This window comes from Virgisporangium ochraceum (assembly GCF_016863655.1).
GTDB lineage: Bacteria > Actinomycetota > Actinomycetes > Mycobacteriales > Micromonosporaceae > Virgisporangium > Virgisporangium ochraceum.
Genome location: NZ_BOPH01000026.1, coordinates 1 through 57,671, shown reverse-complemented (window position 1 = coordinate 57,671; position 57,671 = coordinate 1). Strand labels below are relative to the sequence as shown.

At 72.1% G+C, this 57,671-nt stretch carries 45 protein-coding genes and 1 pseudogene (1 of these 46 running past the window's edge); 31 read left to right on the top strand and 15 right to left on the bottom strand.

Annotated features, from left to right (window positions below; translation table 11 throughout):
• On the top strand, positions 1-492 hold the end of the coding sequence (locus tag Voc01_RS12080; RefSeq protein WP_203927452.1) for a dynamin family protein. The gene continues 1,317 nt to the left of window position 1, outside the view; the window shows 492 of its 1,809 coding nt (coding positions 1,318-1,809); its start codon lies beyond the left edge, outside the window; the stop codon is at positions 490-492.
• A complete protein-coding gene (locus Voc01_RS12075) occupies positions 489-1,949 on the top strand; it encodes a dynamin family protein (RefSeq protein ID WP_203927451.1) in 1,461 nt (486 codons plus the stop codon). Before Voc01_RS12080 ends, Voc01_RS12075 begins: the two co-directional genes overlap by 4 nt.
• On the opposite strand, the gene Voc01_RS12070 is transcribed toward Voc01_RS12075, so the two are convergent.
• From Voc01_RS12070 to Voc01_RS12060, 3 genes are read right to left on the bottom strand one after another with little or no spacing between them, the layout of a single operon-like run.
• Positions 1,946-6,091 carry an Hsp70 family protein gene (locus tag Voc01_RS12070; protein ID WP_203927450.1) on the bottom strand — a complete coding sequence of 1,382 codons (4,146 nt, stop codon included), beginning with the start codon at positions 6,089-6,091 and terminating at the stop codon, positions 1,946-1,948. The two genes, Voc01_RS12075 and Voc01_RS12070, sit on opposite strands and share 4 nt — an antisense overlap.
• Positions 6,092-6,116: 25 nt before the next feature.
• Complete coding sequence (locus Voc01_RS12065) at positions 6,117-7,226, bottom strand: SPOR domain-containing protein (RefSeq protein WP_203927449.1); 1,110 nt, start codon at positions 7,224-7,226, stop codon at positions 6,117-6,119.
• Between the two features lie 7 nt (positions 7,227-7,233).
• Positions 7,234-8,676, bottom strand: a complete 1,443-nt coding sequence (locus tag Voc01_RS12060; RefSeq protein WP_203927448.1) for a transglycosylase SLT domain-containing protein — start codon at positions 8,674-8,676, stop codon at positions 7,234-7,236.
• Between the two features lie 260 nt (positions 8,677-8,936).
• Between Voc01_RS12060 and Voc01_RS12055 the strand changes: the two genes are divergently transcribed.
• Genes Voc01_RS12055 through Voc01_RS12045 form a run of 3 tightly spaced genes read left to right on the top strand, consistent with a single transcriptional unit; the run spans position 8,937 to position 12,183 of the window.
• Positions 8,937-9,533, top strand: a complete 597-nt coding sequence (locus Voc01_RS12055) for a response regulator transcription factor (RefSeq protein WP_203927447.1) — start codon at positions 8,937-8,939, stop codon at positions 9,531-9,533.
• 45 nt (positions 9,534-9,578) lie between these two features.
• Positions 9,579-11,504, top strand: coding sequence for an ATP-binding protein (locus Voc01_RS12050; RefSeq protein ID WP_239160128.1), 1,926 nt, complete (start codon positions 9,579-9,581; stop codon positions 11,502-11,504).
• Between the two features lie 25 nt (positions 11,505-11,529).
• The gene (locus tag Voc01_RS12045) at positions 11,530-12,183 is read left to right on the top strand and encodes a Pvc16 family protein (protein WP_203927445.1); all 654 of its coding nucleotides are present in this window, start codon (positions 11,530-11,532) and stop codon (positions 12,181-12,183) included.
• Here the strand turns inward: Voc01_RS12045 and Voc01_RS12040 are convergent.
• Positions 12,143-12,937, bottom strand: a complete 795-nt coding sequence (locus tag Voc01_RS12040) for a hypothetical protein (RefSeq protein ID WP_203927444.1) — start codon at positions 12,935-12,937, stop codon at positions 12,143-12,145. The two genes, Voc01_RS12045 and Voc01_RS12040, sit on opposite strands and share 41 nt — an antisense overlap.
• Positions 12,938-13,054: 117 nt before the next feature.
• Between Voc01_RS12040 and Voc01_RS12035 the strand changes: the two genes are divergently transcribed.
• From Voc01_RS12035 to Voc01_RS11970, 15 genes and pseudogenes are all read left to right on the top strand, one after another.
• Positions 13,055-13,387, top strand: a complete 333-nt coding sequence (locus tag Voc01_RS12035) for a response regulator (protein ID WP_203927443.1) — start codon at positions 13,055-13,057, stop codon at positions 13,385-13,387.
• Positions 13,388-13,450: 63 nt separating this feature from the next.
• Positions 13,451-15,073 carry a phage tail sheath family protein gene (locus Voc01_RS12030; protein ID WP_203927442.1) on the top strand — a complete coding sequence of 541 codons (1,623 nt, stop codon included), beginning with the start codon at positions 13,451-13,453 and terminating at the stop codon, positions 15,071-15,073.
• Positions 15,074-15,086: 13 nt separating this feature from the next.
• Positions 15,087-15,518 carry a phage tail protein gene (locus Voc01_RS12025; RefSeq protein ID WP_239160127.1) on the top strand — a complete coding sequence of 144 codons (432 nt, stop codon included), beginning with the start codon at positions 15,087-15,089 and terminating at the stop codon, positions 15,516-15,518.
• On the top strand, positions 15,515-15,871 hold the full coding sequence (locus tag Voc01_RS12020) for a hypothetical protein (protein ID WP_203927441.1): 357 nt from the start codon (positions 15,515-15,517) through the stop codon (positions 15,869-15,871). The genes Voc01_RS12025 and Voc01_RS12020 overlap by 4 nt, the downstream gene beginning before the upstream one ends.
• 14 nt (positions 15,872-15,885) lie before the next feature.
• A pseudogene (locus Voc01_RS54615) lies at positions 15,886-16,038 on the top strand (DUF6760 family protein); the annotation flags it as partial.
• Entirely contained in the window at positions 16,031-16,486 is a 456-nt protein-coding gene (locus tag Voc01_RS12015; RefSeq protein ID WP_203927440.1) for a phage tail protein, read from the top strand. The pseudogene Voc01_RS54615 and the gene Voc01_RS12015, both read left to right, overlap by 8 nt.
• A 709-nt stretch (positions 16,487-17,195) precedes the next feature.
• Positions 17,196-19,040, top strand: a complete 1,845-nt coding sequence (locus tag Voc01_RS12010; protein WP_203927439.1) for an eCIS core domain-containing protein — start codon at positions 17,196-17,198, stop codon at positions 19,038-19,040.
• Entirely contained in the window at positions 19,041-19,709 is a 669-nt protein-coding gene (locus tag Voc01_RS12005) for a CIS tube protein (RefSeq protein WP_203927438.1), read from the top strand.
• The gene (locus Voc01_RS12000) at positions 19,702-21,354 is read left to right on the top strand and encodes a VgrG-related protein (RefSeq protein WP_203927437.1); all 1,653 of its coding nucleotides are present in this window, start codon (positions 19,702-19,704) and stop codon (positions 21,352-21,354) included. Before Voc01_RS12005 ends, Voc01_RS12000 begins: the two co-directional genes overlap by 8 nt.
• Before the next feature lie 7 nt (positions 21,355-21,361).
• Positions 21,362-21,751 carry a PAAR domain-containing protein gene (locus tag Voc01_RS11995; protein WP_203927436.1) on the top strand — a complete coding sequence of 130 codons (390 nt, stop codon included), beginning with the start codon at positions 21,362-21,364 and terminating at the stop codon, positions 21,749-21,751.
• Entirely contained in the window at positions 21,748-22,155 is a 408-nt protein-coding gene (locus tag Voc01_RS11990; RefSeq protein ID WP_203927435.1) for a GPW/gp25 family protein, read from the top strand. The genes Voc01_RS11995 and Voc01_RS11990 overlap by 4 nt, the downstream gene beginning before the upstream one ends.
• A complete protein-coding gene (locus tag Voc01_RS11985; RefSeq protein WP_203927434.1) occupies positions 22,152-24,110 on the top strand; it encodes a putative baseplate assembly protein in 1,959 nt (652 codons plus the stop codon). Before Voc01_RS11990 ends, Voc01_RS11985 begins: the two co-directional genes overlap by 4 nt.
• Positions 24,107-24,613 (top strand): phage tail protein, encoded by a 507-nt coding sequence (locus tag Voc01_RS11980; protein ID WP_239160126.1) that lies wholly within the window; start codon positions 24,107-24,109, stop codon positions 24,611-24,613. Before Voc01_RS11985 ends, Voc01_RS11980 begins: the two co-directional genes overlap by 4 nt.
• Positions 24,610-25,530 (top strand): discoidin domain-containing protein, encoded by a 921-nt coding sequence (locus tag Voc01_RS11975; RefSeq protein WP_203927433.1) that lies wholly within the window; start codon positions 24,610-24,612, stop codon positions 25,528-25,530. The genes Voc01_RS11980 and Voc01_RS11975 overlap by 4 nt, the downstream gene beginning before the upstream one ends.
• A 13-nt stretch (positions 25,531-25,543) precedes the next feature.
• Complete coding sequence (locus tag Voc01_RS11970; protein WP_203927432.1) at positions 25,544-26,917, top strand: COG1470 family protein; 1,374 nt, start codon at positions 25,544-25,546, stop codon at positions 26,915-26,917.
• Here Voc01_RS11970 and Voc01_RS11965 read toward each other — a convergent pair.
• The 4 genes from Voc01_RS11965 to Voc01_RS11950 all read right to left on the bottom strand — a co-directional run bounded on the left by Voc01_RS11965 (position 26,898) and on the right by Voc01_RS11950 (position 30,133).
• A complete protein-coding gene (locus Voc01_RS11965) occupies positions 26,898-27,314 on the bottom strand; it encodes an SRPBCC family protein (RefSeq protein WP_203927431.1) in 417 nt (138 codons plus the stop codon). The genes Voc01_RS11970 and Voc01_RS11965 overlap by 20 nt on opposite strands.
• On the bottom strand, positions 27,311-27,625 hold the full coding sequence (locus Voc01_RS11960; RefSeq protein WP_203927430.1) for an ArsR/SmtB family transcription factor: 315 nt from the start codon (positions 27,623-27,625) through the stop codon (positions 27,311-27,313). Before Voc01_RS11960 ends, Voc01_RS11965 begins: the two co-directional genes overlap by 4 nt.
• Before the next feature lie 154 nt (positions 27,626-27,779).
• The gene (locus tag Voc01_RS11955) at positions 27,780-28,673 is read right to left on the bottom strand and encodes a sigma-70 family RNA polymerase sigma factor (RefSeq protein WP_203927429.1); all 894 of its coding nucleotides are present in this window, start codon (positions 28,671-28,673) and stop codon (positions 27,780-27,782) included.
• A gap of 233 nt (positions 28,674-28,906) precedes the next feature.
• Positions 28,907-30,133, bottom strand: a complete 1,227-nt coding sequence (locus tag Voc01_RS11950; protein WP_203927428.1) for a LeuA family protein — start codon at positions 30,131-30,133, stop codon at positions 28,907-28,909.
• Positions 30,134-30,202: 69 nt separating this feature from the next.
• On the opposite strand from Voc01_RS11950, the gene Voc01_RS11945 reads away from it, so the two are divergent.
• On the top strand, positions 30,203-31,390 hold the full coding sequence (locus tag Voc01_RS11945) for a citrate synthase (RefSeq protein WP_203927427.1): 1,188 nt from the start codon (positions 30,203-30,205) through the stop codon (positions 31,388-31,390).
• Here Voc01_RS11945 and Voc01_RS11940 read toward each other — a convergent pair.
• Entirely contained in the window at positions 31,378-32,928 is a 1,551-nt protein-coding gene (locus tag Voc01_RS11940) for a GGDEF domain-containing protein (protein WP_203927426.1), read from the bottom strand. The two genes, Voc01_RS11945 and Voc01_RS11940, sit on opposite strands and share 13 nt — an antisense overlap.
• A 64-nt stretch (positions 32,929-32,992) precedes the next feature.
• Complete coding sequence (locus tag Voc01_RS11935; protein WP_203927425.1) at positions 32,993-34,528, bottom strand: GGDEF domain-containing protein; 1,536 nt, start codon at positions 34,526-34,528, stop codon at positions 32,993-32,995.
• 308 nt (positions 34,529-34,836) lie between these two features.
• Here Voc01_RS11935 and Voc01_RS11930 point away from each other — a divergent pair, with 308 nt between their 5' ends.
• Positions 34,837-36,582, top strand: a complete 1,746-nt coding sequence (locus Voc01_RS11930) for a DEAD/DEAH box helicase (RefSeq protein WP_203927424.1) — start codon at positions 34,837-34,839, stop codon at positions 36,580-36,582.
• Positions 36,583-36,627: 45 nt separating this feature from the next.
• On the opposite strand, the gene Voc01_RS11925 is transcribed toward Voc01_RS11930, so the two are convergent.
• Positions 36,628-38,823 carry a DUF6351 family protein gene (locus Voc01_RS11925; protein ID WP_203927423.1) on the bottom strand — a complete coding sequence of 732 codons (2,196 nt, stop codon included), beginning with the start codon at positions 38,821-38,823 and terminating at the stop codon, positions 36,628-36,630.
• A 139-nt stretch (positions 38,824-38,962) separates the two neighbouring features.
• Between Voc01_RS11925 and Voc01_RS11920 the strand changes: the two genes are divergently transcribed.
• Both Voc01_RS11920 and Voc01_RS11915 read left to right on the top strand, forming a co-directional pair.
• Positions 38,963-40,201 (top strand): L,D-transpeptidase, encoded by a 1,239-nt coding sequence (locus Voc01_RS11920; protein ID WP_203927422.1) that lies wholly within the window; start codon positions 38,963-38,965, stop codon positions 40,199-40,201.
• A gap of 276 nt (positions 40,202-40,477) precedes the next feature.
• Complete coding sequence (locus Voc01_RS11915; protein WP_203927421.1) at positions 40,478-41,200, top strand: LamG domain-containing protein; 723 nt, start codon at positions 40,478-40,480, stop codon at positions 41,198-41,200.
• A 71-nt stretch (positions 41,201-41,271) separates the two neighbouring features.
• Here the strand turns inward: Voc01_RS11915 and Voc01_RS11910 are convergent, their stop codons facing one another.
• Genes Voc01_RS11910 through Voc01_RS11900 form a run of 3 tightly spaced genes read right to left on the bottom strand, consistent with a single transcriptional unit; the run spans position 41,272 to position 43,624 of the window.
• Positions 41,272-41,739 (bottom strand): hypothetical protein, encoded by a 468-nt coding sequence (locus Voc01_RS11910; protein ID WP_203927420.1) that lies wholly within the window; start codon positions 41,737-41,739, stop codon positions 41,272-41,274.
• Between the two features lie 5 nt (positions 41,740-41,744).
• Complete coding sequence (locus Voc01_RS11905) at positions 41,745-42,350, bottom strand: RNA polymerase sigma factor (protein ID WP_203927419.1); 606 nt, start codon at positions 42,348-42,350, stop codon at positions 41,745-41,747.
• 14 nt (positions 42,351-42,364) lie between these two features.
• A complete protein-coding gene (locus Voc01_RS11900) occupies positions 42,365-43,624 on the bottom strand; it encodes a S8 family peptidase (RefSeq protein WP_203927418.1) in 1,260 nt (419 codons plus the stop codon).
• 98 nt (positions 43,625-43,722) lie between these two features.
• Between Voc01_RS11900 and Voc01_RS11895 the strand changes: the two genes are divergently transcribed.
• The 7 genes from Voc01_RS11895 (at position 43,723) to Voc01_RS11865 (ending at position 54,910) form a co-directional block, all read left to right on the top strand.
• A complete protein-coding gene (locus tag Voc01_RS11895) occupies positions 43,723-46,371 on the top strand; it encodes a CHAT domain-containing protein (protein ID WP_203927417.1) in 2,649 nt (882 codons plus the stop codon).
• Between the two features lie 131 nt (positions 46,372-46,502).
• Positions 46,503-49,010 carry a glycoside hydrolase family 2 protein gene (locus Voc01_RS11890; RefSeq protein WP_203927416.1) on the top strand — a complete coding sequence of 836 codons (2,508 nt, stop codon included), beginning with the start codon at positions 46,503-46,505 and terminating at the stop codon, positions 49,008-49,010.
• A gap of 268 nt (positions 49,011-49,278) precedes the next feature.
• The gene (locus Voc01_RS11885) at positions 49,279-51,027 is read left to right on the top strand and encodes an ABC transporter substrate-binding protein (protein ID WP_203927415.1); all 1,749 of its coding nucleotides are present in this window, start codon (positions 49,279-49,281) and stop codon (positions 51,025-51,027) included.
• On the top strand, positions 51,027-52,034 hold the full coding sequence (locus tag Voc01_RS11880; RefSeq protein ID WP_203927414.1) for an ABC transporter permease: 1,008 nt from the start codon (positions 51,027-51,029) through the stop codon (positions 52,032-52,034). The genes Voc01_RS11885 and Voc01_RS11880 overlap by 1 nt, the downstream gene beginning before the upstream one ends.
• A 2-nt stretch (positions 52,035-52,036) precedes the next feature.
• Positions 52,037-53,023 (top strand): ABC transporter permease, encoded by a 987-nt coding sequence (locus tag Voc01_RS11875; RefSeq protein ID WP_203927413.1) that lies wholly within the window; start codon positions 52,037-52,039, stop codon positions 53,021-53,023.
• 7 nt (positions 53,024-53,030) lie between these two features.
• The gene (locus tag Voc01_RS11870; protein ID WP_203927412.1) at positions 53,031-54,071 is read left to right on the top strand and encodes an ABC transporter ATP-binding protein; all 1,041 of its coding nucleotides are present in this window, start codon (positions 53,031-53,033) and stop codon (positions 54,069-54,071) included.
• Positions 54,068-54,910, top strand: coding sequence for an ABC transporter ATP-binding protein (locus Voc01_RS11865; RefSeq protein WP_203927411.1), 843 nt, complete (start codon positions 54,068-54,070; stop codon positions 54,908-54,910). Before Voc01_RS11870 ends, Voc01_RS11865 begins: the two co-directional genes overlap by 4 nt.
• Positions 54,911-54,983: 73 nt before the next feature.
• On the opposite strand, the gene Voc01_RS11860 is transcribed toward Voc01_RS11865, so the two are convergent.
• A complete protein-coding gene (locus Voc01_RS11860) occupies positions 54,984-56,762 on the bottom strand; it encodes a substrate-binding domain-containing protein (protein WP_203927410.1) in 1,779 nt (592 codons plus the stop codon).
• Positions 56,763-57,671: the final 909 nt, after the last annotated feature.

Genomic DNA, 57,671 nt, shown 5'->3' with positions numbered 1-57,671 from the left:
GAGGTCACCGGACCGCAGACCCGCTTCGAGAAGCGGTCGACCACACAGTTCCTCAGCGCGTTCACCGCCGCGCGCGTCGCGATCGTCGTTCCGGTGATGTTCGGCGCGTTCGGGTCGCTGCTCGGGCTCACCGTCGCGGCGCCGATCGGTCTCGTGGTCGGGCTCACCGTGGGACGCAAGCTGCTGCGGCACGAGCGCGACCGGCAGATCGAGTCGCGGCGCCAGGTCGCGCGGCAGGAGCTGCAGCGCTACGTCGACGAGGTCGCGTTTCTCGTCGGCAAGGACAGCCGGGACGCCGTGCGGCGCACCCAACGTTTCCTGCGCGACGAGTTCGCGGCCCGGGCCGCGCTGGCCGAGCGGTCGTCGTCGGCCGCGCTCGCCGCCGTGCGGTCGGGATCCTCGCTACCCGACCGCGACCGCGCGCGCCGGGCGGCCGAGCTCGACGCGCGCGGCCGGGAGATCGACACGTTGGTGAAACGGGTCTCGGCATGAGCCTTCTCGACCGGACGCGTTCGCTGCTCGCGCAGGCCTCGCGCGAGTTGACCGATCCCGCCGCGCTGGCCGTCGTCTCCCTCGCCTCGGCGCGGTTGGAGGAGCCGCTACGGGTGGCGATCGCGGGGATGGTCAAGGCCGGCAAGTCGACTCTGCTCAACGCGATGGTGGGGGAGGAGCTCGCCCCCACCGACGCCGGCGAGTGCACGCGCGTGGTCACCTGGTACAAGGACGGGCCCGCTTACCGGGTCCAAGTGGCTCTTGCCGACGGCGGCATCGAGCCGCGACCCTTCGACCGCGTGGCCGGAGCGTTGCGCGTGTCGCTCGGGCGGCCACTGTCCGAAGTGGACAGTATGACGGTGGAGGTGCCGTCGCGGCGGCTGCGCCAGCACACGCTGATCGACACGCCGGGACTGGCGTCGCTGTCGGCCGACGTGTCGCAGCGGACGTACTCGTTCCTGTCCTCCGCTTCCGGCGACGACTTCGAGGCCGCCCCGCAGGCCGACGCCGTCGTCTACCTCCTGCGCCACATGCACGGCAGCGACCTGAACTTCCTGGAGGCGTTCCACGGCGACGACCTCATCAACGGCTCACCCATCAACGCGATCGGCGTGCTGTCGCGGGCCGACGAGATCGGTGGATGCCAGCTCGACTCGATGGAGGCCGCGCTCCGCGTGGCGACGCGCTACCAGGGTGACGAGCGGATGCGCCGGCTCTGCCCGGTGATCGTCCCGGTGGCGGGGCTGCTCGCGTCGGCCGGCGCGACGCTGCGCGAGAGCGAGTTCCGTGCGCTCGCAACGCTTGCGGCCGCCGACCTGGAGTCGGTGGTGTCGCTTCTGCTGACCGCTTCGCGGTTCGCTTCGGCCCCGTCGGACGTGCCGGTCACGCCGACCCAGCGGCGGGAGCTGCTCGGGCGGCTCGGGGTGTTCGGGGTGCGGCTGAGCGTGTCGCTGATCCGGTCGGGCGTCGCGACGAACGCGTCGGCGCTGGCGCGCGAACTCCTGTCGCGCAGCGGGTTGGCGCGGCTGACCGAGGTGCTCGAGGTGCAGTTCGTGAGCCGCGCCCAGGTGCTGAAGGCGCGGTCGGCGCTGGCGGCCCTGCACGGCGTGGTCGGCGGTCACCCGTCCCTCGTGTCGGCGGTGGAGGAGATCCGCGCCAGCGCGCACGAGTTCGTGGAGGTGCGGCTGCTGCACCAGTTGCGGTCCGCGCGCCTTCCGGGACGACCGGAGCAGCTGGCCGAGATGGAACGGCTCCTCGGTGGGCTGGGCGCGTCGGCGCCGGAACGGCTCGGGCTGCCACCGGACTCGGTGCCGTCGCTGCTGTTGTCGGCGGCGCAGGAGGCGTTGACGCGTTGGTTGCGGGTGGCGGAGCATCCGTTGAGCGCGCGCGAGGTCCGGTACGCGGCGCGGGCGACGGCGCGCAGTTGCGAGGGGATCGTGGCGTCGCTGTCCGCTTAGCGTGCCGGCAGCGTGAGGGTGTCCAGGCGGCTGAGGCTGCTGAATCCCTTGCCGTAGCCGCCGACGACGTAGATGGTCCGGTCGATGATGGCCGCGGCGAGCCCGCCGCGCTGCGGGTTGAGTGCCGGCAGCTTCTTCGCCAACCCGCCCTCCCAGCACCACCAGTCGTTGAACCCGCCGTTCGGCGTCTGCCCACCGACGACGCAGATCCCGGAGTCGGGAACGTAGACGCCCGCCCCGCTGTCGACCGGCGGCTCGATCACCCGGTCCGACCTCGACACCCCACCGGACGTGACGAGATCGATGGTGCCGAACTTCTCCTCCGTCTGGATGTTACGGCCACCCATGATCCACAACGTGTCGGTGCCGTTGCCGGCCGCCATCGCCTTCTGGCGGGGTGTGGCCAGCGCCCCGATCTCGACCCAGGCGTCCTTGCGCAGGGCCCAGACCGTGTCGGCCGCCGATGGCCCCGGCCGGGTGCCACCCGCGTACACGATCTCGCTGCCGGTGTATCCGCCGACCCCGTTCACCCGCGACTCCGGGAGCGGGGCCTGCGGCGTCCAGACCCGTTGCGCGCCGTCGAGGCGCAGCACCTGCGTGGACCCGCCGTCGACGAGCCAGCCACCGACCAGGTACAGGCCGGCCGGCGTCGGCACCAGGGTCGCGTGGCTGATCTGGTTGGGCAGCGCAGGTCCCACCGACCAGTCGTCGGTGGCCGGGTCGTAGACGAAGACCTCGTTGCTCTTGGTCTTGGGGTCGCTGGCCTGCTGTCCGCCGGCGACCCAGAGCTTCCCCTGGTACGCGGCGACGGCCGCACCTTCGAGCGGCAGCGGAACGTCGGCCTTGCGCACCCACTGCGCGATCGGCGCGGCGGCGGGCGGTTCCGCGCCCTTCCGGTTGCCGAGGAAGAACCAGTAGGCCCCACCGGCAACGGCCGTCAACCCCATGATGACGACAAGGGTGACGACCACCTTGACGATGCGGTAGGTACGGGGTGCCGCTTCCGGTGGCGCGGCGGCAGGCTGAATAGGGGGTGGACCCTGTACGGCCGGACCCTGTACGGCCGGCGGGCCGGTGTGCTCTACGGCAGGTGGCGATGCGGGGACGCCGTAGGGAAGCCCGTACTGCGGAGGTTGCCCACCTTCCGAACTGGCCTGGCTCCCGGCGTGGCTCCCGGCGTGGCTCCCGGCGTGGCTGCCGGCCTGGCTCCCGACCTGGCCGCCCGTCTGGCTCCCGACCTGGCCGCCCGTCTGGCTCCCGACCTGGCCGTCCACGCCGAAGCTGGGAGCCTGACCGGCACCGTATGCCGGTGTCCGCGACGGGGCTCCGGCCGCCGGAACCTCCCCCACCGTCCCGAGCCGAAGATCCGCCGTGGGCGGCGCCCCATACACCCCCCGCGGCGACGGGTTCTGCCCCGGCACCGCCGGCGGCGGATTCCAGACCGGTGGCATGGGCGCCGGCCGCACCGACCCCGACGGCACCGGGCCGGCCGGCATCGATACGACTGGGGTGGATGCTGGTGGGACGGGCGGCTCCGGAGTGGGTACCGGCGCCTGGGCTGGAGCTGTGTGCGGTTGTGCCGCCACCGGCGGCTGCGCGCGTGCCGGCGTCTGCACCTGACCCTGCGGCCGGGCTTGTGGCTGGGCTTGTGGGTGGGCTTGTGGCTGTGGCTGGACCTGTGCCGGCGGCTGGGCCTGGGCAGGCATCTGAGCCTGGGACGGTAACTGGTCCTGTGACCGGGCGGAGGCGGGACGGTGCTCCGACGCCTGCCGTTGGGCCGGGATCAGTGGCTGTGCCTGCGGGGTCACCAGCGGCGGCACCGGTGGCGGAGGCGGTGGCTCCGTCGAGAACGGGCGCCGGCTCACGGGTGTCCGTGTGGAGGAGGGCGGCGCCGTGCCGTCAGCATCGGGCGGTGCCGCTCCGGGTGTACCGGAAACGGGTGTACCGGAAACGGGCGTGCCTGACACGGGCGTCCCTGACACGGGCGTCCCTGACACGGGCGTCCCCGAAGACGGTGCGCCCGACACCGGTGTGGCGCGAGCGAGTGCGCCGGGCATCGGAGTCGCCACCTCGGCCCCCGGAGTCGCCGCACCGGACACGCCCGGGACCGGAGTCGCCGGGGGTGGGGTCGGGGCCGGTGGGCCGGTGGGCGCGGTCACCTGGGCGCGTCCGGTCGGGGTGATGCGGCGTGGGGCGACGGACGCGCGTCCGCTTGCCGACCGGGGTTGTGGCGGAGCCGGGCTCGTCGGTCTGCTGGTCTCCGTACGCGGGGATACGGTCGCGCGTCCGCTGGCCTGGGGGCCGGCCGCCACCGTCGCGCGGCCGGTGTGAGGGGTGCTCGGAGCCGGCGGTTGGGGGCGGACCCTGGCCACCCCGCGGGACGGGGTGTCGGGCATCAGGTCGTTTGCCGGTGGACCGGGCGGGGTGCTCACGGCCGGGCCGTCCGTGGTCAGGGGAGAGCCCGGAGCGGCTGCCCGCGCCGCCGTCACCGGCCGCGCGGTCGCCGCCGGCAACGCTGGGGTGGCCGGCAACGCTGGAGCCACGGGCGGCGCCGGGGCCGGCGGCAGTGCCGAGGCCGCCGCCGGCGCAGGCGTCGCGATGGGCGGAAGAGCCACCGGTGGCGCGGCGCCCGGCGGAGCCACCGGTGGCGCGGCGTCGGTCGCAGTGGACGCCACCTCGCCCACGTCGGCGGGGGTGGCCGGGTCCCAGGCGATCGCCGCTCCGGAGATGGCGGTTCCGGCGTCCGGGGTGGCTGGGATCGGCGGCTCCAGGATCGGCGGACCCGGGATGGCCGGGGGTGTCACCGGCGCGGCGGCCACGCCGGAAGCGACCGGCACGTCCGACAGGCCGGCCACGCCGGGAAGGGCGGGCACGTCCGACAGGCCGGCCGGGGCCGGCACGTCCGGCAGAGCCGACCGGGACCGGCCACCCAGCCTCGACAGCATGGTCGCCACCCGGCCGCGGCGGCTCATCGTCGGCGCGCCGACCTCCTCGACGGAGTCGGGCGACGGCGGGTCATCAGGGGCAGGGTCGGAGGGGGAGGACACCGACGGCGTCGCCGACACGGATGCGGGAGCCTCGTCCGGACTCGCGGTCACCAGAGCGGCGCCCAGCGCGATGCTGTGCTCCGGACTCGGGTCCAGCACCACCGGACGGCCGAACTCCACCGACAACAGCTGGCTCACCAACGGGATCCGCGACGAGCCACCCGACAACAGGATCGACCGCAGGTCCGACGCGTCGACACCGGCGCCGCGCAGGGCACGACGCAGGGCGGCGATGGTCTCCAGGATGGCGGGCATGATCATGGACTCGAACTCGGACCGGTTCAGCCGCACCCGGGTGTGCAGGTTGGGCAGGGCCACCGGCACCATGACCTCGGTGTCGTAGGAAAGCGCTTCCTTGGCCTCCACGCAGTCGCGGCGCAGCCGGGCGAGCGCCTCGATCACCGACGGGTCGTCGGGGTCGAGCGAGGCGACCGACGGGCCCAGCGTCGCGGTCACGAACGCGAGTACGGCCTCGTCGAAGTCGATGCCGCCCAGCTGCTCGATTCCCTCGGGCTCGCCCAGGAGCTCGAAACCGTCGGACGTCTTGCGCAGCACCGCCGCGTCGAAGGTCCCGCCGCCCAGGTCGTACACGGCGACGGCCTCGCCCGCCCGGATGCGTTCGGTGGCCGCGTAACGCACGGCGGCGGCCTCGGGTTCGGACCGTAACGTGACGTCGCGCAGCTCGGCCAGACGCACCGCCTGGCCGAGGAGTTCCCGCTTGTACGGCCCCCAGTTGGCGGGATAGGTCACCGTGACCGCCGCGGGCGGTCCCTCCTGCTGCCGGGTGACCGTGCCGAGCACCTCTTCGAGCAGCCGGGCCATCAGCGCGTGCGCCGGGTACGGCGATCCGCCGACGAGCAGCGGCACGGGGTCACCGATGCGCCTCTTGAACTCGCGGGCCAGCCGGAACGGTTCGCCCGCGCCGCGTCGCTCGGCCGCCTCGCCGATCAGCACGCCGCCGTCGGGGCGCACGAAGACCAGCGACGGGATCTCCGCGCGCCGGCTGCCCAGGCGCGCGACTTCGGCGTGACCGTTGTGGCGCACGGCCGCCGCGGTGTACGTCGTACCGAGGTCGACGCCGAGCCCGTAACTCATGCGCCGGCACCGTCCACAGTGAACCTCACGACGTGACCACCTGGCAGTTGGGGGCGAGCACCTTGTACTGGTCGCAGTATGCCTTCACCGCCTCCGGCGAGGCGAACCCGTCCCGTATCAGTACATGGAAACCTTCCGCTCCGTCGGCGATCAGCCCGGACTTGCGGCTGTCGACCACCCGCACGTTCATGCCGGCCGCGTTCAGCCGGTCGCGCGTCGCCTCCGCGGGGCCGAGGCTCGACAACGCGAACACGTCGACGAGCGCGTACGGCGCCGTCACCGGATCCTTCGGAGCGTTCCCGATCAGCCCACCGGCGGTCGTGAACCGTTCCGGCAGCACGCCCATCCGCGCCACCCACACCCCGCCGGCGGCCAACGATCCGACGAGCAGCAGCCCGACGATGGTCGCCGTGGGCCGGCTCATCCGCGCCCTCGCGATGCCCGCGTGGGTCACCGTGGCGAGCGGCGCCGGCGGGTCGCCGTCGTCGACAGCGGCGGCCGTCTCGTCTGCGACGTCGACGCAGTGCACGGTGAGGACGTAGGGGCGCCGCGCGCCGAACATCGCGCGCTTCGGGCGTCCCGTGACGAGGGTCTCCCCGGACCCGCCCACGGCGATCGACAGCAGCGACGGCCGCGCCGTCGCGCGCCGCGGAGCCTTTCTTCTGGACGGGGTCTCGCCGACCATCTCCAATCCCGGCCGGACGCCGAGCGTCACCGACGACGTGCCCGAGTTCTCGACCGTCACCGCCACGGTGACGGTCCGCCGCCGGGTGCGCCGGACGTCGAGGCGGGCGGAGAGCGTGTCGGGCGCCGAGACCGCGAGCAGCCCGGTGGCCCGGGCCGCGACCGCGCCGTCGCGCAGATCCTCCGCCTGGACCGTGAACGGCTGCAGGGTCGCCTGCGGTGTGACGGTCGCCGGGGGCCGGAACACCAGATCGACGCTTGTCGACTCGCCCGGCGCGGCGGCGACCACGGCCGGCTCCGCCTGGGCCCACGCGGCGGCGCGGCCGCGCACGACGCCGATACGCACCGGCGTGCGCTCATCGCCGTTGTTGGATACCTGGATACGCACCCGGGTCTCGACGCCGGGTGAGACGGTCACGGTGGCCCGGGGAACGGTGATCTCGACAGTCATGCCGTGGTCAGTTCAACACCGGACTCGGGTCGTCGTCCAGCCCGTCGGTCGGATCCGGGTCCACTGTGGACCGCTTTCCGGCGAGCAGCTTCAGCGGGTTGATGTTCCCGGCCAGGGCGTCCGAGCCGGAGTGCAGCTCGAGCGCGTCGCCGTAGCCGTCGTTGTCGGAGTCGGCCAGCTGCGGGTTCAGGCCCAGGTTCATCTCCAGCGCGTCCTCGAGCCCGTCGAGGTCGGAGTCGGGTCCGGCGTTGCCGAAGCTGCCGTCGAGGCGGCCGTCCTTGTCGGTGTCGGGGGACAGCGGGTCGAGGCCGCGCGCGAGCTCGAACGCGTCGGCGAGGCCGTCGCCGTCGGTGTCGCCGCGTCGGGGGTTGGTGAGACTGGTGACCAGCTCGTGCCCGTCGGCCAGGTTGTCGCCGTCGGTGTCGGAGCGCAGTGGGTCGAGTCCCATCCGCCGTTCCAGCGCGTCGGTGAGCGCGTCGTGGTCGGAGTCCATGCCGCCGAGTGCGACCGGCACCGCGGTCTCCAGCGGGGCGGCCACCATCGGAAGCGCCGTGGGGTTGCCGTCGGAGATCCCGGGGATGATGGCCGCGTAGTTGAACCGGTTGCCGATCTCACCGTTGACCACACCGGCCCGGGAGTTCTTCGCCTCGATGGTGGTCGTTCCGTCGCCGGTGCTGATGGCGACATGCGCCACCGGCGGCTCGCCGCGGCCGCCGACCGGGTCGCTGGCGAAGTGGAACAGGAGTGCGCCCGGCGTGCGGGCCGCCTCCTCGACGGGAATCAGCAGTCCCATCTTCTGGAAGTACCGGTACTGTCCGGCGGCGCCGTCGGGGATCGTGACGCCGGCCTGATGCGCGGCCCACTGCGTGAGCTCGGAGCAGTCGAACGCCTCGGGGTCGGCGTCGTCGAGGTTCTTCACCTCCGCGCCGAAGACGTACCTGTCACCGACCTGTGCCTGGGCAACTTCCAGGAACCTCGTGAGCGCGGTGTTCTGCGTGCCGCTCATCGGGGTCGCGCCGACAGTGCCGTCGTCGCGGCCGGGGTCGAACGGGTCGCCGTAGCCGGACGTACCGGTCCAGACGCCCAGGCCGGGACCGTCGCCGTAGGCCATGGCGGCCGCCTGCGCCTCGTCCTTGTACCGGAGGTACCGCGCGCCGCTGCCGCCGTGGGTGACCGTCCACGGTGTTCCGGTCGCGCCGCCGTTCGACACCTCGTACGCGGCCCGGGCGTTCTGCTGCGGGTCGAAGAGGTCGTACTTGCTGTCGAGACCGGGGTGGGCACGCGCGTTGATCTGGAAGAGTCCCTTGGAGTCCTCTCCCACCGGGTTGTGGGCACGGCTGTTGCCGCCCGACTCGGCGAGTGCGATCGCGGTGAAGGTCGTCGCCTCGTCGGGGCTGAACCCAGCCATGCGGCAGAATCCGTAGATCTGGGCCGCGGTGTAGTTCGGCATGGCATGAAGGTTAGGGGCGTCGGGCCATGTTGCCCAAGAAGGGGATCGTTCCCCGTGTATGGAACGGTGTAACCTCCGTCTGCACCGGGGGCGTGACGACGGCTGTTGCACCCTGGGTCCGAACTTGTTGCCCAGATGGGCTGGCCTCGATGTTGTTGAATTGCGGCTGGCATGTCGGGGCGTGCCGGCGGGTGTGACGGGGGCACCACGGGCCGGCACCTGCGCGGGAGGTGAAGGTGCGGGCGGGTAAGCCTCCGTCGGTGTGGATCGACGATCGTCACGCGATCGTGCGGCGTGGGATGGCCGCCTGTCTCCAGCAGTCGGGGTTCGTGGTGCGCGGCGAGAGCGGTGGGCTCGCGCCGGAGCCGAACCTCACGGGGCTCGATGTCCTGGTGTTCGAGGCCGAGGGCGCGGCGCTGCGGCGCGCGGTGCGGCTCATCACGGGGAGCCCCACGAAGCTGGTGGCGACGGTGCGCGAGCCCACTGAGCAGCAGGTACGCGAGATCGTGGATGCCGGCGTCGGTGCGGTGCTGCCCCATGACGGGCTCACCCCCGAGAAGCTCGTGGCAAGCGTCCGCGCGGTGGTGGCCGGCGCGGTGGCGCTGCCGGGCGACCTGCTCACGCGCCTCCTCGCCCACGTGGTGAAGGCGTCGAACCTGGGACCGGGCGGGCTCAACGACCGCGAGCGCTCGGTGCTGCGACTGCTCGCCGACGGTCACGACACCCGGGGAATCGCCGAGGACCTGCGGTTCTCCGAGCGCACGGTGAAGAACGTGGTCCACGATGTGCTCACCAAGTTGAACGCCCGCACCCGGGCGCAGGCCGTCGCGCTCGCCACCCGTGAAGGTGCGATCTAGGTAAATATGGAAATAAGGCCCTGGTTGGTCCTGGCGGATCTCCTGTTGCAACGTGAGGCCCTGGTCTGCCGGGTGGCCGAGGGCCGTCCGCCGCGTGACTTCGCCGGTCTCTACGTGGCCGCCGACGACCTCGACCGCGTCCTGCGCTCCCTGCCGGGACTGGACGGACCCGATCCCTCCACAGTGGACCCCGTACGCGCCTCGGTCGCCGAACCCCTGGAGGCGGCGAGGAAAGCGCTCTCCGCCAGCCTCGACGGCGACGACGCGTTCGCCACCCTGTGCCGCGCGGCCGGCCTCGACGGACCCGCCGCCGAGGTGCTGGCGCTGCTGGTCGCGGTGGAGATGAGCGCCGCCCGTCAGCGGCTCGTCGCCTACCTGCAGGACTCTGTTCACCTGCCGCAGCTCACGCTCGGCACCCTCGCCCGCATCCTCGACGGCGGTGAGAAGGCTGTCGCACCCGACGCGCCCCTCCTGCGGGCCGCGCTCGTCGAGATCTCCGGCACCGGGCCGTGGGCCTCGCGCACGTGCGCGCCGCCGGCGCGGGTCGTGTGGCACCTGCGCGGCGACACGTCCGCCGATCCCGGGCTACCGGCCGGCGCGGCCGTGAGCCCGGCCGGCGCCGCCGATCGGGACGGCGCGGCCGTGAGCGCGGCCGGCGCCGCCGTCGGCCCATCCGGCGCGGGAAAGCGCATTCCCTCGGAGCTCGTTCTCATCAACGGCGGTGACGCGCAGAGCAGGCTGCGCGCGGTGGCGGAACGCTGGCCGGGAGCCGCCCGGGTCGAGTCGCCGGTGCCGGCCGATCCCACGGGATGGGCCGCCCTGGTGCGCGAGGCCACGATCGGCGGCGCTGTCGTGGTCCTCGATCTTGAACGCCCGCTGGACCCGGCCGCGCGTGACGCGATCACCCGGGCCGCGCACCTGCGGTGGGTGCTGTGCTCGGCGCTGGAGCAACCGCTGGACTCGCTGCCGGCGTTGCCGTGGCGCGAGATCCGCGTACCGAGCGGGGAGGCCGACGAGTCGGACTGGCAGCGGCTGCTCGGCCGCGGTCCGGATCCGCAGTACCGCCTGGGTCGCGACCAGCTGCGCCTCGTCGCGGCCGCGTCCGACGGCGGCCCCATCGCCCCGGCCGTGCGGCGCCTGGCTGGTGGGCACCTCGACGGTGTCGCGGTGCGCATCCGTCCGCGGCGCGGCTGGGACGACCTCGTGCTCCCGCCCGACGACGTGCGCCAGCTCCGCGAACTGGCCGTGCGGCACCGGCGGCGGGATGTCGTTTATGGCAGATGGGGATTCCCGCCGCTGCCGTCGACCGGCGTCGTCGCGTTGTTCGCCGGTCCGTCCGGGACCGGGAAAACGCTTGCCGCCGAGGTGGTCGCCGGCGTGCTCGGGCTCGATCTGTACAAAGTGGACCTATCGGCGGTCGTCAGTAAGTACATCGGCGAAACCGAGAAGAACCTCGAGCGGATCTTCGGCGCGGCGGCGGCCGGCGACCTCGTCCTGTTCTTCGACGAGGCCGACGCGCTGTTCGGCAAGCGGTCGGAGGTCAGCGACGCGCACGACCGGTACGCCAACATCGAGGTCGCGTACCTGCTGCAGCGGCTGGAGACCTACGACGGTCTCGTCGTGCTCGCCACCAACCTGCAGCGCAACATCGACCAGGCGTTCCTGCGCCGCATCTCGGTCGCCATCGACTTCACGCTGCCGGAGGAGCCGGAACGCAAGGCGATCTGGTCGCGGGCGTTCCCCTCGTCGGCGCCCGTCGGCGACCTCGACATCGAGTTCCTGGCCCGCCAGTTCAAGGTGAGCGGCGGCATCATCCGCAACGCCGCGCTCGGCGCCGCGTTCCTGGCGGCCGACGACGACACCGCGATCACGATGCGGCATGCTGTGCTGGCCATGAAGCGGGAGTTCCAGAAGATGGGCCGGTTGCGCACCGAGGCCGAGTTCGAGCGCTACTTCGAGCTGGTCGACTGATGCGGTCGGTGGGGTTGGTCGACTGATGCTGCACCTGCTCGACGAGTCGCTGGAGACGTTCCTGCGCGCGGTGGTCCCGCTGCCGCAGCGCTCGGTCGACGTCGTCTTCGACGCGCCCGACGGCGACTGGGCGGCCGGCGTCTCCCGTCCGACGGTGAACCTCTATCTCTGGGACGTGCGGCCGAACCTCGTCGAACGCCAGTGGGGCGAGGAGCTGGTGCCGCTCGACGACGGCCGACGCGTGCGCCGCGAGCCGCTGCCCCGCGTCGACTGCCGGTACCTGGTGACCGCCTGGACCACCGAGGTGCGCGACGAGCACTCCCTCCTCGGCAGCGTGCTGACCGCGTTGCTGCTGCACCCGTTCATCGCCGCCGACCACCTGAAGGGTCCGTTCGCGACGGTGCGCCCGCTGCCGGCGATCCAGCTGCGCAGCGGTGACGGCACGGAGAACTCCGACTTCTGGTCGGCGCTGGGCGGACAGCTCAAACCGGGGCTGGACCTGGTGGTGACGGCCACCGTCGACGCGGCGCTGTTCGTCGAGGCCGGTCCGCCGGTCCAGGAGGTCGACGTCACGGCGACCAGGTTCGTCGATCCGGCGGAGCCGGTGGTGGTGGAAGAGGCCGAGGAACCCGAACCCGTCACCCCGAAGCGCGGACGGCCTTCTCGGAAAGCTCCATGAGGTCGTCGAACTGCGCCTCGGACGCCTGCGCGATCTCCGCCTCCACCGGCAGGTCGGGTTCCCGGTCGGGCGGCACCGCCCGGCGCTCACCGTTCGACAGCTCGTAACCCTCCTCGACGGACCGGTTCTCGTCGGCGACGGCCTGCACCGTGCGCTCCACCGCGTTCGCCCGCACCCGTTCCAGCGCGCTGACGACGTCGGCGAGCAGCCGGGTCACGTCGCTCCGGTCGCCGGTGCCGCCGCCGTCGTGGACGACCCTGGCGCCGGCCATCTCGCGGACGATGTCGGAGTCGGCCATCTGCTCCTTGAACTCGTCGATGAGCTCGACATCGACCTCGGTCTTCAGCTCGGCGGCACCCTTGTAGATCATGATGGTGGTCTGCTTGCGGTCCTCCGCGCCGCCACGGACCGGTACCACCAGGCTCAGCACGTCCCACAGCTGTTTGCCCACCGCGAACGGGATGATGTGCTCGGACTCCAGGTGATGGATCGCCGGACCCTTGCGCAGACTCGACGGCTTGGATCCGTGCTTCCCGACGGTGCCGAGCCCGGGCGCGCTGACGCCCGGATGCAGCAGTCCCTCCACGGCCTGCGACCCGTTGGCCGCCGTGGCCAGCTCTACCAGCGCCGCCGACCCCGGCCCGGCGGCGACGGCCGAGGCCAGCGCCTGGTTCGAGACGCCGCCCGGCATCGCCGCCGCCGCCGCGAGCTGCGCCGCCTGGAGCCGCTCCGGTTCCTCCGCCCGCGTCCGCATGCCGTCCATCGTCCCCGTAAACGCCGGTCACGCAAAGGGCGTGCACCTTCGACTGCACCGTTGCACCTGTTGCACGCGCGCGGTGAAAGCGAGTCTCGACGCATCGAGGGAGGTGCGATGAGACGTGTGCTGATGGGCGACTTCAGCGCGCTGCACCGGCTTGGCCTGCGGGACATCCTGCGGTGCGACGGGATAGAGCTCGTGGAGACCACCGAGGCGGACGTGGTCGACCGGCTCGTCGAGGCACTGCCCGACGTCATCGTGCTGGACCTCGACCAGCGCGACGTCCTCGACCTCGTGCACCGGATCGTCTACCAGTTCCCGTCGGTCAAGGTGGTGGCGTGCTCGTCGGCCCAGCCGCTGATGCGCATCTTCCCGCCGTTGCACTACGGCGAGTCCTATACCACCGACCTCGACCCGGCGCTGTTGGCGAGCGCCGTCCAGTATTAGCACCCATCCAGACGTGTACCTGTTTCGAAGCACCCGGAAAGACCAGACCAGAGGGGGTAGACCGTGGCGGCGACTTACGGAGCGCCGGGCGTGTACATCGAGGAACAGCCCAGCGGGTCGATGCCGATCGAAGGCGTCGGTACCGCCGTCGCGGCGTTCGTCGGCTTCACCGAGACCTACAACGTCGACGAGGGCGATCCCACCGACCCCGACGGCGTGAAGCCGCAGCTCGTCACGAGCTGGCCGCAGTACGAGCGGGTCTACGGCGGTTTCGTGCGGGGCGCCCGGCTGCCGCACGCCGTGCGGGGGTTCTTCGAGAACGGCGGCTCGGCCGCCTACATCGTCCGTGTCCCCGTCGGTGACAACGACGGCGACGAGCAGGCGCGGCTGTCCCTGCCCGCCGCCGAGCGGCCCGACGTCGAGAGCCTGCACATCGCGGCGCTCAACCCGGGCTCGCGCGTCGAGGTCGAGATCGTGCCGCCGGCCGCGCCGCCGGCCGCAGACGGCAACGGCGGGCAGGATACCCCGCCGGCCGAGTACACCCTGCGGGTCTACTCCGACGGCTCGCTGCAGGAGGAGATCGGCGGTCTCCAGTTCACCGGCAAGAGCCCGCGGACGCTGGAGCGCACGGTCAACGAGCGGTCCCGGTTCGTGCGGGTCGAGATCCCGCCGATGCACGGGGTGTCGCTGGCCGAGCGGGCACCGGCGCCGGGCCGGTACCAGGTGGAGCGGCCCGCGGTCGTCCTCAATGGAGTGACCCCGGCGGACATGGAGGGTTCGGTCGCCGAGCGCACCGGCTACCAGGGGCTCGCGATCGCCGAGAACGTCACGATGGTGGCGATCCCGGACCTCATCACGATCACCACCGGCGACGACGGCAGCTTCGACGAGGAGACGTTCCTCGCCGCGCAGAAGCAGCTCGTCGACTACTGCGAGGCGAGCCACACCAAGATGGCGATCCTCGACACGCCGCCCGGTCTCAACGCCGCGCGCGCGTTGGAGTGGCGCCAGAAGCTGGCCCGCGACACGGCGTTCGCCGCGCTGTACTACCCGAACCTGGTGATCGCGAACCCGCTGGCCCGGCCCGGTGCCACCAACGGAGAGAAGTTCATCACGGTGCCGCCGAGCGGCCACGTCGCCGGCGTGTGGGCGCGCACCGACGGCACCCGCGGCGTGTGGAAGGCGCCGGCGAACGAGGCGGTGCGCGGGATCGCGCGCCTGGAGTTCGAGGTGACCAGCGGCGAGCAGGACCTGCTGAACCCCGAGGGCGTCAACTGCATCCGCAGCTTCGGCAGCTACGGCACGAAGATCTGGGGCGCCCGCACGCTCGCGAAGACCGACCCGTCGTGGCGCTACATCAACGTCCGGCGGCTGTTCAACTACATCGAGGAGTCGATCCGCCGCGGCACCCAGTGGGCGGTGTTCGAGCCGAACGACTTCGACCTCTGGCAGCGGGTGAAGCGGAACATCACGTCGTTCCTGCGCGGCCTGTGGATGCAGGGCGCGCTCGTCGGTACGACCGCCGAGCAGGCGTTCTACGTGCTGTGCGACGCCAGCAACAACCCGGCGTCCTCTGTGGACGAAGGGAAGCTCATCGTCGAGGTGGGCATCGCGCCGGTGAAGCCGGCCGAGTTCGTCATCTTCCGGATCAGCCAGTGGCAGGGTGGCGGAGCCACCTCGGAGTAAGTGAGGTATCGACATGCCCGACTTGATGACAAGCTTCAACTTCGTCCTGGAGATCGGCGGGGTGGAGCTGGCGAGCTTCCGTAAGTGCACCGGTGTCGAGGCGGAGACCGAGACCATCGAGTACAAGGAAGCCACCAAAGACGGCAAGATGATCATCCGCAAGGTGCCCGGCGCGATGAAGTGGAGCGACATCACGCTCGAGCGCCGCATCGACGAGTCCAAGGCCCTGTGGGAGTGGCGCAAGCAGGTCGAGGACGGCGACATCGACGCCGCTCGTCGCGACGGCTCGATCGTCATCAAGGACTCGCAGAAGAAGGAGGTCGCCCGCTGGAACTTCATCGCCGGGTGGCCGTCGAAGTGGACCGGTGCCGAGCTCGACGCCGGCGGTAACGAGGTGGCGACCGAGAAGATCGTCATCACGCACGAGGGTCTCAGTCGTTCATGAGTCTCCAGACGGAGTGGCCCTTCACCCTGCCGAAGGGCTACGTCGACGACCAGGGAACGCTGCACCGCACCGGAACCATGCGGTTGGCGTGCGCCCGCGACGAGATCGAGCCCCTGCGCGACCCGCGGGTCAAGGAGAACGAGTCGTACGCGACGGTCATCGTGCTCGCGCGGGTGGTCACCGAACTCGGTACCGTCCCGCGCGTCACCACGAAGACCATCGAGTCGCTGTTCGTCTCCGACTTCTCGTACCTGCAGGACCTGTACCGCATCATCAACTTCCAGGACACGTCGGTGCTCGACTCCCTGGAGCCGGGAGCCCCTTTCCCGACGAGCTCCGTGGAGGTGGGCTAGGCCGGTACGACCACGACGAGCTCTGGCAGGAGATCGCCTACCTCGCCTACCACCTGCACTGGCCGTTCGACACCCTGCTCGACCTCGAGCACGGTGACCGGATCCGGCTGCTGCAGGAGGTGGGCACCCTGAACGAACGCGCCTGGCAAGGAGTACGCGGTGGCTGACGCACGCACGATGGACCCGCCCTTCGCCGGACGGTTCGTGTTCGAAGTGGAGGGTCGCACGATCGGTGCCTTCACGGAGGTCTCCGGCCTTGCCGTCACGATCGAGGTGGAGGACGTGGCCGAGGGCGGTCAGAATGCGTTCACGCACAAGCTGTTGGGCCGCATGAAGTGGCCCAACCTCGTGCTCAAGCGCGGCGTCACCAACTCCGACGCCCTCTTCGAGTGGCTGATGGAGTGCTCCGGCGAGGGCTTCGCCAAGAGCAACCGCGTGGTTGGCCGCTCCGGCAAGGTCTCCGTGTTGAGCGCGGCCGGCAAGCCCGTCCGCACCTGGGAGTTCACCAACGCGAAACCCGTCCGCTGGAGCGGCCCGAAACTCGCGGCCTCGGCCCGCGAACTGGCGGTGGAGGAACTGGAGGTGTGCCACAGTGGCTTCCGTTCCGGCCGGTAGGCGCCGCCGCCTGATCCGCCGCCTCGGCGCGGTCGCGCACCGCCTGCTGCGCCCGCGCCGGCGCACGGCGGCCGTCGCGGCCGATGTCGTCGGCGCGCTCCAGGTCCGTCCACCATGGACAATGATCGAATATTTGAGACGGCATAGCACGGCTCCGGAAGCGACCCCGTTCTCCGGTACGGCCAGCACGCCGCCGGACCCGGGACGCCCGTCGACGATCGCGGTGGGCGCCGTGGGTCGGCGGGCGTTGGTGGCGTCCGGGCGTCTGGCGGGTCGTTCGTTGGCGCGCCCCGCCCCGGCGGGTCCGACCGTCAGCAACCCGGTGGCCACGTCGGACCTCCGTGTGGGCGGGGCCGCCCGTCCCGAGCCGTACCCGGTCGGTGGCTCGCTGGCTCCGGGTGGCAACGCGGCGCCAACCCGGGGCGGCGGCCCCATTCCCGCTGGAGGTAGCTCCTCTCCGACCGGCGGTGGTTCCATCCCGACCGCCGTTGGCTCGGTCCCGGCTGGAGGCGGCGCCTTACCGGTTGCGCGCGGCGGCTCCTCCCTGGCTGGGAGCGGCGCCTCCCCGATCCTCCCGCGTGCCCGGAGCCTCGCCGCTCCGACCGGCACGCACCCGACGGGCGGCTCCACCGTCGCGCGTGCCCGCCCCGCCGGTGACGCGGGCACCGCCGGCACAGCCGTAGCGCGCGCCGGTGGTCGTGGGCATCCGGTGGGCGCGGCCGGCCGGCGTCCGATCGGCGGCACGTCCCCGTCCGGCGCACCCGGTGCCACCGGGGGCGGCCCGGGAGACGCCGGCATCGGGTCGGCGGCGGCCGGTGCCGCCGAACTGGTGCGGTTGCTGCGCACCGGCGCGGCCGGCCGGCCGTTGGTGCGGCCCACCGATGCCGGGCCGACCGTGAGCAACCCGGTGGCCGCGTCCGAACTGCGGGTGCTGGGCGGGTCGTCGTCGCCGATGGGCGCGCCGGACCCCACCGGTGCCGTGTCGCCGACCCCACCAGCGCCGTCGGTGATCGAGCGGGCGGCTCCCGTGGCGCGGGTGGCGCCGCAACCGGCTCCGCGTCAGGTCGACCGGCCGACACCGCGCCAGCGCTGGGAGGCAGCGGTCGCGGCACGGCCGCTGGAGTCACCGCGCGAGCTGCCGTCGGCGCTGCGGCGGATGGCGCAGAGCATCGTCGGACGCGCGGCCGCCCCGCGGTACACCACCGGTCCGGCCACCCGGCACGCGTTGGGGGCCGCGGGCGCGCTGGGTGCCACGACCGGCTCCGTCGTTCACCTGCCGGCCGCGCCCACCACCGCACCGTCGTCGGTGTCGGTGCTGGCCCACGAGCTGACGCACGCCCGCAGCCCGGTCAGCCGTCCCCGCTTCTTCCTCGGCCGCCACACCGCCCACCTCGACGACGACGAGCGCCGCGCGCTGGCCGCCGGCGCCTCCATCCTCGGCGGCTCCCACGGCCCGGGCGAGACGTTCTCCGCCGGCGGGCTCCCGGGCATGGCCCCGGCCGGTGTCCTCGGTGGACAGTCGCCTGGAGTGGCCGGAATGCTCGGGTCCGGCGGCTCCGGCGCACTGGGTGGCACCTTCGGCACCACCTCACTCGCCGGCCTCGCCAGCGCCGGCCGCGCCGGCCTCACCGGTAGCGGCACGACCGGTGCCGGCCTCACGGGTTCTGGCCTCACGGGTTCTGGCGCCGTCGGCGCAGGCCTTGCCGGGGCTGGCCTCACCGGCGCCGGCCTCACCAGCGCCGGCCTCACCGGCGCCGGCGTCACCGGTGGCGGCCTCGCTGGTACCGGCCTCGCCGGTGGCGGCCCTGCCGGCGCCGGCCTTCCCGGCGGCCTCGGCGGCATGGTGTCCGGAGCCGGTGGCACCGACGGGCTGCCCGGCGCGCTGGGCGCGGCCGCCCGCGACGCGGCCGGTGACACGACCGGGGTGGCGGCGGGAATCGTCGACGGGCTGCCGGTCGGCGGGGGAGTGGGCGCCGTGGCCGACCTCGCCACGAGCACGGCGCGGCAGACCGTTCTCGCCGCGATCCCCGGTGGTCAGCTTCCGTCGTTCCCAGGCACGTCCGGCGGCGGGTCGGATCCGACCGGCTACCCGGGCGGCATGGGCGACCCGGCCGGTTCCGCGGCCGGCGGAGGTTACACGGGCGGCGGAGGTTACGCGGGCGGCGGAGGTTACGCGGCCGGCGGCTTCGGAGGCGGCTTCGGAGATGGCGGCTTCCAGGGCGGCGGCGTCGACGGCGGCACGGCGAGCGGTGCGGGCGGCGGGTTCGCGCCCGGCGGAGCGGGCGGCGGCGGCTTCGCCTCCGGCGGGGGCTTCGCCTCCGGCGGGGGCTCTGTCTCGGGCGGCGACCCGGGTGCCCACGGCGGCGGCGGCGCGGGCGGCCAGTCCGGAGCCGGTACCGGGGGCCGTCCCCAGGGCGCTCCCGGTCTCGCGTCCCTGGGCGGAGACGTGCCGCACACCGGCGCGATCGACACCGACCGCATCGTGGAGATGGTCGAGGAACGGCTTCTACGGGAGATCGAGCGGCGCGGTGGGCGCTGGGCGGGGGTGTTCTAGATGGCCGGCCCGGAGAAGGCCTATCTCTTCACAGAGAAGGGCGACAAGTTCGAGTGCCTGTTCAACCCTGCTGAGCTCACCATCACCAAGAGCAACACCTGGCAGGTGCCCGAGAGCAAGGGACGCAACTCGCCCGAACTGCGGTTCCAGGCCGGCCAGCCGGGAACGCTGAGTCTCAGCCTGATGCTCGACACCACCGACCGCGGCAGCGACGTCACGGAGTACACGAGCAAGCTCCTGGACCTGATGAAGGTGGACCCCTCGATCGCCGGCGCCGACAAGGCGCGCAACAACGCCCGGCCGCCGTGGGTGGAGTTCCACTGGGGGAAGCTGCACTCGTTCAAGGCGATCGTCGAGCGGCTGCAGATCCGGTTCACCTACTTCGCCAGCACCGGGATGCCCCTACGGGCCAAGGCCGACATGGTGCTCAAGCAGTTCAACGACGAGGAGTTCAAGCCGCTGCAGAACCCCACGTCCGGAACGCCGACGCTGCACACGGTCCACCGCGTCGTGCACGGCGAGACGCTCGACCGCATCGCCGCCGCGCACTACGCGGATCCCTTCAACTGGCGGCTGATCGCCGAGGCGAACGGGGTCATCGACCCGCTCGACGTGCAGCCGGGCACCGTGCTCGTGATCCCGGAGCTCCCGGTGCGGCGCCGTGGCTGAGAAGAGACTCGACGGCGTCGTCATCACCGCCGACGGGCGGCCGCTGCCGGCCGACCTGTACGGCAACCTGCAACTGGTACGCGTGGAGGAGTCCGTCCAGCTGCCCGACTACTTCTCCATCCACTTCGACGACCCGCACTTCGAGCTGTTCGACAAGGACCAGTTCACGCTCGGAACCCGCGTGGAAATCGCTTTCCGCGCCGAGGGCGACCCCGTCGTCGTCACGAGCGGCGAGATCACCGCGGTCTCCATGGAACCCGGCCGCGGCGGTCGCCACGAGCTCGTGCTCACCGGCCTCGACCTCACCCACCGCATGGCCCGCGCGCCGAAGAGCCGCAGCTTCCAGAGCGTCACCGACGGCGACGTCGCGAGCCGCATCGCGGGCGAGTACGGCCTCGAGCCCGACGTCGACGGCACCGGCGAGGTGCACGAGTACCTCTTGCAGGTGGCCGAGACCGACTACGCGTTCCTCCGGAGACGGGCCGCCCGCATCGGTTTCGACTTCTGGATCGCCGAGAAGACGTTCCATTTCAAGAAGGGCCCGCGCGCCGCGGGGTCGCCGCCGCCGTTGCGGTGGGGCGCCAACCTCAAGGGCTTCTCGGTGCGGTTCGCGTCGGGCGAGCGCTGCGACGAGGTCCAGGTGCGTGGATGGGACCCGCTGGCGAAGCGTGCGATCGTCGGCCGCGCGACGGAGGGCGAGCTGGGTACGGACGCTCCAGCCGGCGACGAGCTGAACGCCGCCGCGCAGAGGGCCTTCGGACGCACGCAGCGCATGGCCGGCTACTTCCCGGTGGCCGACCAGGCCCAGGCCGACGCGCTCGCCCAGGCCTTCCTGCTCCGGGCGAGCGGCACCGAGGTGGTGCTCCGCGGCGAGGCGGCCGGCGACCCGTTGCTCGCGGCGGGCGCGATGGCGAAGGTGGAGAACGTCGGCACCCGGCTCGCCGGCAACTACCGCATCACCAGCGTCGAGCACCTGTACGGCGCCGGCCGTCCGTACGTCACGAAGTTCGTGTGCGGCGGCAAGGAGCCGGCCGGGCTGGCCGACTACCTCGCGGGCGGGCACACGACCACCGGCGCGTCGAGGTCGTGGGGCGGGCTCGTCGTCGGCATCGTCACCAACAACAACGATCCCGAGAAGCTGGGCCGGGTGAAGGTGACGTTCCCGACGCTGTCGGCCGAGGACGAGAGCACGTGGGCCCGCGTGGCCACGGCCGGGGGCGGCCCGAAACGGGGAATCCAGTGGCTCCCCGAGGTCGACGACGAGGTGCTGGTCGGCTTCGAGCATGACGACCAGACCAGACCCGTGGTCCTGGGCGGGATGTGGAACCGCACCGACCAGACGCCCCTGCCCGACGCGGCCACGGGCGGAAAGATCAACGAACGCGGGATGGTGACCCGTATCGACTCGCGGCTGCTGTTCACCGACGAGCCGACCGCCTCGGTGCACCTGTCGCTCGGCGGCGAGAAGAACCTGCTCCACCTGGAGCAGAAGGAGTCGAAGCTCATCGGGGAGCAGAAGCTCGTCGTCGAGGCGACCGACATCGAGGTCACCGCGAAGAACAAACTGACCATCAACGCCGCGGAGATCGAGATCACCGCGACCGGTCAGATGACGCTGACCGGCAAGCCGATCAAGCTGAACTGAGGAAACAGTGGGACAACCCGCCGCGCGCCAGGACGACCAGGTCACCGGCACCGACATCCACCTGTGCGTGCCGCCCAGCGGCCCACCGGTGCCGACGCCGCTGCCGTTCGTCAGCCTGCTCAAGGTGGCGCTGTCGACCGACGTGTTCATCAACGGGCTGCCCGCCGCCACCCAGGACAGCATCTCCAACCACACGCCGCCGCACATCCCGCCGCCGCCGACGACGTTCAGCAAGCCGCCCACGAACCAGGGCAGGGTGCTCGTCGGCTCGCAGACGGTGCTGGTGAACAACAAGCCGCTGGCCCGTGTCGGCGACGCGGTGATGACATGCAACGACCCCGTCGACGCTCCCGTGGGCACGATCGCCTCCGGCTCACCGGACGTACTCGTGGGATGAGGCACGGCGACTTCATCGGCGCGGGCTGGAGCTTTCCCGCGTCGATCACCCCGGCCGGCACGATCCGGCTCATCACCGGCTCGGAGGAGATCGACGCGTCGATCCGCATGATTCTCTCGACGATTCCGGGCGAGCGGGTCATGCGGCCGGAGTTCGGGTGCCGCATGTGGAGCCTCATCTTCGCGCCGCTGACCGCCGGCACGCTCGGCCAGATCGAGCAGTACGTGCGCGAGGCTCTCGACCGCTGGGAGCCGCGCATCGACCTCGACCGCGTGGTCGCCGTGGCCGACCAGGAGTCGGCCGAGGTGAAGGTCGAGCTCGACTACCGGGTGAAGGCCACCAACGACGTCCGGAACCTGGTGTTCCCGTTCTACACGATCCCCGGGGAAGGGGGAGTGGCATGAGTCTTCCGTCTCCCAACCTGGACGACCGGCGCTTCCAGGACATCGTCGACGAGGCGAAGCGGCGCATCCCGCGGCACTGTCCCGATTGGACGGACCACAACGTCTCCGACCCGGGTGTGGCGCTCATCGAGCTGTTCGCCTGGATGACCGAGATGACGCTGTACCGGCTCAACCAGGTGCCCGACCGCATGTACGTGAAGTTCCTCGAACTCGTCGGCATCGAGCTGTTCTCGGCCGTCCCCGCGCGGGTCGACCTGCTGTTCAGCCTCACCGCGTCGCGGGCCGAACCGGTGCGGATCCCGGCCGGCACGCAGGTGAGCACCGAGCGCAGCTCCGACGGCGAGGCGGTCATCTTCCTCACCGACGACGACCTGCAGATCGTCGCCCCGCAGCTGATCGCGTGCCTGACCCACACCGACGACCGCTTCACCGACCACTGGGACGACCTGAGGCGGGAGGCCAGCAGCGTCAGGCTCTTCCCGACGCTGCGTCCCGACGAGGCCGTCTACTTCGGCTTCGCGGACTCCGCCGGCGGCAACCTCCTCAAGCTCGAGGTGAGGACCGGCCCGGAGGGCGCCGGCGTCGATCCCCGCCGCCCGCCGCGCGTCTGGGAGGCCTGGGACGGCCGCGAGTGGCAGAACGTGCGCATCCTCGACGACACGTCCGCCGGCTTCAACAGCCCCGGCGAGGTCACCCTCCTGCTGCCGCCCCGGCACCGTCCGCTCGCGCTGGGAACCCGCAGGGCGCACTGGATCAGGTGCCGCCTCGTGCAGGCGGCGGCCGGCCAGCCGGAGTACCGCAACCCGCCCCGGCTTGAGTCGCTCACCGCGCAGAGCATCGGCGGCGCGGTCGCCGCGCACCACGCCGAACCGGCGCCCGCCGAGCTCCTCGGTACCAGCACCGGCCGTCCCGGACAGGTCTTCACCGTGCGCCGCGCGCCGGTGCTGCCGCGAAGGGCCGACGAGACCGTGCGCGTGGTGCCGCCGCGGCACGACCGCACCACCCCACCCGAGGAGCAGGTGTGGTCGGAGGTCGCCGACCTCAGCGACGCCACCGTCGACGACCGAGTGTTCACGTGGTCCGGCGCCACCGGCGAGATCCGGTTCGGGCCGCAGGTGTTCGACCGCGAGGGCCGCGCCCGCCAGCACGGTGCCGTGCCGCCGGAGGACGCGCAGATCTACGTCACCGGGTACCGCTACGGCGGTGGCCGGCGCGGCAACGTCGCCGCGAACCGGCTCACGGTTCTGCATACGTCGATCCCGTTCGTGGCGAGCGTGACGAACCTCGACCCGGCGGCGGGCGGCGTCGACGCCGAGACCGTCGACAACGCCAAGGTGCGCGGACCGCTGTACCTGCGCGGCGCGCGACGCGCCGTGACGGCGGAGGACGTCGAGCGGCTGACCCTCGACGGCGCGCCCGGCGTCGCGCGGGCCCGCTGCCTCCCGCCGTCCCAGCCGGGCGAACCGGCCCGGCTGCTCGTGGTGCCGCGCATCGACGTCGCGCCCGAGGAGCTGACCCTCGACGACCTCGTCATCTCCAGGGACCTCCTCGAACAGATCAAGGCCTACCTGGAACCGCGGCGGCTCCTCACGATGCGCATCAAGGTCGAGCCCCCGCGCTACCAGGGGATCAAGGTCGTGGCCGAGGTCCGGGCGAGCGCCGGCGTGCGTCCGGAGACCGTGCGCGAGCGCGCCGAGATGGCGCTGTACCGGTACCTGAACCCGCTCGTGGGTGGACCGGGCGGCAACGGCTGGCCGTTCGGCATCGACCTGCGCCTCGGTGACGTGTACGGCGTGCTCCACGGCGCGTTCGGCGTGCAGGGTGTCGAGGCGGTGCACGTGTTCTCGGCCGACCTGCGGCGCAAGGTGACGCTCGACCAGGTCGACCAGCGCGCGAGACTGCGCCCCGAGGCGTTGTTCATGTCGTTCCAGCACAGAGTGGTCGTCCAGCAGTGAACGGCTGGCTGGTGCGGCAGCTCCCGCGCGTGATGGCCGAGGACCTGGTGCTGAGGGGCTTCGTCACGGCGCTGGAGGAGGTCGCGACCACGGTCCGCGATCGGGTCGACTCCGTCGAGCACCACCTCGACACCGGGCTCGCCGCGCCGGAGATGCTGGAGTACCTGGCCCGCTGGCTGGGCGTGGAGCTGGAGCCGACCGACCCGCCCGAGTACAAGCGCGCGCTGGTGCGCGAGGTCGGCCGGCTGCTCGGCTGGCGCGGTACCCGCTACGGCGTCGAGAGCCTGCTGGAGGCGGCCACCGGGTCGCGGGTCACGGTGACCGACACCGGTGGCGTGTACGGCGGCGACGACCCCGTGCCCCCGTCCGACCTGAAGGTCGTCGTGCAGCTCGACCACACCGGGCACCTCAGCGAGCGCCAGGTCCACCGGATCCTCGAGGCCGAACTGCCCCTGGGCTCCCAGGTGGAGCTCGACATCAGATTTCCTGGCGGAAAAGCATGACGACGGTGTCCTGCCCCGACTGCGGCGCCGCGGTCGACCCGAACCGCGACCAGCTGTGTGGTCAATGTGGATACCCGTTGATGTTCCTGCGCGAGCGTCCGGCCGCCGGCGACCCCCAGCAGTTCGGCGTCGCCCGCGCGCCCGGCGAACGCGACGTGCCCGGCCCGGCCGCCCACCCGATCCTGCTCGAACCGGTGGCGCCCGCGCCCCGGCCCGGCGTCGCCGAGATCGGCTGCCCGTCCTGCCACGAGATCAACCCGGCGACGCGCATCCGGTGCCAGCGCTGCGGCCAGGAGCTGCGCCCCGCACATCCGGGCCCGGTCGACCTCGGCCCGCTGCCGAAGCCCGCACGGAGCTGGACGTGGCTCGTGGTCCTGATCGCCGTGCTCGCGGTGGTCGCGATCGTCGCCGTGGTCGCGTTCGTCGTGCTGCGGGACCGGGAGGAGCCCGCCGCCCAGCCGAAGCCGGAGCCGGCGCTGATCCGCGTCGACTCGTCCGCGGTGACCGTCACCGCCTCCGCCGCCGACCCCGACACCGCCCTGTGGGGTCCCCAGCTCATCAACGACGGCGACCTGAAGACGGCCTGGCACAGCGGCGGACACCTGATCCCGACGAACGTCGGTGTCGAGGTGCGGTTCGCGTTCAACCGACCGGTCAAGCTGGCCCGGATCACGATGGTCAACGGGTTCGCGAAGAGTCCGGTCGACTACACCAACAATCAACGCATCACGAAGATGCGGATCAGGACGGAGAAGGGCGAGCGGGAGGTGCCGGTGGTCGACTCGGCCGACCCGCAGACGTTCGACCTCGACGGCGCCACCACGAAGACCGTCACGTTCGTCGTGCTGGCCACCGTGCCGGGCACCAGATTCAAGGACGTCTGCATCTCCGAGGTCATGTTCGACGAGCGGGTCTGAAAGGGGGTCCGACATGGCCGTGCCGCTGCGGGTGGAGCTCACCCCGGACCGGGTCGACGCTCAGCCGGGTGACGCGTTCGCGCTGCAGGTGAGCGTGCGCAACACCAGCGACGTGGTGGAGCACTACGGGCTGGAGCTGCTCGGCCTGCCCCAGAACACCGGCGCCCGGCTCGAACCCGACGTGATCAAGCTGCGGCCGGGGGAGACCGGGTCGGCGTCGGTGCGGCTGACGCTCGGCACCGACCCACCGGCGGTCGCCGGGATCTACACCGTCGGCGTGCTCGCCCGGTCGCGCTACCGGCCGGAGATCTCGCGCTGCGAGGAGTTGACCGTCGACGTCGCGGTGGTGCAGCAGGTCGGGCTGCAGGTGGCGCCCGAGGTCGCGATCGGCAAGCGGTCGGCGAAGTATCAGGTACAGGTCGTCAACAGCGGCAACGTGCCGGTACGGCTGCTGCTGGCCGCCACCGACCCGGAGCGCCGGGCGAAGGCCCGGTTCAACCCGCCCGCGCTGGCGCTGCAGGCGGGCGCCAGCGAGAGCGTCGCGCTCGCCGTGCGCGCGCCGGTGCCGTGGAGCCAGGAGACGCAGCGCGCGCTGAAGATCGAGGCCGGCGGCGACGGGGCGTACGGCGCCGTCGCCGCGACGTTCCTGCAACGGCCGCGGTTCGCGTCGAAGCTGGCCCGGATCGGCGGCGCGGTCGCCGCCCTGGGCATCATCGCCGGCGCGATCCTGGGATCCGCGCTGATCGCGCGGGCCGTGAACGAGCCCGACCCGGAGCCCAGCGGGTCGGTCGCCGCCGCTCCGCAGACGCAGGGCGGCGACCCGGCGAAGCCGGCCCTGCCGTCGTCGCCCGGCGCGTCGTCGCCGGGGGCCGCCTCGTCACCGGGGTCGGCGGCGCCGTCGGGGTCCAGCGGGCCGGCGGTGGCGCCGGGCACCGGCGTCAAGGAGGTCGACCTGACCCGCGGCGGCGCCGGTGTCGTCGACAGCGACGCCTTCCGCGGCGACGGGCTGATCGTCAGCGGCAACCCCGACCAGGGCGGCGACGCGGCGTGCGTCAACGCCACCGCGCTGGCCGTGCGCGGCGCCGACGCCGCCACCCGGTTCCTGGCCTCGGCCCTGGCCGACAAGCCCGACCAGTGCAACACCGCGCCCATCCAGATCCGCTTCCTGACCAGGGCGTCGAAGGTCGAGCTGGTCTACGTCGGTCCGGGCGACCGGAAGATCGAGGTCAACTTCAAGGACTACAGCCGCATGACCGTCACCGGCTCCTCGGTGACCGACGACGGCAGCCACGGCGGCATCGACTTCATCGTGGTGAGCGGCGCGAGCACCGGCGCCCCGGTGGCGCCGGCCGTCAAGGCGGTGAAGTTCATTCCGTTGAGTGGGTGAGCCACGCGGGGAGGCGGTCGAGGCAGTCGTCCCAGCCCTGCGCGTGGCTCTTCGCGGCCTCGTCGTCGACGAACCGTTCGTGCCGGAGGACCAGCCGGGTGCCGTCGGCCGTCGGCGTCAGCTCGACGGTGACCAGGGTCTCGGCGTCCTCCCCGTCCCAGAGCCAGGTGAAGACCAGCCGGTGCGGCGGCTCGACGGCCACGTACTCGCCGCTGACGGCCATGCCCACCGCCGGCCCGTCGATCCGGTACCGACCGCCGACCCGCAGGTCGACCTCGACGGTGGGGTCGAACCGCCGCGGCCAGAACCACGCGGTCAACGCGGCCGGGTCGGTCATCGCCCGCCACACCCGCTCCACCGGGAACGCCAGGGTGCGGTCGATGGTCAGATCGGTCATGACTCCCCCTCGAGGTAGCGCTCGAGGGAGTCGACGCGACCCGTCCAGAACCGCCGGTAGTGGTCGATCCAGCCGGCGGCGCCGGCCAGGGGATCGGGCCGCAGCGTGCAGACCTGCGCCCGTCCGACCTTCGTGCGGGTGAGCAGGCCGGCCCGCTCCAGCACCGTGATGTGCTTGCTGACCGCCACCAACGACATCGGCAGCGGCTCCGCGAGCGCCGCGATGGTGCGCGGCTCGCCGGCGAGGGTGTCGACGATCGACCGCCGCGTGGGGTCGGCCAGCGCCGAGAACGTGAGATCAAGGTTAACCACCTGGTTAACCTAACGCATACGCTCGCGAGCCGGCAACCGCTGGGACGAGCCCGACCACGAGGGTTTCGGGGCGGGCACCTTGCGGAGCGGAGCTCGACGCTTCACTCCGCGGAGCAAGGTGCCCGCCCCGAAACCACCAGCGGGCGGTGAGGTCCTATGCGGCGGCGAGGGTCACCGGGAGGGCGAGGGCGTTCGTGCGGGCGAGGCGGCTGTTGAGCGTCCCCCGCTCGGCGATCTGCTGGTAGTACGCCTCGCGCCGGCGGGCGACGCACCCGCTCGCGCGACCGGGCTGGCCGGCCAGCTCCGGGTCCAGATGGGTGTTCAACCCCTCGCGGAGCAGCACCAGCGCCTCGGCCCGCAGCTGCGACACCCGCGACTCGGTGACGCCCAGCTCGGCGGCGATCTCGGCCATCGGCCGCTCGTGGAAGAAGTACCCGGCGACGACGTGCCGCAGCCGGTCGGGCAGCGCCTCGATCGCGTGGTGCAGGTAGCCCACCCGCTCGCGCTGGAGCAGCAGCTCCTCCGGTCCCGGTGTGCGCTCGCGCACCATGTCGTCGGCGGTGCCGGGCGCGAAGCCCTGCAGGCTCAGGACGACGGCGCGTTGAACGTCCTCGTCGACGGCGGTGATCTCGTCGACGGCCACGCCGAGCGCCTCGGCCAGCTCCGCCGGGGTGGCGGCCCGGCCGAGGGCGGCGGTGAGCTGCTGCTGCGCGGTCTCGATGCGGCGGGCCCGGCTGCGCACCGAGCGGCTGGCCCAGTCGAGGCCGCGCAGCTCGTCGAGGAGGGCGCCCCGGATGCGGACGGTCGCGAAGCTGCCGAACGGCGTGCCCCGGTCGGGGTCGTAGCCCTTCGCCGCCGCCGCGAGCGCCGCCATGCCGGCCGACACCAGATCCTCGCGGTTGACGTGCGCCGGCAGGCGACTGGCGAGCTCGCGTACGAGGTGCCCCACCAGCGGCAGGTGGGCACGGACCAGATCCTCGACTTCCCGGTCCGTGGCCACGACGTGCTGGGGGCGCGACGGAGCAGAGGTGACGGTAGGAGCGGTCATCGGATCCCCTCGTGTAGCTGGCCCCTGGATCAGGGACAACGTGCCGACACGAGAAAGACTCAACTACTTCAGGTGCTCACACAGTCACGTTCGGTTGCTAGTCGGTTGCATCCTGGTGGAAGTCCTCAGGATCCGGGGCAGCCCGGTGAGCGGCGAAGAGTACCCGCCAGATGCGCCCGGTAAACCGTATTCGCGGCATATGCGTGGCGACTTGCCTTTTAAACCTGAAAGAGCTAGGAAAGCAGCCCCGGAAACAGTAGCGCCAGCTGCGCCGGATACGTGGCGATCAGCCGGAGTTCGTCGTCGGTCAGCGGCCGTCCGGTCTGTGCGTTGCACAGCTGCACCAGCTGGAACGACAGCTCCTCGTCGGGTAGGTCCGCCAGACCGAGGGAGTCGAGCACGTGCCGGAACCCCGCCCGCCCGCCGTACTCGCCGGTGAGCACGACCCGGCCGCGCGTCGCGTGGTGATCGGCCGGGAACGGGCCCAGCGCGTCCTCGTCGTACAGCTCGTAGTTGCGGTGGTCCTTGAGCGCCCCGTCGGCGTGGATGCCCGACTCGTGCGCGAACGCGTTCACCCCGACTCCCGGCTGGTTGTACGGCAGCGGCTGGCCGAACGCGTACGACGCCCACAGCGCGAACCGGCGCGCCCACCCGAGGTCGAGCTTGTCGCCGACCTCCACCCGGTCGTGCACGCCGAACCCGTGCCGCAGCGCCAGGATGCACGACAGCAGGTCGGCATTGCCCGACCGCTCGCCGATCCCGTTGACGCACGTGTTGATCCATACGTCTTGACCGGCGTCAAGTCCACCCAGCGCGCCGGCGACCGAGTTCGCCACGGCCAGGCCGAGGTCGTTGTGGCAGTGCGTCTCGACCGTCGACCCGGTCGCGTCCGCCAGGGCGGCGAACCGGTCGCGGATGCGGAACGGGGTGTCGCCGCCGATCGTGTCGCAGTAGCGCAGCCGGTCGGCGCCGGCCTCCCGCGCGGCGAGGGCGAACTCGGTGAGGAACGCGTCGTCGGTGCGCGACCCGTCCTCCGCGTTGACGCCGACCGTGCGGGCGCCGCCGGCCTTCGCCGCGCGCACGGCCTGCTGGGTTTCCCTGATCAGCGCGTCGCGGTCCAATTTTCCCTTGAACTTGTTCTGGAGCATCTGATCGGATGTCGAAATCGACAGGTTGTAGTGCGACAGGCCGAGCGGCGCCGCCTTCTCGACGTCGGCGACCACGGCCCGGCACCACCCCGACAGGCGCAGGTCACCGAACGCGCCGACCTCAGCGAGCGCCACCTGCGCGCGGACGTACGGCACCTCGTGGAACAGGAACGGGAACCCGATCTCGGACTGCATCACCCCGAGCCGGCCCAGGTAGAAGTTGACCATCGTCTTACCGAACTTCGACAGCCCGGTACGGGCCGTCTGGACGCCGTCGCGGTTGGTCACGTCGAGAAAGTGGATGCGTGGCATGCGCACAGGTTGACACTGACGGCCTCATATGGTCAATGTTGATGAAAATCAAGTGCAGAGGGGACGCACGTGCCGGACGACCTGCTACATCGCTGGTTGACCGCCGACCAGGCCGCCGAGCGGCTGGGGGTGAAAACCGCCACGCTCTACGCCTACGTGTCGCGCGGGGTGCTGCTGCGCCGCAAGTCGGCCGAGGGGCACAGCCTCTTCGACCCGGCCGAGGTCGACCGGCTGGCCCGCCGCGGCCGACCCCGCCGGCAGGCCGGCACGTCGGAGGTCACGATCGCCTCGCGCGTCACCACCCTGGGGGAGGACCGGCCGTACTTCCGTGGCCACGACGCCCTCGGCCTGGCGGTCAACCACTCGTTCGAGGAGGTGGCCGACCTGCTCTGGGACGACGGAGGCGGCTCGTGGGACGCGCCGGCGGAGGCGGTCGCGCTCGCCCGGGCGGCGCAGGCCGGGCTGCCCCCCGACGTGCTGCCGATCGAGCGCCTGCAGGTCGCGGTGCCGATCCTCGCGGTCCTCGACCCGCTGCGGCACCACCGCGACCCTGACACCGTGGCCACGATCGGCCGGTCGTTGGTCGTGGGGCTCGTCGAGTGCCTGCCGGCCGCGATCGACCCACCCGCCGGGCCGGTCGGCGGGTGCGTCGCGGCCCGGCTGTGGCCGCGGATCACCGCCCGGTCTACCGACGACGTGCTGCTCGGGGCGCTCGACATCGCCCTGTGCCTGCTCGCCGACCACGAGCTGGCCGCCTCCACGCTGGCCGCCCGGGTCGCCGCCTCCGTGCGGGCCGACCCGTACGCCGTGGTGCTCGCCGGCATCGGCGCGATGGGCGGCTCGCTGCACGGTGGCGCGTCGCTCGCCGTCGAGTCGCTGCTCGCCGAGATCGGGGAGCCGGCGAACGCGGGCCGGGTCATCGGCCAGCGGCAGCGGCGCGGGGAACGGGTCCCGGGCTTCGGTCACGTCGTCTACCGGGACCGCGACGGGCGCGCCGACACGCTGCTCGACGCGCTGCGCGGCGCCGGCGTGCCGATGGACCTCACCGACGCCGTGCTCGCCGAGGCCGGGCGGCGCGGGCTGCCCGCGCCGAACATCGACCTCGCCCTGGGCGCGTTCTCCCGGGCCGCTGACATGATCACCGGCGGCGGCGAGGCGATCTTCGCGATCGCCCGCACGGTCGGGTGGCTGGCCCACGCGGTCGAGGAGTACGAGAACCCCACCCGGCTGCGCCTGCGCGCCCACTACACCGGCTGACCGACCTTCCGGCGCTTCTTCGCGTACATCTCGAGGTCGGCCTCGTGCAGCAGCGTGGTCAGGTCGGTGCCGGGTCCGGCGGTCGCCATGCCGATGCTGACGCCCACACTCACCACCGTCGCCGTGCGGTCCGGGCCGAGCTTCACCGGCTCCGCCACCGCGTCGGCGAGGCGACGGACCAGGTCGGCCGGATCGGCCGGCGCGGTCCGCAGCAGGACCGCGAACTCGTCGCCACCGAGGCGCGCGACGGTGCCGGCGTCGCGCACGCAGCGCGACAGCCGCAGCGCGACCGCCTGGAGCAGCTGGTCACCGGCGTGGTGGCCGTGCTGGTCGTTGACGGGCTTGAAGCCGTCCAGGTCGAGCATCAACACGGTCGGGGTGTCGCCGGCGGCCAGCGCGGCCCTCAGCCGGTCGAGGAACAGGGTCCGGTTGGCGAGGCCGGTGAGGGCGTCGTGGTAGGCGAGGTGACGCAGCCGCTCGCCCAGCGCGTCGCGCTCCTGCACCGCCCGCTGGAGCACGTCCTTGGCCTCGGCCAGCTCGTCGACCTTCGCGTTGAGCCGGGCGACCAGGTCGTCGTTGTCGGCGAAGGCGGCCAGCTGGCGGGCCACGACCAGCGCCGACCCGAGCAGCGCCCCGCCGAGCACCACCCACGCCGACAGGCCCAGCCCCACGTCCATGAGCACCCACACCAGCAGCGCGTAGTTCGCCAGGACCGCGACGTACGGCATCCGGTTGTAGGACCGGTCGACCCCGGCCGGTGCCGCGGTCGCCGTCGACGACTGCACCCACTGGACCCGCAGCCCCGCGACGAAGCCCACGTTCGACAGCACCACGATGCCGGTGTGCCACGACACGTGCCCCGACGAGATCATCGCCGCGGCCGTCGTCTCGTTGACCGCGTGCAGCACCGCGGGGACGGCGCCGACCGCCCCCGCCAGCCGCGTCATCGGCGCCGACCGCCCGAGCGCGAGCCGCACCACGCCGAACGCCACGACGACCATCGCCGCCGGCCCGACCAGCGCGCGCACGAGGTCGCCGGTCTCGGGCTGGTCGGTCGACGGACCGCTGAGCTGCCACACCAGCACCGCGACACCCACCATCACGGTGGTGACGTCGAGCCAGAACCGCACCCGCTCGCGTCCCGAGGTGATGCCCGACGGCGTGGTGAAGATCACGACGATCAGGAGCAGGGCGGCCAGCCCGAACAGCGTCAGCTGCGCCGGGGGCTCGGTGCGCGTGACGGTGTCCGGGTCCGCCGCCGAGTAGCCGAACGCGACCACGCTGCCGCCGGCGAAGAACAGCGCCGCGACGGCCATCACCCGCCAGAACCGCCGGCCGGACCGGGTGGTGGTCGGCAGGGCGGCGATCCGCCGGCTGAGCACGGCGGCGAAGACCTGCAGGATCAGCGAGACCAGCGCGGCGGCCGCACCGAGGACCCGGTAGGGCAGCAGGTCGAGCCCGAAGACGACCAGCACACCGATCGTCGTCGTGGCGACGGCGATGATCCCGCGGTCGCGGGACAACGCGTCCATGCTCATGATCGCCTTCATCCGAGGGGCCGGTTCGGACATCTGATCGGCACCCCGCTTGTGATCCTGAGTGTCAGCGCTTGCTCAGGCCCTTGTCGGCGTACATCGCCAGGTCGGCCCGGTGCAGCAGGACGGCCATGTCCTCGCCCGGCGAGGCCGTCGCCCACCCGAAGCTCGCCCGTACCCGCACCTCCGCGCGGCGGGCGCCCGTACCCACCCGCACCGGCTGGGCGATCACCAGCACCATCCGCTCCACGAGGTCGGTGACGCTCGTCCCCGGGTCGGTCAGCACCACGCCGAACTCGTCACCGCCGAGCCGGGCGACGGTGCCGCTGTCGCGGACACACCGCGACAGCTGCAGCGCCACCGCCTGGAGCAGCTGGTCGCCGGCGTTGTGGCCGTACATGTCGTTGACCGGCTTGAAGTCGTTCAGGTCGATGATCAGCACGGTGGGCAGCTCGCCGGCGGCCATCGCGGCCGACAGCCGTTCGCGGAACATCGTGCGGTTGGCGAGACCGGTGAGGCTGTCGTGGTAGGCGAGATGGCGCAGCCGCTCGGCGAGGCCGTCGCGTTGCAGCACCGCCCGCTGCAGCACGTCGCGGGCCTGCGCCAGCTCCTCGACCTTGGCGTTGAGCCGGGCGAGCAGGTCGTCGTTGTCGGCGAACGCGGCCAGCTGACGGGCCACCACCAGCCCCGATCCGAGCATGGCTCCGCCGAGCACCACCCAGGCACGTAGCGTGAGGCCCTCGTCGAGCAGCGACCAGACCAGGAGCCCGTAGCTGGCGGCGACGGCGACGTACGGCATCCGGCTGTGCAGGCCCCGGTCGCCGCGGTGCCGGTCGGCGCCGCCGGTGCGCACCTCGCCCAGCTGCAGGAGCAACGCGGCGACGAGAGCCAGGTTGGCCAGCATCCCGAGCGCCGAGGACCAGGACGGGTGCCCGCTGCGCGCCAGCGTCTCGGACATGCCGGCGTTGATGCTCGCCAGCGCCGCGGCCACCGCCGCCAGCATGCCGGTGTGGCGGGAGAACAGCGCGTTGCCGCCGAGCGCGAGCTTGATCAGTCCGAACGCGACCACCATGAACGACGCCGGCCCCACCAGCATCTTGACCAGGTCGGCCGGGTCGGGATGCCGGACGGCGTGGTCGCCGAGCTGCCAGGCGAACAGCCCGACGCCGACCATCACCACGGTGGCGTCGAGCCAGAACCGGGTGCGGTCGCGCCGGCCGGCGATCCCCAGCGGGGAGGCCGCCATGGCCACCGTGAGGAGCAGCGCGCCCGCGCCCTGGAGCAGCATCATCGCCGCGGTGCCGGTGATCACCCGTGGGTCGCGTGGTGACACCACCGCCACGCCGAGCTGCACGAGGCTGCTGGTCGTGAACGCCGCGACCGCGGCGCCGACGAGCCGGTAGAACCGGCGTGCGGCCGATCCGGACGTCGGCAGCCCGGCGATGACGAAGCACAGCCACACCGCCACCACCTGCACCGCCGAGACCGACGCCCAGGCGACGACGCCGAGGGCCGGCACCGGAACCAGGCCGGGCCCGTGCACGAGCACGATGACCAGCGCGCCGACGCACACGGCCAGCAGCCCGCGATCGACTCTGCTCATGATCACCATTCGTCCGGAGGGCGAGGTACCCGACCATCGGCCGCACCCGGACGGTTCTTAAGACAACAGATCGGCCGGCAACGCGGCGAGGGGTTCCGGGCCGACCGGCAAGAGCCGCGGTCGCATCGGCCCGGGCCCGCCTCGGCGGGGGCTCCGCGCCGTCGGACCGGCCCGCCCACGCCGGGGCGCCGCAGCTCCGCGGCCGGCTGATCGGCCGTGATCACCGTGTCCGCCTACCACGTGACCGGGCTCCCCGGTCGTTGTGGAAAGGTTGTAGGGCACATCCGCGAACCGAGGAGCCTTTCTAGATGTCCCCGATCCCCGACGACGACGACGCCATCAGCTTCGCCGACCTCAACCTGCGGCCGGAGCTGCTCAAGGCGCTGACCGGGCTCGGGTACGAGGAGCCCACGCCGATCCAGCGTGAGGCCATCCCCCCGATGATGGCCGGCACCGACCTGCTCGGACAGGCGGCCACCGGCACCGGCAAGACCGCGGCGTTCGCGCTGCCCATCCTCGAACGTCTCGCCGCCGAGCGGGGCGCCACCGAGTCGCGGGCGCCGATGGCGCTCGTGCTGGTGCCCACCCGGGAGCTGGCGGTGCAGGTCTCCGAGGCGATCCACAAGTACGGCCGTGACCTCGGCGCCCGCGTCGTGCCGATCTACGGTGGCCAGCCGATCGGCCGGCAGCTGCGGGCCCTGGAGTACGGGGTCGACGTCGTCGTCGCCACGCCCGGCCGGGCGCTGGACCACATCGGCCGCGAGACGCTCGACCTCAACGATGTCAAGATCGTCGTGCTCGACGAGGCCGACGAGATGCTCGACATGGGCTTCGCCGAGGACATCGAGGCGATCCTCGAGCAGGCACCGGCCGAGCGGCAGACCGTGCTGTTCTCGGCCACGATGCCGCCGCGCATCGAGTCCATCGCCGGCGCGCACCTGCGCGAGCCGGTGCGCATCCGGATGGGACGGGCCGCGCCCGAGCCCGGCGAGGCCCCGCTCGTCCGGCAGAGCGCGTACGTGGTGCCGCGCTCGTACAAGCCGGCCGCCCTGGGCCGCATCCTCGACATCGAGGCGCCGGCGGCGGCGATCGTCTTCTGCCGGACGCGCGACGAGGTCGACCACCTGACGGAGACGCTCAACGGCCGCGGCTACCGCGCCGAGGCGCTGCACGGCGGCATGGGCCAGGAGGCCCGCGACCGGGTGATGAGCCGGCTGCGGTCGGGCACCGCCGACCTGATCGTCGCCACCGACGTCGCCGCCCGCGGCCTCGACATCGAGCAGCTCACGCACGTGGTCAACTACGACGTGCCGTCGGCGCCGGAGTCGTACGTGCACCGCATCGGCCGGGTCGGCCGCGCCGGCCGCGAGGGTGTGGCGATCACGCTGGCCGAGCCGCGCGAGCACCGCATGCTCAAGACGATCGAGCGGGTCACGCGCCAGCGCATCGAGGTGCTGAAGGTGCCCACGGTCGCCGACCTGCGCACCCGCCAGCTCGAGCTCACCCGCGCGGCCGTCCGCGAGACGCTTCTCCAGGACGCCGAGAACGGCGGGCTCGACCGGTTCCGCATGGTCGTCGAGACGCTCACCGACGAGTTCGACATCCTCGAGGTGGCGCTCGCCGCGGTCAAGCTGGTCCACGAGACCAACGGCATGACCGACGACGACGAGGAGATCCCCGACGTCCAGCTGCGCGCCGGTCCCCGCACCGACCGTCCCCGCGACGGCGCCCGCGACTTCCGCGACGGCCGCGAGCGGCCGGGCCGCCGTGACGGCGGGCCGGCCGGACCCGGTGGCCGTGGGCGCGCCGGCAATCCGGGCATGACCCGCCTGTTCATCGGTCTGGGCCGGCGCGCCGGCATCCGCCCGGGCGACCTGGTGGGCGCGATCACCGGCGAGAGCCGCCTGGGCGGCCGCGACGTCGGCGCGATCGAGATCGCCGACCGCTTCTCGCTGGTCGAGGTCCCCGACGCGGCGGCCGAGGACGTCATCGCCGCCCTGCGCACGGCGACGTTCAAGGGCAAGAAGGCCACGGTGAGGCGCGAACGCTTCTGACCCGGCTGGCCGGGCACGGACGAGGGTCGTCCGTGCCCGGTCGGCTCAGTAGCGACAGACGCCCATCGGGTGGATCTGTTCCAGGCGGGCCCGCTCCGCGGCGTTCGGGCGCCACGAGCCGTACACCCCCCGGGCGATGGCCACCGCCACCGGCTGGCGGTCGCAGGCGAACACGCCGCCCTCGATCGGACCGCCGGCCACCGTGCGTGACGTGCCGTACAGGGGGAAGTAGGCCGTGCACGCGCCGGGCGCACGCCGGTCCAGGATGCCGTTCCACACCGACGGGCCGCGCGCGATCTCGCGGCCCGACGTGTCGAAGCAGCGGTCGGCGGCGTCGGCGGGCCTGTTGCCCACCACGCCCCGCTGCGGGTGCGCGCGCAGGTTCGCCATCCACGTGTCGATCACGGCCAGGGCCTGCGGCGTCTGGTCGAACGCGACCGCGGGACGGGCGTCGGTGAACCAGATGACCTGGTTGTCGGCCCGGCCGTCGAAGTCGAGCATGCGCTTGCGGCTGGCGAAGGACTGGTGCGCGTTGTGCATGTCCAGCTCCTCCTCCAGGTAGTGCCGCCAGTCGATCACGGGGATGTCGATGTCGCCCCGGAAGACCAGCCCCGAGCGCAGGGAGGCGGCGATGGCCTGCCGGTCGCCGGTGGTGCGCGGAGCGGGGTCACCCAGGCGCATGTTCCGCGAGCTCCACGGGTCGAACTGGGCCGGGTCGGCGCACGTGGCGGGAACGAACGGGCAGCCCTCCGGCACCATGTCGCGGGCGGCCTTCCAGCTGCCCACGCGCGCGTTCAGGTCGAGGAACTCGGCCGGTGTGATGTTGCCGTCGCGCAATGCCGTCAACCCGTACTGCACCCCCACGTTGTCCCACGCCGAACGGGCGTAGCCGTCGGGGCCGGTGCCGTAGATGGTGCGCAGGTCGTCCCAGTGCGACCACTCGACGGTGAGCATCACGCCCGGCGGGTCCATGCGGGCCCACAGCGGGTCGGGCTGCTGCCAGGTCGGGTTCAGGGCCAGCGGGGTGAGGCCGCGCCAGCCCTCGACGCACTCGGTCGACCCCGGTGCGCCGCCCCTGTACGGGTTGACGACGGTGGCGCTGGCGTTCATGCCGATCAACCACGTGCGGTTCTCCCAGTTGCGCCACTTCGGGTTCGCCGCGTCGGTGACGTCCATGTAGTACTCGAGCAGTTCGCAGTCGCCCACGTGGATGGTCTGCGTGACCATGTCGGGGTAGGAGTACTGCGGGATCGCGGCGTCGATCACGCGGGTCCCGTAGTTCTGCACGTAGATGTACTGCTGGATTCCGCCGCCGGAACCGCCGACGCCCACCGTGTACAGCGGCACGCCGTGCTTCTCGACGAACAGTTCCTTGAGCATCAACGCGGTCTCGCCGCCGAGGATCAGGTTGTAGTGCGTGTCGGTGCGGGTGCCGGTGGAGTACATGACGGCGTACCCGCGCGAGAGGCCGTCGTGGTACAGGTGGCCCCCGGGCAGCCGGCCCTGGTCGTGGCCGATCGCGACGCCGCCGTCGAACCGGTAGACCGCCTTCCGGTTCCACCCGTCGACGAGCATGGTGATCGCGTAGACGAAGCGGTTGCTGGTGCCGCGCTCGCGCCGGATCACGTAGTCGACCGTGCGGCCGTCGCTCGTCGTGGTCCGGGTCAGGTCGGCCGGTCGCGATCCGTCGGCGGGCATCGGTTTGAACTGGCCGTCGGACGCGCGGTAGAGAAGATCGGTGACGGACCGCGCTGAGCAGTCGCGGCTCCACCCGCCGGTGACCCGGTAGCCCTGCCCGTCCTGGTTGTCGACGAGGGGTTCGCCGAGGCCGGCCTGCTCGGTGCGGCACAGGAACGGGTACTGCTTCGGCCCCGAGAACACCGGCCCGGCGGCCGGGTGGTTGCGCACGATCAGGATGGCGTCGGGTTTCCGGGACACGTGAGCGCGCAGCACGTTGGTGCCCTCGCGCATCCCGGTGACGAGGCCGGTCGGCGGGCTCCCCGTGAACGCGCCGGTGACGTCCGTCCCGTTGAGCGTGACCCGCACCCGTTCGCGGGTGTTGACGCGTACGAGCGCGTCGCCGCCGGTCACCTGGTCGGCCCGGCTCGACAGCACCTCGATGAGGGCGGGGCCACCGTGACGGTCGTCCGGCGCGTTCCGCGCGGCGGCGGCCGGGGTGGCGGCCGGGGTGGCGACGGTGAGAACGGCTAGCAGAACGGCGACGGCGGGCGCTGCTCTCATGGATCTTCTCCAATGGCCGGCGGTGCCACGGACGATCCCACGCCGTTGTTCCGATGTCGAGAGGTGCGGGGTGGCACGAACGCGGGATTACCCGGCCGCCGCCTCCCGGCACCATCTGTGGTAACGAAGGAGGCAGGTCATGGGTAGGAACGCACGCACGGCACGCACGGTGATCGCCGTAGCCGCTCTGGTCGGTGCTCTCGGTGCGATGACGGCGTGTGGTTCGAAGCCCGCCTGGCGCAACGCCGACGGCTCGCCGGCCGCGCCGGACACCAAGGAGGTCGCGGCCACGGTCGCCGCGCCGGCCAACGGTGCCACCGACGTGTCGACGGCCACCGAGATCGGGTTGGCCAACGCCAGGCCCGGCGCCACGGTGACCATCACCGACGCGGCCGGCGCGACCGTTCCGGGCGCGATGCGCGCCGACGGGCAGACCTGGATCCCCGCGACCCAGCTCAAGTACGCCACCACCTACACGGTGACGGTCACCGGCAGCGACGACGCCGGCAAGTCCACGTTCACGACGATGGCCAAGCCCGGCAAGACGATCAACGTCAGCACCACGATGGCCGACGGGAAGACCTACGGCGTCGCGATGCCGATCGTCGTGCGGTTCGGCAGCAATGTCGCGAAGGACCAGCGGGCCAACATCGAGAAGCGGCTGCTGGTGACCAGCGAGCCGGCCCAGCTCGGCGTGTGGCACTGGTTCAGCGACAGCGAGGTGCACTACCGGCCCAAGGAGTACTGGCAGTCGGGGACGAAGATCTCGGTGCGCCTGGCCACCGGCGGCCTGCAGCTCACCGGCAACGCCTACGGCGCCAAGGACGTCACGATCAACGCCACCATCGGCCGCAAGCTGGTCATGGAGACCGACGACGCCACCCACCAGATGACGGTCACCCAGGACGGTCAGCTCCTGAAGACGATCCCGGTGAGCCTGGGCAAGGCCAAGACCCCGTCGTCGAGCGGCGCCATGGTCGTCATGGACAAGCAGCGCAAGGAGCTGTTCAAGTCCACCGACCCGAGCGACCCGTACGAGGAGATGGTCGAGTACACCCAGCGCACGACGGTCGGCGGCGAGTACATCCACGCGGCCCCGTGGTCGGAGGACGACCAGGGCAAGCGCAACGTCTCGCACGGCTGCACCAACGTCTCGCAGGCCAACGCGATCTGGCTCTACAACCTGACCATCATCGGCGACCCGTACACGGTGAAGGGAACCCCGCGGAAGCTCCAGTGGGGCAACGGCTACACCGACTGGGACCGCACCTGGGACGAGTACGTCAAGGGCAGCGCCCTCCCGGTCCCGGCCGAGCCCGCCCCCTCGACGTCCGCGTCGAGCCCGGCCCCGTCGGCGAGCGCGAGCACGACGAACTGACAGCACGTGCGGAAGCCCCCGGGCCGCCTCGGCGCCCGGGGGCTTCCGTGCGCCGGTCCCGCCCGCGGCGCCCTGTCCGTGCGCCGGTCCCGCCCGCCGCCCGCCCCTCGCTGTGTGCGTCGAGGTGGGGGAGGCGCCGTCGGGGTCGGGGGATCGGCCCGCACAGGGGGAGCACAACTGAACGGGCGGCGCAGGGTGACCGGGGAGTTGAACCGTCCGGTGTGAAGGTTTCCCGTGCTTTAGGCGGTTTGTCCTTATTGCGGTTAGCGTTCCGCCATGTCCTTGAGTACAAGCCGGGGCCGCCGCACCGGGTTCATCAGCGCCCTCGCCCTGGTGGCCGTCGCCGCCGTGGCGGCACCGGTGGACGCGTCGAGCGTGACCCCCGTCGCGTCCTGGTCGATGAACGAGAGCCGCGGCGCGCGCACCATGGTCGACGGCACCGGGCACGGCCTGCACGGCTCCATCGGGCGGGAGGTGGGCACCGGCACCACCGTCAGCGGCAGCACCGGGTACCGCTTCGAGCGCCTCGAGCCCGACCGCCCGCCGGCGCGGCCCGGTCACATCGTGACGGTTCCCGACCACCGGGCCCTCGACCCCGGCGACCGGACCTACGTGGTGACCGTGCGGCTGCGCACGGTGTACCACTTCGGCAACATCGTCCAGAAGGGCCAGGCGACGTCGGCCGGCGGGAACTTCAAGCTGCAGATCCCCAGCGGACGGGTGGAGTGCCTGTTCCGCGGGTCCCGCGGCAGCCGCGCGGTGTTCGCCAGGACCCGGATCAACGACGGGCGGTGGCACACCGTCGAATGCGAGCGCGGACCCGAGGGCGTGACGCTGCGTATCGACGGGCGGACCGAGGCGCGGGCCTACGGATGGGTCGGGACGATCGACAACTCGTGGCCGCTCGCGATCGGCGGCAAGGTCGACTGCGACCAGGTCGACGTGGGCTGCGACTACTACGCCGGCGACATCGACCGCATCGACATCGGCACCCGCTGAAAGGGTGGTGCGGACGCCCCCGTGACGCCCGCACCACCCCGTGGTGTGCCTCCCCGGCCGGATCCGTGCCGCTAGCGCGTGATCCAGGTGGTGAGGACGTCGACCGTCTCTCCCACCCGGCAGCGCAACCGGAACGGCTCCTGTGGGATGACACGGATGGTGAAGCAACCCAGTTCATCGGTGGCGACGGAATCCGTGACGCCGGCCGCCGTCTGCACCTCGATCTCCGCCGTCGCCGGCGGCACGAGCTGCCCGATCAGGCCGGTGGCGGTGAGCTCCAGCTCGATCGTGATGTTGGCCGAGGCGAACGTGAGCGCCCGCAGGTCGGCCGTGGTCTGGGTGCGGGTCAGTGCCGGTTCGCGGTCTGCGTCGGTACTCGAGTCGTAGACCAGTGCCGCGAGTTCGGCGTCGATGGTGCGCCAGGCGAACGCCGCCTTGCCGGCGGCGATGAAGTCCGGCGGTACGTCGCCCTCCGCGTCGAGGGCCTCCTCCAGCAGTGCCAACAGCTCGTTGTCGTCTTCCCAGCGGGTTGCCGCCATAGATGTCACCGTCGCCTCGCTTCCCGGGGGGCGCCGGCCCCTTCGCCCTCGATCAGCGTGGCGAGGGCGGGGCAGCGCCGCAGTTCCGAGAGACAGCGTTCCCGGCTCGGACCGATCGAACCGATCTTCATACCCAAGGTGGCGCTGATTTCGCGGTACGCCGGCCGCTGCTCCTTGAACAGCTGCGACAACAGCTCCTGGCAGCGCGGCCGCAGCTCCCGGAACGCCGACCGCAGCGCCGCCTGCCGCTGCACCCGTTCGAGCTCCTGCTCGATCTCGGCGTAGCCGCCCTCGGCGTACGTCTCCGGCTCGGCCTTGTGCTCGGCCTGCTCCCGCGACCGGCTGGTGCGCAGCACCCGCAGACACTCGTTGCGGGTGGTCGTCGCGATCCACCCCGGCAGCGCCGCCGGGTCGCGGATGTCGGCCAGGTGCTCGACGAGCTTGAGCCAGACGCTCTGGCCCACGTCGTCGATGTCGGGCCGGCCGAGGTCGTGCCGCCGGCCGATGGCCCAGACCAGCGGCGCGTACCGGTCGACGATCGCGTTCCACGCGAGCTGGCTGCCGTCGCGTGCCTCGATCACCAGCGCGACGACCGATGGGTCGTCAGCCATGCACGCCTCCCCCTTCAGTGCGCCAGCCTGATCGGGTCGCTCCCACCGGCCTGGCGCAGGGTCCGCCGGAGTTCACGTAGTGCGGCGTGCGGGTCGCCACCGTTCCTCGCGGTGAGCCGGGCCAGCCGCCCGGTGACCGTCGCCGCGGCGAACGACGTGCCCGACCACGAGGCCCACCCCTCCGGGAACTCCGTCGGGAGGGTGCCGTGCTCGCGCGTCTGCACGTTGACCGTACCGGTCAGGAACGGTCCCACGACGTTCTGGCCCGGTGCCATGAACGACGTCCACCGCACGTCCGGGCTGAACTCGCCCCGGTCGCCCGCCTCGGTGAGCGCCCCGACGGCCTCGACCTGCGACAACGCCGCGGGCCAGCAGGCGGCGCGCTCGTCGGTGCCGGAGTCGCCGTTGAGCTTCGGGTCGCCGTGGTTGCCGGCGGCCGCGACGATCACCATCTGCGGGGTGAGCAGCTCGACGGCCCGCGCGATGATCAGCGGGGCGTCGCCGTCGGCGGTGATGCAGCCCAGCGACAGGTTGAGGATCTTCACGCCCGAGTCGCGGAACTTCATCATCGCCAGCGCGGTGTCCCAGGCGGTGGCGATGCCGCGCTCGTCGTCGAGCACGGCGCCGACCACGAGCCGCGCCTCCGGCGCCTCGGCCAGGATGCGCCCGGCCACGAACGTCGCGTGCCCGGCGTAGTGCGAGTGCGGACCGGCGCCGTCGAGCACCGCGCCCTCGTCGGCGTGCAGCTTGCCGACCAGCGCCGGGTGGGCGGTGATCCGGGTGTCGAGCACCCCGACCAGGCAGGTGTCGCGGGCCGGCTCGCCGGGGCGCGGCGTGGGCGCCGACGCCGGCTCCGGGTAGAGCACCCCGCCGACGCTCAGGTGCGGCAGGCCGATCACACTACGGACGTGGCGGTTCTTGCCCATCTCGAACGTCCAGCCGGCGTTCTCCCGGGCGGTACGGAAGCGGATGGTGTACAGCAGCAGGTCGAGCGGGGACGCCTGCCCGGTGGGCCGGGGGAAGGCCGTGCGCCACGGTTGCGAGCCGGGCGAGGCGGCGAGTTCGTCGGCCTCGGCACGCAGCCGCGTGGCCGCCTCGTCGAGCCCGGAGACGCCGATGCGGCTCAGCTCCAGTACCCGGCTGCTCGCCTTCACCTCCCGGCGCAGCCCGAGGTCACGGAGCAGGGCAAGCACCAGGTCCTCGTACGGAAGATCGACCACGATCTCGTCGGGAACCGTGCTCACCGGGTGGTTCTCGCTGTCGGCCGTCGCCATTACGCTGTCCTCTCCACAGGGGTCATCGCGGTAAGCTCCTTCCCTACGGAGCGGGTTGGAGTGTCGTTGATACGACGTGCCTGGGCCGGATTCCCTTCGTGAGTTCCGACCTAGTAGATCAGGCCCGTGCCGCCCTGCGGTCGGCGGAATCCGATCCCCGTCAGGCCACCCGGGCGGCCTCGGCGGTCCGCGACCGCGCCGTCGCCGTCGGCGACCTCGCCGCCGCCTGCGTCGCCGAGCGGGCCCTGGGCGTCGCCGCGATGCACAGCCGCGACATCGACGTGACGCTGCGCCACCTGAAGGCGGCGATCCGGCACGGCGAGCGGGCCGGCCGGCCGGAGCTGGCCGCGCAGGCCCGGATGACGCTGGCGGGCGTCAGCGGCTTCCGGGGCTGGTACGGCCGGGCCGTGCGCGAGATCGACCGGGCCATCACCGACCTGCACGGTGCCGAACGGGCGCAGGCGCTCGCCCAGCGGGGCGTCATCGCGCACCAGCGGGGCCGGCTCGACAACGCGCTCGCCGACTACAACGCCGCGCTGCCGGCCCTGCGCCGCGCCGACGACCGCATGTGGGTGTGGCGGGTGCTGTCGAACCGGGGGGTGCTGTACGGGCACCGGTTCCAGCTGGGCAGCGCGGTCGCCGACCTGCACGAGGCGATGCGGCTGGCCGACGAACTGGAGCTCGGCACGTCGGCGGCGTTCACCCGGCAGAACCTGGGGTGGGTGAACACGCTCGCCGGCGACCTGCCGCAGGCGCTCCGGGACCTCGACGAGGCCGAGCAGCGGCTGCGCGCGCTCAAGGCGCAGGTCGGCGGCATCCTCCGCGACCGCACCGAGCTGCTGCTGTCGATGTGCCTCGCCGCCGAGGCGCGCGCGGCGGCGGAGACGGCCGCCACGGAGCTTCGCCGGGAGCGCCGGCTCGGCGACCTGCCTGAGGTGCGGCTGCTGCACAGCCGGGCCGCCCTGCTCGACGACGACCCGGCCGCCGCGCTGGCACAGGCGACCCAGGCGGTGCGGGAGCTGGAGCGGCAGAACCGGCCGGAGTGGGCCGCCCAGGCGCGGCTGGCGGTGCTGGCCGCGCGGCTGGCCGGTCCGAACCGGGCGCGGGTCGGCGTGGCCGACGTGGCCCGGGTCGCCGACGCGCTCGACCGCACGCCCTGGACGGCGTCGGCGGCCGAGGCGCGGGTGGTGGCCGGGCAGCTGGCGCTGGAGCGGGGCCGGGTCGCCGAGGCGCGGGCGCACCTCGAGCGGGTCGACCCGGCGCGGCGGCGGGGGCCGGCCGCGCTGCGCGCACGGGCCTGGTACGCCACCGCCCTGCTGCGGTTGTCGGGCGGCAGGTCCGGCGGGGCGGTCCGGGCCGTCCGCACGGGCCTGCGGATCGTGGACGAGCACCGCGCGACCCTCGGCGCCACCGACGTGCTCGCGCACACGGCGGCGCAGCGCACCGAGCTGGCCCAGCTCGGGCTGCGGATCGCGATGAACCGGGGCAACCCGCGGGCGGTGTTCGAGTGGGCGGAACGGGGCCGGGCCAGCCTGTTCCTCATCCGGCCGGTGCGTCCGCCCGACGACCCGATGCTCGCCGCGGCCCTGGCCGAGCTGCGGCTGGCCGTCAACGAGGTGGCCGACCTGCGCGGCAGCGGCGGCAACCCGGCACGGGCGCTGGCCCGGCAGATCGCGCTGGAGCGCCAGATCCGCAACTACTGCCGCCGCCAGCCGGGGCAGGCGGAGCTCACCGACCCGTCGTCGCTCGACGCGCTGGTCGGCCGGCTCGGCCGGGCAGCGCTGCTGGAGTTCGTCGAGCTCGACGGCGAGCTGTCGGTGGTGGCGCTGGTCGGCGGTCGGGCCCGGCTGCACCACCTCGGGCGCGCCGAGGCGGTGCACGACCTGCTCGACCGGGTGGCGTTCGCGCTGCACCGGCTGGCCCGGCAGCGGTCCGGCGCGGCGGGCCGGGCGGCCGCCGTCGCGATGCTGCGGGCCGCGGCCGAGCGGTTGGACGCGCTGCTGCTCGCCCCGGTGCGCGCGGCGCTCGGCGACGCGGTCACCGGTGCGCCGGTGGTGCTCGTGCCGACCGGCCGGCTGCAGTCGTTGCCGTGGTCGATCCTGCCGACGTTCGCCGGGCGTCCGGTCACCGTGGCTCCGTCGGCGACGTCGTGGCACCAGGCCCGCACCCGCACCTACGAGGCCACCGGGTCGGTGGCGGTGGTCGCCGGTCCGCAGCTGCCCGGCGCCCGCAGCGAGGCCGAGTCGGTGGCCGCGATCTACGGCACCGCGCCGATCGTCGACGGCTCCGCGACGGCCGACGCCACCGCGTCGGCGCTGACGAACGCCGACCTGGCGCACCTGGCGATGCACGGCCGGCTGTCGCCGGACAACCCGCTCTTCTCGTCGCTGCAGCTGGCCGACGGCCCGCTGATGGTCTACGACCTCGAGCAGCTGCCCCGGGTTCCGCCGACGGTCGTGCTCGCGGCCTGCGACAGCGGCCGTCACGTCGTCTACGCCGGCGACGAGCTGCTCGGTCTCGCGGCGACGTTCCTCGCCAAGGGTGCCCAGCAGCTGGTCGCGTCGGTGGTGCCGGTGCCCGACGCGGCGACGGCGCCGCTCATGGTCGAGCTCCACAAGCGCCTCGCGTCCGGGCTCGCTCCGGCGGCGGCACTGGCGCAGGCGCAGCAGTCGGTGGGCCACGACGGCGGCGCGGAGCTGGCCGCCGCGGCCGGCTTCGTGTGCGTCGGTGCCGGGTTGCCGGTCTGAGTCGGTTCGGGTCCGCAGGAGGCCTGACCGCGGCCGCGAAACAGGTTGCGCCGTTGACACTCTCGTGACAGCGGTTCTATCGTGCGGGAACTTCAACTTACCCGGTTAAGTACCCCCGCCCGGAGGTCCCGTTGTCGTTGCAACCGCTGGCTGGCTGGACGCTCTCGGTCGCGGAAGGCCAGCCCGGTGGGTCGCCGGCGGAGGCACGGGCCCTGCCGGCCGGCATCGCGGCGACCGTGCCGGGCTGCGTGCACACCGACCTGCTCGCCGCGGACCTGATCCCGGACCCGTACCTCGACGACAACGAGAACCGGCTGCAGTGGGTCGGCCGTACCGACTGGGTCTACGAGACGGTCTTCGAGCACACCCCGGGCGGGGGCCGCACCGACCTGGTCTGCCACGGGCTCGACACGGTCGCGACGGTGATGCTCAACGGCGCCGAGGTCGGCACCACCGCCAACATGCACCGGTCGTACCGGTTCGACGTCACGCACCTGCTGCGCCCGGGCGCGAACCGGCTCGCGGTCCGCTTCGACTCGGTGTACCGCTACGGCGACGCGGTCATGGCCGCGGTGGGCGAGCGGCCGCACGTCATGGGCAAGGAGCCGGTGCCGTACGTGCGGAAGATGGCCTGCAACTTCGGCTGGGACTGGGGTCCGACGCTGGCCACCGCCGGCATCTGGGGTCCGATCGGCCTCGAGACGTGGTCGGTGGCGCGGTTGGTCGCGGTCCGTCCGGAGGTCACGGTCGTCGATGGTGGCCAAAAAGAAGAGCACAGTGGACGCGTGACCGTGCGGGCCGACGTAAAGAGTCTTTCCGATCTCGGGGCGACCCTCACGGTGACCCTCGGCGACCACTCGGTGGCCCTCGACCTGGAGCCCGGCGCGACGACCGGCACCGTCACCCTCGACGTGCCCGACGTCGACCTCTGGTGGCCCGTCGGCCAGGGCGCGCAGCCGCTCTACGACCTCACCGTGGCGCTCCGCCACGACGGCCGCGACCTCGACCGCTGGGAGCGGCGGATCGGCTTCCGCACCGTCGAGGTCGACACCGCGCCCGACGCCGACGGCACACCGTTCACCGTGAAGATCAACGGACGGCCGGTGTTCGTCCGTGGCGTCAACTGGATCCCCGACGACGTGTTCCTCACCCGGGTGACGCGGGAGCGGCTCGCGGAGCGCTTCGGGCAGGCCGTCGACGCCGGCGTCAACCTGCTGCGGGTCTGGGGCGGCGGCCGGTACGAGAGCGCGGACTTCTACGGGCTCGCCGACGAGCTGGGCCTGATGGTGGAGCAGGATTTCCTGTTCGCCTGCGCGGCCTACCCCGAGGAGGAGCCGCTCGCGTCGGAGGTCCGGGCCGAGGCGGCCGAGCAGGTGGTGCGGCTGATGCCGCATCCGAGCCTGATCTGGTGGTGCGGCAACAACGAGAACCTCTGGGGCTACCGCGACTGGGGCTGGGCCGAGCAGCTCGGTGACCGGACGTGGGGTGCCGGCTACTACCACGACGTGCTGCCCCGGATCGTGGCGGACCTCGACCCGACCCGGCCCTACTGGCCCGGCAGCCCGTACGCGGGCGGCGACGACCGCCACCCGAACGAGCCGGCGCACGGCACGACGCACATCTGGGACGTCTGGAACACCGACGACTACCGGAAGTACCGCGAGTACCGGCCCCGGTTCGTGGCGGAGTTCGGCTTCCAGGGCCCACCGGCGTACGCCACGCTGCGACGCTCCGTGAGCGACGAGCCGCTGGCGGCCGACTCGCCGGGCGTCCTGCACCACCAGAAGGCGCTCGACGGCAACGGCAAGCTGCTGCGCGGCCTCGCCGGTCACCTGCCCGAACCGGGTCCCGGCGCGTTCGACGACTGGCACTGGGCAACCCAGCTGAACCAGGCCAGGGCGGTCTCCTTCGGCATCGAGCACTTCCGCTCGCTGCGCCCGCTGTGCATGGGCACGATCGTCTGGCAGCTCAACGACTGCTGGCCGGTGACGTCCTGGGCGGCCGTCGACGGTGACGGACGCCGCAAGCCCCTCTGGTACGCGTTGCGTCGTTCGTATGCCGACCGGCTCATAACGTTCCAGCCACAACCTGGCGACGGTCTGGCGGTCGTCCTCGTCAACGACGGGGTCGCCCCGTGGTCCGCACACTTCGACGTGCGTCGATGTGGATTCGGCGGGGAGACCCTCGCCCGGTTCTCCGTCGAGGTCGAGGTCGAGCCGGGCGGAACGCACCGCGTCCCGCTGCCGGACGACGTGCGGACGCCCGCCGACCCGGCGGCCGAACTGGTCGTCGCAGACGCAGGAGTTGGCCGTTCCACCTGGTATTTCGCGGAGGACGTCGACCTCGCGTACCCCGTGCCGGAGTACTCGACGACCGTGGTGGAGGCCGACGGCGGCCTCCGCGTGGAGGTCGCCGCGGCGACGCTGCTGCGTGACCTCACCCTGTTCCCGGACCGGCTCGACCCGGCGGCCACCGTGGACACCGCGCTGGCGACCCTGCTACCCGGCGAGCGGGCCGTGTTCGAGGTCCGCTGTGCTCGTCCCATCGACCGGGACGCGATCGGCCGGCCGCCCGTCCTCCGGTGCGCCAACGATCTCGGAGCCCCGACCGGAGAGCGTGGGAGAGCGCTCTCTTCGTAATCTGGCCGTGCTTGACACTTAAACGGTTCAGTGCTGTGATCCGTAACACGCCTGACGCGAGAACGCTTACGAGTCGATCTCCAGGACCCCCGTAGGAGCCCGATGCGAGCCCCCGCATTCGCGAGACGCCGCGCCCCCCGCGACGTTCGTTCAGGTTGCTTCACTCGGCAACAGATCAGCGTTTTCAGCTGCTTCCGTCACCCCGAAACACACCGCTTCGCCTGAGCACCGCCTAACCCTGTAACCCCCGAACACCCCTGGAGACGACATGTCCGACCACCCGACACGGCGTCAGGTCATCAAGGGCGCCGCCGCTGTCGGCGCCGCCGTCGCGGGCGCCAGTGCGCTGGCCGCCTGTGGCGACGACAGCGGTGAGACCCTCACCGAGCGGCAGCAGACGCTGTTCATCGCCGGCTTCCAGTGGGGCCCACCGCCCAACTGGAACCCGCTGAGCCCCACCGCCGCGTGGACCACCGCCGGTGACCAGATGCAGCTCGTGTACGAGACCCTGTTCGCGTTCGACCTGCTCGACAGCAGCCTCAAGCCGGCTCTCGCCACCAAGCTGACCGAGACCGACGCCACCACGTTCGAGGTCGCCCTCCAGCCCGACGCCAAGTGGCACGACGGCAAGCCGGTCGTCGCCGACGACGTCGTCTACACCTTCGAGCTGGCCAAGCGGATCAAGACCGTGCACTGGTCGTCGGCGTGGGAGTACCTGGCCTCGGTCGAGAAGAAGGACGACAAGACCGTCGTCTTCAAGCTGAGCCCGGAGCGCACCAACCCGGGTATGACCAAGACCAACCTGTGCAAGACCTACGTCCTCCCGTCGCACCTGTGGAAGGACTACGAGTCGAAGAACCCGAACATCATCGAGTTCCTGAACGACAAGCCGGTCGGCTCCGGCCCGTACAAGCTCGACAGCTACAACGCGCAGCAGCTGGTGTTCGTGCGTGACGACAACTACTGGGGCAAGGGCGTGCGCGGCAAGCTGCCCGCCCCGAAGAAGATCGTCCACCCGATCTTCAAGGACAACGCGGCCGGCAACCTCGCCTTCGAGCGCGGCGAGGTCGACATCATGCAGCAGTTCACGCCCGAGATCTGGAAGATGTGGCAGGAGAAGAAGCTGCCCGTCAAGACCTGGTTCACCGACACGCCGTACCACCTGCCCGGTGGTATGCCGATGCTGACGATCAACACCACCAAGCCGGGTCTGAACAACGGCAAGCTGCGCCGGGCGCTGGCCCACGCGATCGACTACGCCCGCATCGCCGAGACCGCCATGTCGCGCTACTCGGTGCCGGCGAACGCCAGCCTGATCCTGCCGTCCGACGCCGAGAAGAAGTTCTGGGACGAGGGCGCGATCAAGGGCGCCGACGGCTGGAAGTACGACGTCTCCAAGGCGCAGCAGATCCTCGAGCAGGAGCTGGGCGCCAAGAAGGGCGGCGACGGCATCTACACGCTGGGTGACGGCACCCGCCTCGGCCCGTGGACGGTGCAGACGCCGAACGGCTGGACCGACTGGCAGGCCGCGGTCAACATCGTGGTCGAGAACTTCAAGGCCCTCGGTCTCGATGTCAAGGTCAACTTCCCCGAGGCCAACACGGTGACCCCGGCCGTGCAGAACGGCAACTACGACATGGCGCTGTTCTACATCGGCGCCTCGACCGACCCGAGCACCCCGTGGGCGCGGTACCGCGACGTCCTCGACATCCGCGGCACCAACCCGATCGGCCAGTCGTCGTTCTACAACTACGGCCGGTACAGCAACGACAGGGTCGCCGCGCTGCTCGACACGGCCGCCAAGGCCACCGGTGACGCGCAGGTCGCTCCGATCAAGGAGCTCGACAAGATCTACCGCTCGGAACCGCCGATGATCCCGCTGATGTACCGCCCGCTGGACTTCTACGAGGCCATCGAGACGGTCTGGACCGGGTTCCCGGACGCGAAGAACCCGAAGGCGCCGCCCACGTTCCGTGGCGCCGGCATCCAGTGGCTCTACGAAATCAGCCCGAAGTAGTGACTCTCGCTCGCTACCTGCTCCGCAAGACAGCATGGTTCATCGGCGCCTTCATCGTCGCGATCGTGCTGAACTTCTTCCTGCCCCGCCTCATCCCGGGCAACCCGATCGACGCGATCGTGGCCACCCTGGGACGGGGCGGGGCGGAGGGAGAGTCACTCCGCCGCGTGTACGAGGCCTACACCGCGGCGTTCGGCCTGGACAAGCCGTTGTGGGAGCAGTTCACCCTCTACATCTCCAACATGGCCAAGGGCGACTTCGGGGTCTCCTTCACGCTGTACCCGACCCCGGTGTCCCAGTTGATCAGCGATGCCCTGCCGTGGACGCTCGCGCTGCAACTGCCGGCGATCCTCATCGGCTGGATCGTCGGCAACATCCTCGGCGCGGTGGCCGGCTACAAGGGCGGCAACCTCGACCGCGGCGCGTTCCTCGGTTCGCTGTTCGTGTCGAGCATGCCGTACTACTGCCTCGCGATCATCCTGCTCTACGTGTGCGCGGTGCAGTTCCAGTGGCTGCCGCCCAGCGGCGGCTACTCGTTCGGCACCACGCCGTCGTTCAGCGGCGCGTTCATCAGTGACGCGCTGGAGCACTACTGGTTGCCGTTCCTCTCGCTGGTGCTGGTGTTCATCGGCGGCCAGGCGGTCGGCATGCGGTCGATGGTGATCTACGAGCTGAACTCCGACTACGTGAACTACAGCCGGGGTCTCGGCCTGCGCGACCGGCAGATCGTGCGGCAGATCTTCCGCAACGGCATGTTGCCGCAGGTCACGGGTCTGGCGCTGTCGGTCGGCACGCTCGCCGGCGGCGCGTTGATCACGGAGATCGTGTTCTCGTACCCCGGACTTGGCACACTTCTGTTCAGTTCGATCCGCCAGAACGACTATCCGGTCTTCTTTGCGATCGCGTTGATGATTACCGTCGGAGTACTGGTGGCGAACTTCCTTGTCGACATCGCGTACGGGTTCATCGACCCGCGCATCCGCGCCGCCGGCAGAGGGGAGCGGTAGCCGTGGGACTCGTCCGGTTCGGCCCCAGGTTCTGGGTGGCATTCGGTATCGCGGCGTTCATCACGCTCTTCGGCGTGCTGGGCCCGTACATTCTCACCGACAAGGTGCCCACCGACGTCGTCGGCGGTCTCTACGACGAGCCGTCGAGCAAGGCGTGGCTGGGCACCGACAACCTCGGCCACGACGTGTGGACCAACCTGATCTACGGCACCCGCACGTCGCTGTACGTCGGCCTGATCGCGGGCGCCATCGCGACGGTCGTCGGCGTGGTCATCGGCACGCTCGCCGGTTACCGCGGCGGATGGCTCGACGAACTGCTCATGGGCGTCACCAACGTCGTGCTGACCATCCCGCCGATCGTGGTGCTGATCCTCATCGCGATCGCGCTGCAGACGCGGTCGGCCACCGGCGTGGCGGTCGTCATCGCGGCCACCGCGTGGACCTGGCTGGCCCGGGCCGTACGGGCGCAGGCGTCGAGCGTGCGGGCACGCGAGCATCTCGACATCGCGCGTCTGAGCGGCGCACGCACGGTCAGCCTGATCGTGTTCGACGTCGTTCCGTACATGCTCAGCTACATCGTGATGGCGTTCGTGCTCCAGGTCTCCAGCGCGGTCCTCGCCGAGGCCGCATTGTCGCTGCTGGGCCTCGGCCCGAGCGACGGCGTGTCGCTCGGCATGATGCTGCACTGGTCGCTGGCCTGGGAGGCGGTGCGCACCGGCGCCTGGTGGGCGTTCGTCCCGCCGACGCTGCTGCTCACATTGATCGCGTTCTCACTGCTCATGATGCAGAGCAGCCTCGACGAGGTGTTCAACCCGCGGTTGCGGCGCGGCTCGACGAAGCTGCGCAAGCGGCGGCCGATCACGCCGCCGGCGGGCGGCGGCGGCTCCGTCGCCGACGCGGACCAGCCGGCCACCGCGCCGGTCGGCCCGGCGGCGCCCGCGGCGCCGGTCGTCAGTGGAGTCAGAACCGATCGGACGGCGGAAGCGTGAGCAGCATATGAGCGTAGAGGTCAAGAGCATCGACGAGGTGGTGACCACCGATCACCTCCTCTCGGCCCGGGGGTTGCGGGCCGGGTACGTGGGCCGCACCTCCGACACCATGGCCGTCGACGACGTGTCGCTGTACGTCAACGAGGGCGAGGTACTCGGCATCGCGGGCGAGTCCGGATGCGGCAAGTCGACGCTCGCCGCCGTGCTGTCGCTCACCGCGCGGCCGCCGTTGCACGTGTTCGAGGGCGAGCTCGACGTCGCCGGCAAGCGGCTCAGCTTCGAGCCCGACAAGGCGCCGCCGCGGTCGTGGCGGGGCACGGTCGTCTCGCTGCTGCCGCAGGGCGCCATGAACTCGCTGTCGCCCACGGGACGGGTCGGCGACTTCGCCGTCAACATCGTGCGGGCGCACGAGGGCCGGGTCAGCGCGAGCGACGCGAAGGGCCGGGCGGCCGAGCGGTTCACGCAGCTCGACCTGCCCGAGCGGGTGCTCGACGCGTACCCGCACCAGCTCTCCGGCGGCATGAAGCAGCGCGTGGTCACCGTGCTGTCGACGCTGCTGAACCCGAAGCTGCTCATCGCCGACGAACCGACCTCGGCGCTCGACGTGTCGAGCCAGCGGATCGTCACCGAGCTGATGCGGGAGATGCTGGCGAAGAAGCTGGTCGGCGGCATCATCTTCGTCACCCACGACCTGCCGGTGCTCCGGCGGGTCGCCGACCGGGTGGCGATCATGTACGCCGGGCAGATCCACGAGACCGGCCCCACCGAGCAGATCATCAACCGGGCGCGGCACCCGTACACGGGCGCGCTGATCAACTCGGTGCTCGTTCCCGAGCCGCAGGTCCGCACCCGGCGGATCAGCGGCATCAAGGGGTCGCCGCCGGATCTCGCCGACCCGCCGCCCGGGTGCCGGTTCCACCCGCGGTGCAGCCTCGCGATGGACGTCTGCACCACGGAGCAGCCGCCGATCGTGGGCGACGAGCGGCACTACGCGACGTGCTGGTGGGCCAAGGACCACCCGGGCGAGCCGGTGGAGGGGAAGCTGTGACCGACCTGTCGAAGTCCGACCCGCCGGAGCAGCTCGACCCGGCCGACGAGCGGAGGGCGACGCCGACACCCGGCGACGTCATCCTCAAGGCGACCAACCTCAGCAAGCACTTCGGGCGCAACAAGAGCCTCGTCAAAGCGGTCGACGACGTGTCGTTCGAGATCCGGTCCAGCGAGATCACGACGGTCGTGGGTGAGAGCGGCAGCGGCAAGTCGACGCTGGCCCGCCTCATCCTGCGGCTCATGCCGCCGACCTCGGGCACCATCGAGCTCCACGGCACCGACGTCAGCCGGATCAAGGGACGGGCGCTGCACGCCTACTGGCGCGACGTTCAGGCGGTGTTCCAGGACCCGTTCAGCGCGTTTAACCAGTTCTTCACGGTGCGGCGGCTGCTGTCGCGGTCGAAGGGGATGCTCGACCTCAAGGGCGAGAGCCTCGACGACCGCATGAAGACGGCGATCGACCAGGTCGGCCTGAAGAAGGACTCGCTCGACAAGTACCCGCACCAGCTGTCGGGTGGCCAGCGGCAGCGGGTGATGATCGCGCGGGCGCTGATGATGCGCCCGGTGCTGCTCATCGCCGACGAGGCGACCTCGATGCTCGACGCGTCACTGCGCGCGAACATCCTGAACGTCCTCACCGACCTGCGCGCCGACACCGGCCTGACGATCCTGTTCATCACCCACGACATCGGCCAGGCGTGCTACGTCAGCGACCGGATCCTGGTGATGCAGCACGGCAAGCTGGTGGAGAGCGGGCCGACGGAGGACGTCATCTTCCGGCCGCAGCACGAGTACACGCAGCAGTTGCTGGAGGACGTCCCGCGCCTGCACGGCTGACCGGGTTCGACAACGCGTATTCGCGAAGCTTTGAGGGGACCGTGCCTTTCCGGTGCCGGTCCCCTCAAAGCTTCTACTTTTTGGCCTGCCGTGCGGCCAGGAAGATCTTGGCCATCGCGCTCGCGAGATCGGCCGGATCGGTCGACGGGGCCGCGACGCCGCCGGTGAGCTTGGCGATCTCGGTGAGCGTCGCGAGGTCGGCGTCGCCGCCGTAGGCGATGCTGTGGATCGGCAGCGGCTTCTTCGGGTCGCGGCCGGCCTGCAGCTTCTGCAGGAACTGGGCCTTCGGCATCGTGTACGGCGTGTCCCGGTCGTGGCCGTCGGTGAGCACCACGATCAGGTTGACCGTCTCGGCGGTCCAGCGCTTCTGCATGTCGGCGTTGGCCCGCAGGATCGTCTCGAACAGCGGGGTGCCGGCGGCCGGCATCGCCTGGTAGGCCGTGGCCACGTCGGTGAACCGCTTGCGGCGCGGCTGCCCGTTGAGATCCTGGTCGAGGGGACCGAACGGCACGACCTCCACGTACGGCGGGCTCTGCGCGTTGGGGGTGCCGAACATCCACATGCCGACGGCGGTGTCCTCACCGAACAGCTGCGCGGCCTGCACGCCGGCCTTCTGCAGCAGGCCCGCCTTGGTGGTGACGGTGCCCGACCGGTCGGTGACCGGCTCGTTCATCGACCCGGAGGCGTCGACCAGCACCAGCACGTTGAACTGCAGCGTCTTGTACTGCGCCCACTGCGCGGTGAGGGTCTTCACGACCCCCGGGTCCTGCGGCGGCTGGAACGGCGGCGCGTACTTCGCGACGAAGCCGGGGCCGGCCGGCGCGCTGCCGGCGTCGCGTCCCTGCGGGCCGCGGAAGCCCTGGTTGGCCAGCGCCGTGGTGCCCTCCGGGCTGGCGAACCAGCCGGCGAGCTTCTCCGCCTGTTGCTTGGCCTCGGCGCTGGCGCCGTCTCTCAGCGCGAGCGGATACTCGGCCTCGGCCAGCGCGTCGGGCTGGTAGCTGGGCACCAGTTCGGTCTCGTGCGCCTCGCGGGCGTAGGCCCACAGCTTCTGCTCCGTGGTGGGGAACAGGCCGATGGACTTGACCGCCTCGTCGGGGGCGTTCTGCCCGGCCATCTTCTTGAGCAGGTCCGAGGTGTCGGCGGCCGGGTCGGCGAGGCGGCTGCGCAGGGTCAGGGCCTGGAGCTGGGCGATGCCCGGGTCCGGGGTGCGCCGCTGCAGCGCCGCGTACACGGCGAGGGTGGAGAGCATGCCGGTGGTGTCGGTGAGCGGGTCGGGCATGCTGAACTTCGGGATCTGACGGCTGTAAGTCAGGGCGGTGATCTCCGCCCAGGCGAGCTGCTTGGCCGGCCACCCGAACTTCTCCGCGAACGGCTTGGGCATCGCGACCACGATCGGCGAGCGGGCCAGCATCTGACCGCTGGTGGCGAAGCCGAGCTTGTCGGCGGCCCCCTGACGCAGCCACACCGTCGACGACGGCACCCACCCGTCGTAGGCCTGCGCCTGTTCCTTCTGCGCCAACGTCTCGGCCGGCTGCTGCGCCGTCACCGACACGACCGGGCACGTGTTCCCACCCTTGGGCGCGACCGCGTCGATCGCGCTCTCGAGCACGGGCACCACCTCGGGCGCGGCGATGAGCCGCAGCTTGGTGGCGCTGCCACACCCGTCAGGCGCGGCGGCGTTGCCGCCCTTGTCCCGGCTCTCGTCGTTGACCCACCGGTACCCGACGAAGCCGCCACCCCCGAGCAACGCGAGCACGACGATCGCGACGAGCGCGAGAAGGGCCGCCTTGCCCTTCCGCCGGCGCGGTGGCGGCTCGGGTGCGGGCTGCGCCTCCGGAGAGTCGACGGGCACGGCGGGGAAGGCCTGGTACGGGTACGAAACCCCACGTGGCGGTCCGCCGTCGGTGTGTGGAGGTTGGGCGGCGGGCTGTTGAGCGTGTGGGTTGGGCCAGAGGACCGCGGGTGGGGCGGTGGTCTGGGCCTCGGGGGGAGGGCCAGCCTGGTATTGAGCCGGTGGGGCGCTGGCGGGGGGTGCGCTGGCCGGTGGGGCGCTGGCCGGCTGGTTGGGGTATCCGGCCTGCTGGTTCGGGTATCCGCCGGCCTGGCCGGGCTGTGCCCCAGCGGGGTAGCCGCCAGGCTGCCCGCCGGCCGGGGAGGCGCCGGACTGGTGCGCGCCGGGCTGGGGGTTGGCCGGGTAAGCAGCGGGCTGTGCACCTGCCGGGTACGTGCCGGGTTGGCCGCCTGCCGGGTACGTGCCGGGTTGGCCGCCGGCCGGGTACGCGGACTGCGGCGGCACCTGCGAGGCTCCCGGCTGCTGGACGCCAGGCTGCGGCGGCCCCGCCTGCCACGCCCCCGCCTGAGGCGCGCCGGCCTGGGGCGAACCGGTCTGGGGCGCGCCGGCCTGGGGTGCGCCGGCCTGGGGCACGCCCGCCTGGGGCGCGCCGGTCTGGGGTGCGCCGGTCTGGGGTGCGCCGGTGGGGGGAGCACTGGGTTGGGGAGGCCCCGCGGCCCACGCTCCCGACTGTGGAGCGGCCGACTCACCCGGCCACATGATCGGGGGCGGCCCGCCCGTCGGGGGGCCGGCGGGTGTCGGGGGCTGCCCGGGTGCGTCGCGTGGGCTGCCGTACCGCGCGGGGGGTGGTGCCTGCTCTGCCGGGGGGCCGGCCGGGGGCCACTGCGGCGGGGGCGCCGACGGGTGGGCGCTGCCCGGACCAGCGCCGCCCGGACCAGCGCCGCCCGGACCAGCGCCGCCCGGACCAGC

Excerpts from the sequence above, each read along its gene's own strand:
- Voc01_RS12075 (WP_203927451.1), top strand. The coding sequence starts at position 489 with ATGAGCCTTCTCGACCGGACGCGTTCGCTGCTCGCGCAGGCCTCGCGC.
- Voc01_RS12070 (WP_203927450.1), bottom strand. The coding sequence starts at position 6,091 with ATGAGTTACGGGCTCGGCGTCGACCTCGGTACGACGTACACCGCGGCG.
- Voc01_RS12065 (WP_203927449.1), bottom strand. The coding sequence starts at position 7,226 with ATGACTGTCGAGATCACCGTTCCCCGGGCCACCGTGACCGTCTCACCC.
- Voc01_RS12060 (WP_203927448.1), bottom strand. The coding sequence starts at position 8,676 with ATGCCGAACTACACCGCGGCCCAGATCTACGGATTCTGCCGCATGGCT.
- Voc01_RS12045 (WP_203927445.1), top strand. The coding sequence starts at position 11,530 with ATGCTGCACCTGCTCGACGAGTCGCTGGAGACGTTCCTGCGCGCGGTG.
- Voc01_RS12040 (WP_203927444.1), bottom strand. The coding sequence starts at position 12,937 with ATGCGGACGCGGGCGGAGGAACCGGAGCGGCTCCAGGCGGCGCAGCTC.
- Voc01_RS12035 (WP_203927443.1), top strand. The coding sequence starts at position 13,055 with ATGAGACGTGTGCTGATGGGCGACTTCAGCGCGCTGCACCGGCTTGGC.
- Voc01_RS12025 (WP_239160127.1), top strand. The coding sequence starts at position 15,087 with ATGCCCGACTTGATGACAAGCTTCAACTTCGTCCTGGAGATCGGCGGG.
- Voc01_RS12020 (WP_203927441.1), top strand. The coding sequence starts at position 15,515 with ATGAGTCTCCAGACGGAGTGGCCCTTCACCCTGCCGAAGGGCTACGTC.
- Voc01_RS12005 (WP_203927438.1), top strand. The coding sequence starts at position 19,041 with ATGGCCGGCCCGGAGAAGGCCTATCTCTTCACAGAGAAGGGCGACAAG.
- Voc01_RS11990 (WP_203927435.1), top strand. The coding sequence starts at position 21,748 with ATGAGGCACGGCGACTTCATCGGCGCGGGCTGGAGCTTTCCCGCGTCG.
- Voc01_RS11985 (WP_203927434.1), top strand. The coding sequence starts at position 22,152 with ATGAGTCTTCCGTCTCCCAACCTGGACGACCGGCGCTTCCAGGACATC.
- Voc01_RS11975 (WP_203927433.1), top strand. The coding sequence starts at position 24,610 with ATGACGACGGTGTCCTGCCCCGACTGCGGCGCCGCGGTCGACCCGAAC.
- Voc01_RS11970 (WP_203927432.1), top strand. The coding sequence starts at position 25,544 with ATGGCCGTGCCGCTGCGGGTGGAGCTCACCCCGGACCGGGTCGACGCT.
- Voc01_RS11965 (WP_203927431.1), bottom strand. The coding sequence starts at position 27,314 with ATGACCGATCTGACCATCGACCGCACCCTGGCGTTCCCGGTGGAGCGG.
- Voc01_RS11955 (WP_203927429.1), bottom strand. The coding sequence starts at position 28,673 with ATGACCGCTCCTACCGTCACCTCTGCTCCGTCGCGCCCCCAGCACGTC.
- Voc01_RS11950 (WP_203927428.1), bottom strand. The coding sequence starts at position 30,133 with ATGCCACGCATCCACTTTCTCGACGTGACCAACCGCGACGGCGTCCAG.
- Voc01_RS11940 (WP_203927426.1), bottom strand. The coding sequence starts at position 32,928 with ATGAGCATGGACGCGTTGTCCCGCGACCGCGGGATCATCGCCGTCGCC.
- Voc01_RS11935 (WP_203927425.1), bottom strand. The coding sequence starts at position 34,528 with ATGAGCAGAGTCGATCGCGGGCTGCTGGCCGTGTGCGTCGGCGCGCTG.
- Voc01_RS11930 (WP_203927424.1), top strand. The coding sequence starts at position 34,837 with ATGTCCCCGATCCCCGACGACGACGACGCCATCAGCTTCGCCGACCTC.
- Voc01_RS11925 (WP_203927423.1), bottom strand. The coding sequence starts at position 38,823 with ATGAGAGCAGCGCCCGCCGTCGCCGTTCTGCTAGCCGTTCTCACCGTC.
- Voc01_RS11920 (WP_203927422.1), top strand. The coding sequence starts at position 38,963 with ATGGGTAGGAACGCACGCACGGCACGCACGGTGATCGCCGTAGCCGCT.
- Voc01_RS11915 (WP_203927421.1), top strand. The coding sequence starts at position 40,478 with ATGTCCTTGAGTACAAGCCGGGGCCGCCGCACCGGGTTCATCAGCGCC.
- Voc01_RS11910 (WP_203927420.1), bottom strand. The coding sequence starts at position 41,739 with ATGGCGGCAACCCGCTGGGAAGACGACAACGAGCTGTTGGCACTGCTG.
- Voc01_RS11905 (WP_203927419.1), bottom strand. The coding sequence starts at position 42,350 with ATGGCTGACGACCCATCGGTCGTCGCGCTGGTGATCGAGGCACGCGAC.
- Voc01_RS11900 (WP_203927418.1), bottom strand. The coding sequence starts at position 43,624 with ATGGCGACGGCCGACAGCGAGAACCACCCGGTGAGCACGGTTCCCGAC.
- Voc01_RS11885 (WP_203927415.1), top strand. The coding sequence starts at position 49,279 with ATGTCCGACCACCCGACACGGCGTCAGGTCATCAAGGGCGCCGCCGCT.
- Voc01_RS11870 (WP_203927412.1), top strand. The coding sequence starts at position 53,031 with ATGAGCGTAGAGGTCAAGAGCATCGACGAGGTGGTGACCACCGATCAC.